Below are 57,671 nucleotides of genomic sequence, written 5' to 3' on the forward strand. Positions count from 1 at the left end.
CGATCCGCACGAACACCAAGTTCGACACGGCCCGCAACTTCACCCACTTCATCAAGCCCGGCGACCGGCTGATCAAGGTGGACGACACCTCCAGCGCGGCGGCGGTGACGCAGAACGGCAAGGGCGCCTCACTCGTCCACGTCAACAGCACCACCGGGGCGCGCGACGTCACCGTCGACCTGTCCAAGTTCCGCCACATCAGCCGGAACGCGACCGTCACGCCCGTCGTGACCAGCGCCGACGGCAAGCTGGAGCGGCACGGGGCCATCAGGGTCACCGGCCGCGCGGCCACCTTCACCGTGCCCGCCCAGTCGGTGACGTCCTTCGTCGTCAAGGGCGTCTCCGGCGTCGCGGAGGACGCCCCGCTGCTGCGCAAGGGCCGCACCTACACACTCACCGGCGTGCAGAGCGGCAAGGCGGTCACCGTCGCGGACGACGGCACGAAGCTCGTGATCGGTGCCGGCGACGGCTCCGCCTCCCAGCGGTGGCGGCTGAGCGCGGTGCGTCCCGACGGCGGCGTGCGCGAGCGCTACGAGTTCACCAGCCCGGTGGACGGCCACCGGCTCGCCGTACGGGACGACGTGCCGGTGGCGGAGCCCCACACCGGCGAGCGGGACCCGGCCGCCGAGTGGATCATGTCGACCACGGGCGACGGCACCTGGACCCTGGTCAACGCGGCCACCGGACGCCTCCTCGAGGTCGGCGGGCAGGCCACGCACGAGGGCGCCGCGGTCACGACGTGGCAGCCCAACTCCGGTTCCAACCAGCGCTGGACGGTCACGGACGTCACGGACTGACCGATCCGCCCGGCCCGGCCGCACCACCCGCCCGGTGGTGCGGCCGGGCCGCTTCCACGACACCCGGGGAGAACCAGTGGCACAGGACGACGGCGCCGAGCGCGAGGTACGCCGCCGCATGGCGGCCCACGAGCTGTACACCGACTCGGCACCCGGTCTCGAGCGCCTCGAGGAGGAGCGACTGCGCGGCAAGGAGCTCGCCGCCGAGTACAACGCCACCGGACCGCGCGACGAGGAGGCCCGCCGCGCCCTGCTGGGCGAACTGCTCGGCTCGGTGGGCCGGGGCGTGTGGATCGAACCGCCGTTGTACGTCGCCTACGGCCGGCACGTGCACCTCGGCGACGACGTGTACGTCAACTTCGGCCTCACCCTGGTCGACGACGTCGAGGTCTTCGTCGGCGACCGCGTGATGTTCGCGCCCCATGTGACCGTCAGCACCACCGGTCATCCCGTCCACCCCGAACTGCGCCGGGACGGCGGCCAGTTCTCGGCGCCGGTGCGCATCGAGGGCGACGTGTGGGTCGGGGCCGGCGCGGTGATCCTGCCCGGGGTGACCGTCGGGCGGGGCTCGGTCGTCGGCGCGGGCAGTGCGGTGACCTCCGACGTGCCGCCGATGACGGTCGTCGCCGGAACCCCGGCCCGTGTACTGCGGCCGATCACCGACGCGGACCGGGAATGGACGTACCGGCCGCCCCGTACCGCGCGGAGCTGAGCGCGCGTCCCGGCGCCGCGGCGACAAGGCCGCGGGCGCGTCCAGCGCGGGCAGGGCACGGCTCGGCAGTGCCTCCCACGAGGACCCCGAGCGCGTCCGCAACGGCTGCGGCGGCGCCCCAAAGACCGCCTGCGACAGCACCCCGTGGACGTGCCGCCAGGCCGTCGAGGCCTTCGGCCGGGCCCGCCGCCGGCCGTCCCGACGGGCCGGCGGCGGGCCGCCGGCCCGCGCGGACTACCGGCGGCTGCGCACCAGCACGTACAGGAAGTACGGCGTTCCGATCACGGCCGTCATCAGGCCGGCACCCAGCTGGGCGGGGGCGATCACGGTGCGGCCCAGCAGGTCGGCCGTGCACACCAGTACGGCGCCGAGGAGCAGCGCGACCGGCAGGACGCGGGTGTGCCGCCGTCCGACGAGGGCGCGCGCCGCGTGCGGGGCGACCAGGCCGACGAAGCCGACGGTTCCCGCGGCGGCGACGGCGGTGGCGCTGAGCAGCACGCCTAGGACGAGGAATCCCAGTCTCCCGCGCGCCAGGTCGAGGCCGAGCAGCCGGGGGGTGTCCTCGTCGAGGGAGACCAGGTCGAGTTCCCTGTGCCGTACGCCGGCCACCGCGACGCCGACCGCGAGGACGGCCGCGAGGGGCAGGACGTCGGGCATGGTCCGGCCGTACGTGGAGCCCGACAGCCAGGTGAGGGCCTTGGTCGCGTTGAACGGGTCGGTGAGCACGATCAGCAGACTGATCAGGGCAGTCGTCGCGGTCGCGGTGCCGATGCCGACGAGCACCAGCCGGTTCTGCTGGTACCCCCCGCGGGCGGCGAGGCCGAACACGACGACCGCGGTGGCCGCGGATCCCGCGAAGGCCGCCCCGGCGACGCCCCACCCCCCGGCGGCGGGGACCGTCGTCACGAGGACCACCGCGCCGAGCGCGCCGCCGCCGGAGACGCCCAGGACGGCGGGTTCCGCCAGTGGGTTGCGGGTGACGGCCTGCACCAGGGTGCCGGCCAGCGCGAGGGCCGCTCCGGCGAGGAGCGCGGCGGACACCCGGGGCATACGGGTGTCCAGCACGAAGGAGACGGTCCTGCCCGCCCTGCCCTGCGCCCAGTTGACCACGTCGCCCAGGAGCAGCTTGCTGTCGCCCAGCAGGACGGCGGCGACGGCGACGCCGACCAGGACGACCGACAGCGCGGTGAGCGTGGTGAGGAAGACGGCGCGGCTGCGGATGCGCAGTCCGTCCGGCGCGGCGGCACCGGCGGTGTCGCGGAGCCGGGCCGCCATCACCACCAGGAACGCCGCACCGACGAGGCTGGTGACCACGCCGGTGGGAACGGCGACCGCGGTGTCCGCGTCGACGAACGCGCGCAGCAGCACGTCCGCGCCGAGCACCAGCGCGGCGCCGACGAGGCCCGCGACCGGCACGCCCGCCCGCAGCCTCCGCAGCCCCCGGGCCCGGCGGGCGAGCGGGCGGGCGAGGGCCGGGGCGCACAGGCCGACGAAGCCGATCGGGCCGGCCAGGGTGACGGCCGCCGCGGAGAGCAGGGTCGCCAGGACGACGGCCGTGACGCGGGTGGCCCGTACCGGGACGCCGAGTCCGCGGGCCGCGTCGTCGCCGAGGGCGAGGGCGTCGACCCGGCGGGCGATGAGCAGCAGGCCGGCGAGTCCGACGACGGCGACGGGCAGCATCTGGAGGACACCGTCGAAGCCGTTCTGGCCGATGTTGCCCTGGTTCCACTGGTAGAGGCCCTCGGTCTGCTGCGGGAACAGCAGGAGCAGCCCTTCGGTGACGGCGGTGAGCCCGAGGGCGAGCGCGGTGCCGGCGAGCACCAGCCGTACGGTGCCGGCGCCGAGCCCCGACAGTCCGAGGACGACGGCCGCCGCCGCGAGCCCGCCGGCGAAGGCGATGCCCGAGGAGGCGAGCAGCGGCAGGGACACGCCGGTGACGGCGGCGATGCCGAGGGCGAAGTAGGAGCCCGCGTTGACGGCGAGGGTGTCCGGGGAGGCCAGGACGTTGCGGCTGACGGCCTGCAGGGCGACGCCGGCCATGCCGAGGGCCGCGCCCACGAGGAGCCCGGCGGTCATCCGGGGCAGCCGTGAGGCGATGACGACGGACGCGTCGGCCGGGTCGGCTCGGCCGGTGAGGGCCTTGAGGACCTCGGCCGGGCCGACCGCGGCGGTGCCCTGGGTGATGTCGACGACGGCGAGGGCCGCGACCAGGAGCACGAGCGCGGTCGTCACCGCGGCCGCGCCCGTCCGGGACGACACCGTCGCCGGACGGACGGTGGGAGTGGTGGCGGTGACGGCCATCGCGCTACTTCGTCAGCGAGGCGACGAGGGAGTCGGCGTACGCCTCCATCGAGCCGGTGCCGCCGAACATCCAGATGCCGTCGTCCAGCCGGTGGACGTCACCGGACTTCACGAACGGCAGGGACTTCCACACCGAGTTGTCGGCGAGCTCCTTGCCGAAGGGGTCGCTGGCGGCGTCGCCGTCGTTGCCGATGTAGGCGAAGTGCACCTTGCCCAGGCCGGTCAGTCCCTCGACGTCGGTGGCGGCCAGGCCGTAGGCCTCGTCGCCCTTCTGCTTCCAGGCGTTCTTCAGTCCGAGCCGCTCGTTGACGGCGCCGATCAGCGAACCGGAGGTGTAGGGGCGTACGGAGACCTGGTTGGAGGCGACGTAGCCGTCGGCGAAGGCGATCTCCGCGCCGTCCAGACCGGCGTCGGCGAGGGCCTTCTGCCCCTCGGCGAGCTTGGCGTCGAAGTCCTTCTTCAGCGTGGCCGCGCGCTCGGTGGTGCCGGTGGCCTCGGCGATGAGGTCGACGTTCTTCAGCATCTGCCCGATCGGGTCGGCGGCGTCGGCGGGCTTCACCTCCAGGACCGGGGCGACCTTGCGCAACTGCTTGACGGCGTCGGGCTGCAGGTCGGTGGTGGCGACGATGAGGTCGGGCTTGAGCGAGGCGATGGTGTCCATGCTGGGCTCGCCGCGGGTGCCGATGTCCGTGGGCTCGTTCTTGAGCGGGACGGCGGCGTCCCAGGCCGTGTAGCCCTTGACGTCGGCGACGCCCACCGGGTCGACGCCGAGGGAGACCAGGTGCTCGACGACGTTCCACTCGGTGCCGACGACCTTCTCGGCGGGGCCGTCGAGTTCCACCTTCGCGCCGGTGGCGTCGGTGAGGGTGATGGCCTGCGCGGACTCCTTGGCGCCGGCGTCGTCGGCGGCGGGTTCGGTGGTGCCGCAGGCCGCCAGCAGGAGGGCGGCGGCGGTGGCCAGGGGCGCGGTGAGCAGGAGGCGTCTCATGAGGTGGTGCCGAGCCTTTCGCTTCGGGTGTGGTGACGGCCGACGGCGCGGGTGCGCAGCAGGCCGGTGAGGGGGTCGGTGTCGACCTCGATCCGGATGCCGTAGACCTCGGTCAGGCGCTCCGGGGTGAGGACGTCCTCGGGCAGGCCCTCGGCGACGACGCGTCCGGCCGCGAGGAGCACGATCCGGTCGGCGACGGCCGCCGCCTGGTCGAGGTCGTGCAGGACGACGCCGACGGCGATGCCGTGCTCGTCGGCCAGGTCGCGCATGAGGTCGAGGAGTTCGACCTGGTAGCGCAGGTCCAGGTAGGTGGTCGGTTCGTCGAGGAGGAGGACGCCGGTCTCCTGGGCGAGACAGCCGGCCAGCCACACGCGCTGGAGCTGTCCTCCGGAGAGGTGTTCGGCTCCGCGCCCGGCGAGTTCGGCGACGCCGGTGAGGGCGAGGGCGCGGTCCACGGCGGCGCGGCCGCCGGGGTCCGTGCCGCCCCACCGGCCGCGGTGCGGGTAGCGGCCGAACTCGACGACGTCCCGCACGCTGAGACCGCTGGGGGTGGGGCGCCCCTGGAGCAGCAGGGCGACGCGGCGGGAGAACTCCCGGGGGCCGAGGGCCAGCGCGTCGGTGCCGGCGTCGATCGTGAGCGTGGCGCTCCGCGGCCGTTGCAGCCGGGCCACGGTGCGCAGCAGGGTCGACTTGCCGCTGCCGTTCGGGCCCACCAGGGCGGTCACTTCGCCGGGGCGCAGGGTCAGCGCCGCGTCGTGCACGACGTCGGCGCCGTCGTACGCCACGGTCACATCGGTGGCCGACAGTTGATGGCCGCGCGGGCCCGGGGCCGCCTCTTCAGCAGGGATCACGAGGCAAGGTTAGCCTACCCTTAACTCTCGTTATCAGGGGGTGACCTGCGAGAAGGCCGGAACGGGCTCTGGCGGTCCGTCAGAAGGCGTAGCGGATATCCAGCCACGGTGTGTGCCGGGTGACCAGTTCCCGCAGGTCCGCGAGGGCGCGGCGCTTGATGTCGGCCCGGTAGCGGAGGTTGAGGGCGCCGTTCTGGGAGCGCTTGGTCTCCTGCGCGGCGGGCTGCCACAGCACGTCCTCGCCGCGCGGATGCCAGCGGAGGTTGACCTCGTGCAGGTCCGCGTTGTGGGTGAGCATGATGACCTCGGCGCGGGCCTGCCGCTTCACGCGCTGCGGCAGTACGTCGTCCATGTGCCGCAGCAGCCCGGCCCAGGCGTCCTGCCAGCCGGGGCGGACGACGACGGGTGAGAGGTTGAAGTGCACCTCGTACCCGGCGTCGAGGAAGTCCGCGGCGGCGGCGATCCGCCGGTCGACCGGGCTGGTGCGCAGGTCCAGCAGGCGTGAGTCGTCGGGCGGCATCACCGAGAACCGGATGCGGGTGCGGCCGCGCGGGTCGAGCCCCAGCAGGTCGGGGTTGACGAACTTGGTCGCGAAGGAGGCCTTCGCGGTGGGCCAGTCGCGGAAGGCGCGCACCAGGTCGGCGGTGTTGTCGCAGACGAGGGCGTCGACGGAGCAGTCGCCGTTCTCCCCGATGTCGTACACCCATGCCTCGGGGTCGCACTGGTTGGGCTCCGGTTTGGGGCCCTGGGCGGCGACGTGGCGGCCGAGGTGGCCGATGATCCGGTCGATGTTGGTGAAGAGGGTGATCGGATTGGCGAAGCCCTTGCGGCGGGGTACGTAGCAGTACACGCAGGACAGGGCGCAGCCGTTGGACGGGCCGGGGGCGATCCAGTCGGCGGAGCGGCCGTTGGGGCGGGTGGTGAGCGTCTTCTTCACGCCCAGCACGAGGGTCTCGCGCTTGATCCGCATCCAGCGGTCGGCGCTGCCCTCGTTGCCGTGCAGTTCGGGGACGCGCCAGTGGGAGTCGGTCTCGATCAGCCGGGCCCCGGGGAACCGGGCGAGGATCTGCCGCCCGCGGGACGAGGCGGCGGCGGCCGGTTCGGCGTGGATCTCCCGGATCGCGAGAAGCCGACGCGCCTGCGCGGAGTCCCGGAAGGCGGGAGCGGACGGCGCGGGTTCGGCCGCCGGTGCCACCGGCAGCGCGTCGAGACCGAAGAGCGGCTCCTGCGGGCCGTGGGACGGGGGAAGGTGGTGGCGCATGTCCTGACCGGATTCCGGGGCGGGGATGCGGTACGAGTGCCCGCCGACCGGTTCCGTCGGAAACCGGCCGTCCTCCCACTGTACGGCGACCGGACGGCACACCGCGGCCGACCGGACCGCGGGTCACCGGCTCCCGCCCGAGCGGCGGACGGCACGTGCTCCCGCCACGGACGGCGCCGAACCGGCCGCCCGTACGCCCGGCCGCGCTCCCGCACGGCCGCACGGGCGCCGGCAGCACGTCGTCCGGTGCGACCGCGGGGTATCCGCCCGCGTCCTCCCCCTCCCTCGTGCGGGACCCCGTACGAGGGAGGGGGGACATGCTCCCCGGCTGCCGGTGCCGGGTATCAGGCCTGGGCCGTGAAGCGTTCCCAGACGCGGTGCGAGGCCAGCAGCTCGCGGACCCGGCCGAGGACGGCGGAGCCGGAGTCGGCGACCACGATGCCGGGGGCGTCGGTGGGGACGCCGGCCGCTTCGAGGGCCGCCTCGCCGCCCGCCCACGCGCCGATCGCCTTGCCGTGCCGGAACGCCTCGGTCAGCAGCAGCCCGATCCGCGGGTCGGCCGCCGTCCGCCGTGCGGCGGAGGGCGCGCCCTTGCCGTCGCGCGCGCCGGGCATGTCGTCGCCCATGGCCGGCACCCCGGCCAGCAGTACGGCGTCGAACTCGACGGAACGCGCGGTGACGTAGGTGCGCTGGACCGTCAGGGCCGAGCCCTCCGGGCCGAGCGTGCCGCCGGTCGGCGCCACGACCAGGGGGACCATGCCCGCTTCGAGCACCGCGTCGCGCACCGCGCGGACGCCGTCGAGGTCGCCGTCCGGGCCGGCCACGATGCCGATGACGCGCCCGTCCACCGGCCAGGTCCGCCCGATCTGCGAGAGGGCCGGGCTCGGTTCGACGTCGGCGAGCGGCACGGTGGGCTTCGGCGCGGGCAGGCCGAGCCCTTCGGCGACACCGGCGCACAGCTCGGGGTCGATGTTGGCCAGGACCTGGAGGGTCCGTTCCTTGACGGCCTGTTCGTAGCACTTGCCCAGCTCGAAGGTGTAGGCGCCGATGATGTGCTCGCGCTCCACCGGGCTCATGCTCAGCCAGAACCGGCGGGGCTGGCTGAAGTGGTCCGCGAACGACTCCGGCGCCTCGCGCACCTTCGACGCCTCCGGGATGCGCACCGGCGCCTCGACGAACGCGCTCATGTCCGCGCCCGCGGTGAACGGGCAGCCGCCGTCGAGGGAGTTGGGCCGGTAGGGGGCCACACCCCGGTGCACGGCCGTCTGGTGCATGCCGTCGCGCAGCATGTCGTTGACCGGCGCGTGCGGCCGGTTGATCGGCAGCTGCGGGAAGTTGGGGCCGCCCAGACGCGTGATCTGCGTGTCCAGGTACGAGAACAGCCGTCCCGCGAGCAGCGGGTCGTCGGTGACGTCGATGCCGGGCACGAGGTGACCGACGTGGAAGGCGACCTGCTCCGTCTCGGCGAAGAAGTTGGACGGGTTCCGGTTGAGGGTCATCAGCCCGATCGGCTGCACCGGGGCGAGTTCCTCGGGCACGATGTTCGTCGGGTCCAGCAGGTCGATGCCCTCGAAGGTCTGCTCCGGGGTGTCGGGGAAGGTCTGGATGCCCAGCTCCCACTGCGGGTAGGCGCCCGCCTCGATGGCGTCGGCGAGGTCCCGCCGGTGGAAGTCCGGGTCGACGCCGTTGATCGTCTGCGCCTCGTCCCACACCAGGGAGTGCACCCCCAGCTTGGGCTTCCAGTGGAACTTCACCAGCGTCGTGCCGCCCTCGGCGTCGACCAGCCGGAAGGTGTGGACGCCGAAGCCCTCCATCATCCGGTAGGAGCGCGGGATGCCGCGGTCGCCCATGAAGAAGAGGGTGTGGTGGGTCGCCTCGGTGTGCAGGGAGACGAAGTCCCAGAAGGTGTCGTGCGCGCTCTGCGCCTGCGGGATCTCCCTGTCGGGGTGCGGCTTCGCGGCGTGGACGACGTCGGGGAACTTGATGGCGTCCTGGATGAAGAAGACCGGGATGTTGTTGCCGACCAGGTCGAAGACGCCCTCGCTGGTGTAGAACTTCGTGGCGAAACCGCGGGTGTCGCGCACGGTGTCGGCGGATCCGCGCGAGCCGACCACGGTGGAGAACCGTACGAACACCGGCGTCTCGACGTCCGGGGCGAGGAACCCCGCCTTGGTCACGGACGACGCCGTGCCGTAGCTCTGGAAGACCCCGTGCGCGCCCGCGCCGCGGGCGTGGACCACGCGCTCCGGGATGCGCTCGTGGTCGAAGTGCATGATCTTCTCGCGCAGGTGGTGGTCCTGGAGCAGTACGGGGCCGCGCGGACCCGCCTTGAGCGAGTGGTCGGTGTCGTACAGCCGGGTGCCCTGCGCGTTGGTCAGATAGCTCCCGGACTGCGCCACCCTGGCCTGGTCCGCGCCGGTGGGCTGGCCGGTGGGCGACACGGTGGCCGGGCCGCTCTGGTCCGGCTTCGGCGGCAGCGGCTCGCGGGGCTCGGTCGGCTCGGCCAGGGACGGCGGCTGGGGGCCCGGCCGTCCGGGGATGCCGTCGGCCGGGGCCGATCCGTCGTCCTGCAGCTTTTCGGTGATCTTCTTCGCTGCCCGCTTGACGGGGTTGGCCTCGCTCATGAAGTGATACTCCTCCGCTTCAGGACCGGCCACGGACGGGTGGCCGTGCGTTCGGTTGCCGACTGCGGGCGACCCGGGAAAGGCGAAACGCTCGAAAAGGGCATCGGGTGCCGCCAACGTCTCACGGCGGGCACGCCCCCGCAGCGGGCACCCGCCGATGGGGTGACATCCCCGCCCCGGAGCACCGCGCCCCGTGCCTTGGCACACCCGCACTTCCCTCCCCGCTCCGCCCTCCGGATCCGGCCGCCCCGCCCGCGTACCCCCGGCCCGGCGGTCAAGGCATGCGGATTCGGCCCGGCCCGCGCGCATGTCCGTCGTACCGGCGGAAGGCCGGCGCACGGGACGCACGAAGCGATCGGGCCGTCCGGGACGCGGAGTCCCGGGTGCGGCGTCCGCGACCCGAGCCGTCCCGGACCGGGAGGCCGCCCGCGGCGGGGGCGAACGGACACGGGGCGTGGGCGCTCGGCGGCCACCGCGACGGCGCGTCCGACGGCACGGGCCCGCCCGCCCCGGGGACGGACACCGTCCCGTCCGAGGTCACGCGGTCCCCCCGAGCGCGACGGCGCCCCGCGCCGGGTTCAGAACAGCTGTCCCTGCCTGTCGTCGGGGGCGGTCCGGCGCGGGGTACGGCGCGGTCCGGGGCCCCGGGCCGGGGCCTCCTCCCCGAACAGCGGCGCCGTGCCGTACTCGTCCGGCTCGGCCGGCACCACGACGGGGCCGGTTCCCACGTTGAGGCACAGCGGGGCGTCGAGGTCGAAGTCCCCGGGCGTCATGTCCGTCCAGTCGCGTTCCCGACGCTCACTCACCGACGCTCCGCTCCCCGTCCATCCGGCCAGGCTATCGGTCGTCCGGTGCCCCGGGAGCGGCACGCTGCGCGACGCCGCCCGACAGAGAGACGTAGGTCACACTCCCGTCCGGTCACACCGGGCGGAGCCCGTCCGTCAGTGCGGTGTCATCACGAGAACGGACCAGGAGGACATCATGGAAGCGCGTCTCGACTTCTTCGCCCACCCCCTAGCGGCCAAGGTGCTCAAGCACATCAACTCGGCGGGCGGGGCGGTGACGGACTCCGGACTGCCGCACGCCACCCAGGAGCTGGTGAAGATCCGCGCCAGCCAGATCAACGGCTGCGGCTTCTGCACCGACATGCACACCAAGGACGCCGCCGCGGCCGGGGAGACGCCGGTCCGGCTCCACCTGGTCGCCGCCTGGCGGGAGGCCACGGTCTTCACGGAGGCGGAGCGCGCCGCCCTGGAGCTCACCGAGCAGGGCACCCGGCTCGCCGACGCGGCCGGTGGCGTCGGCGACGAGGCCTGGGCGAACGCCGCCGAGCACTACGACGAGGACCAGCTCGTGGCCCTCGTCTCGCTGATCGCCGTCATCAACGCCTACAACCGCATCAACGTCATCAACCGGCAGCCCGCCGGCGACTACCGGCCCGGCCAGTTCGGCTGACCGGCCCCGCCCGCCCCGGCCCCCTGCGGGCCGGGGCGGGCGTCCGGTCAGGCCTGCGCGCGCTTCGGCAGGCGCCAGCCGGGCCGCGGGAAGTGGCAGGTGTAGCCGTCCGGGTAACGCTGGAGGTAGTCCTGGTGCTCCGGCTCGGCCTCCCAGAACGGACCGGCCGGCACGACCTCGGTCACCACGGGGCCCGGCCACAGCCCCGAGGCGTTCACATCGGCGATCGTCTCCTCGGCGACGCGCTTCTGCTCGTCGTCGAGGTAGAAGATGGCGGAGCGGTAGCTCGTGCCGATGTCGTTGCCCTGCCGGTTCTTCGTGCTCGGGTCGTGGATCTGGAAGAAGTACTCCAGGACCGTGCGGTAGTCGGTGACGGCGGGGTCGTAGGTGATCTCGATCGACTCGGCGTGGGTGCCGTGGTCGCGGTACGTCGCGTTCGGCACGTCGCCGCCGCTGTAGCCCACCCGGGTGGTCAGCACACCCGGGAACGTGCGGATCAGCTCCTGCATGCCCCAGAAGCAGCCGCCCGCGAGCAGCGCCCTCTCCTCGTTCGTCGTCATCTTCGTCTCGCCCTTCTCCCACGTGTCCTGCGTCGTCCACCGGTGAGAACCGCACCGGCGACCCCATTGTTCCGGCCGTGCCGCCGCCTTCGGACAGCGGGCCCGGCAGCGGCGCGGCGACGCGTCCGCCTCCGGTGGTCACCCGGACGCTGGCCGGCTGGGGTCTGGAGGAGGAGTCCTTCGTCACGGAGCTGATCGTCAGCGAGCCGGTCACCAACGCCGTCCGCCACGCCTCGCCGCCCGTCCGGGTGCGGCTCATCCGCGACCGCGCCCTCATCTGCGAGGTGTCCGACGGCAGCAGCACCTCCCCGCACCTGCGCCGGGCGACCGCCACGGACGAGGGCGGACGCGGACTGTTCCTGGTCGCCCGGTTCGCCGAACGCCGGGGCACGCGGTACACGGCGAACGGCAAGGTCATCCGGACCGAACAGCCCCTGCCGGCCCGGGACGGCGGGTGAGCCGCGCGGCCCGGCGGGCTCAGGCGAGGAGCGAGATGCGGGCCGTGATGCTCTTGCCGGTCGGCTCCTGCCGTACGTCCAGGGCCAGGGCGACGGCCATCACGATCTCCAGTCCGTGCTGGCCCACCCGGCCGGGGTCCGCGTCCCGGGCCACCGGCGGCGCGGGGTTGCCGTCCCGGACGATCACCTCGACGATGTCGCCGGCGACCCGCAGGTCGAGGCCGACCTGGCCCGGCGCGTACTTGCGGGCGTTGGTGACCAGTTCGCTGACCACGAGCTGGGTGACCTCCACCGCGCGGGTCGACACCGGCAGGCCGTCCTCCGCCCGCGCCCGGGTCAGGAACGCGGCGGCGAGATGACGCGCCTGGGCTATCCAGGTGCCGTCCTCGTCCAGGGTGTACGAAGCCCGCAGCCGGGATGCCCCCGGCACCGTGTCCCCCTCGTCGACTGGAACTGGTTCCATCCGGTCCGCCCTCACTCACCGATCACACCGCGCGACTACCCTCATCGCTCCCCCGCACGCCACTGAAGTGTGACAGGTGGCTCGGACGTCTCAGTCCGCCAGGTGCCGTTCCAGCCAGTCGGCGGCCCTCCGACGGAACAGGCGGCGGTTGTCGAGGCGGCGGAAGTCGTGGCCCTCGTGGCGCAGCAGCAGGCATTCCGCTTCCAGCCCGCGCTCCCTGGCGGCCCGGACGAACTGCTCCGACTCACCCGGAGGCACGTTGGTGTCGTGCTCGCCGTGCACGGCGAGCACCGGGGCCCGCAGGGCATCGACGCGGCTCATCGGCGACAGCGCGCGCAGGAGTTCCCGGTCGTGTTCCGGATGTCCGTACTTGTGGGCGGCGGACTGGGCGATCCAGGGTTCGGTCCCGGCGAAGAAGGTGGTGAGGTCCGACATGCCGCAGACCGCCACACCCGTGCGGAACAGGTCCGGGTGCCACACCAGGGACGCCATCACCAGGTAGCCGCCGTACGACCGGCCCATCACGGCCATCCGCCGGGGGTCCGCGAGGCCCTGCACCATCACGTGCGCCGCGCAGTCCGCGACGTCGTTGATCGCGTCGAAGCGCCCGGCGCCCAGGTCCGCGTCGACGAAGGAGCGGCCGTGGCCGGACGAGCCGCGGACGTCGGGCGCGAACACGTCCAGTCCCCTGCCGAGCAGTTCGAGGTAGAGCGGTTCGAGCACCGGGCGTTCCTGTTCCTCCGGTCCGCCGTGCAGGTGCAGGACGCACGGCGCCGGTTCGCCGGGCGAGCGGCCCGGGGCGCGGTAGTACCAGCCGCCCAGGACGAGGCCGTCGCGGGCCACGGGACTCATGGGCATCGGCCGCACGGGCGTGCGGCCTTCGGGGAACGCGTCCTCCTCGCGCGAGGACCATGGGGTGCGCAGGGGCTGTCCGTGCGGCAGCCACCACACTCCGGGGTGGCGCCGGGACCCGGACAGCGCGACGACGGGGGCGTCGGGGTCGGCGGTGGGCGCGATGCGGGTGACCACCTCGTGGGGCAGGGCGACGGTCCGCGCGGCACCGGCCGAGGCGGGCCGTGACGGCGGGGCGCCGTCCGGTCCGCCGTCCGCCGGCACGGCCGCGGTCAGCTCGGTCACCTCCAGTTCGCTCACTCCGCGCACGTTCCAGGCCAGCACCGCGCGCCGCCCGTCCCGGCCCAGGGCGAGCAGCTCCAGGTCGCAGTCGGGGCGCTCGGCGGCCACCGTCGTACCGAGCAGACGCCCCCGCGGATCGAGGTGCGCGGCGACGAGGGCGGCGCGCTCCCGGCCGCCGTCGCTGCGCAGCCACAGCGTGCCGGCGTCGGGCGAGAAGCCGCCGACCCACGGGTCGCCGTCGGCGACCGGCAGCGCGCAGGTCACCGCGCCGTCGCCGGTGCGGACGACGAGGGCCTCCCGGCGTCCTCGAGGACCCCGGTACACCAGGGCGAGCCCGCCGTCCCGGCTGAGGTCGCACACGCGCTGGTTGGCCGCACCGCGTTCGCTCACCAGCAGCACGGGCGCGGCCACGCCCTCGGGGTCGACGAGATACGCGGACAGGCTCCTCGGTTCCAGCTCCTCGGCCGACGGCGACCGCCCGGCCCGGACGGCCTCTTCGGGCGCGCGCCGTACGTCGCCGGGGTCCAGCAGTACGGCCCGGCCGTCGCGGCCGGCCCGGCGGGCGGCGCCCGCCGGGCCGGGGTGCGCGGGCGCCCGCCCGGGCGGGGCGGATTCGGTGACGGTCACCGCGACCGCCGAACCGTCGTGCTGCCAGCAGCCGAGGCGCGCGGAGGTGCCCGGTTCGCCACCGGCCAGCAGGTGCCGCCCGCTGCCGTCGGGGCGTACGCACAGGACGCGGGTGAGTTCGCCGCCGTCCGGAGCCGCGGTGTAGGCGATCCAGCGTCCGTCCGGGGACCAGGACACCTCCGTGACCGGATGGGGGTCGGCGTCGAGCAGGCGCACCTCCTCGCCGTCCACCGGGCCGGTCCACAGCTGCGGCACCCCGGCGCGGTCGCAGATGAAGGCGACGTACCGCCCGCCGGGGTCCACCGAGGGGTACCAGCAGCCGTGGACGGCCGGGGGCGGCACGTCGTACGGCGTCGAGGTGTCGGCGAGCGGCACCGCCTCCGGTGCGGGGAGGGCGCGTGGTGCGGCCGGGGTGCCCGCCCCCATGGCGGTCAGCGGATCCCGTGCGTCTGCAGCCATGTCTCCAGCAGCGCCAGCTGCCACAGTGTGTTCGCCCCTCGCCTGGTCCGGTGCGCGTTGGGTGCGGCGAGCAGCTCGGCGACGTACTCCTCGCGGAAGACGCCGCGGGCCCTGGCCTCGGGGGCGGTGAGGGTCTCGCGGACCCGCTGGAGGACGGGCCCGGCCATGTGCTTGATCGCCGGGACGGGGAAGTAGCCCTTGGGCCGGTCGACGACCTGGCGCGGCAGGACCCTGCGGCCGACGGCCTTCAGGACGCCCTTGCCGCCGTCCGCGAGCTTCAGCTCGGGCGGGCAGGCGGCGGCCAGTTCGACCAGTTCGTGGTCGAGGAACGGCACCCTGGCCTCCAGGCCCCAGTCCATCGTCATGTTGTCGACGCGCTTGACCGGGTCGTCGACCATCATCACGAGCGTGTCGAGACGGAGATCGGCGTCGAGCGCCGTCTCGGCGCCCTCGGCCGCCATGTGCGCGCGCACGAACTCGGCGGAGACGTCGTGGTCGGGCAGCAGGTCGGGGTGGACGACGGCCGCGAGCTCGGCGTGCGAGCGGTCGAAGTAGGTGTCGATGTAGGCCTCGGCGGCGCGCGGGCGCGGCACGTCCGCCATCCGCGCGTACCAGTCGTAACCGGCGAACACCTCGTCGGCGCCCTGGCCGCTCTGCACGACCTTGACCTCCTTGGCCACCTGCTCGGACAGCAGGTGGAAGGCCACCACGTCATGGCTCATCATGGGCTCGCTCATGGCGCGGACCGCCCCGTCCAGGGCGCCGGCGACCCGGTCGGAGGGAACCATCAGCTGGTGGTGGCGGGTGTCGAAGTGCCGGGCCACGAGGTCGGAGTAGTGGAACTCGTCGCCCTCCTCGTCGCCCTCGGACTCGAAGCCGACGCTGAAGGTCGCGAGGTCCTCCTGGCCCTCGCCGGCCAGCAGGGCCACGATCAGGCTGGAGTCCAGGCCGCCCGAGAGCAGCACTCCGACCGGCACGTCGGCGACCATGCGGCGGCGTACGGCGGTGCGCAGGGCGTCCAGTACGGCGTCGGTCCAGTCGTCGGCGCCGAGGCCGGCGTACTCGGGGCGGCGGGTGTGGACGGGATGCCAGTAGCGGTGATCGTGGTGGGTGCCGTCGGGCTCGACGACCCGCACCGTGGCCGGGGGCAGCTTGCGCACGCCCTTGAGTACGGTGTGGGGCGCGGCTACGGTGGCGTGCCAGCTGAGGTACTGGTGCAGTGCGACGGGATCCAGCGAGGTGTCCACGCCGCCGGCCGCGAGCAGCGCGGGCAGGGAGGAGGCGAACCGCAGGCGTTCTCCCGTGCCGGAGAGGTAGAGGGGCTTGATGCCCAGCCGGTCGCGGGCCAGGACGACGCGCCCGGTGTCCTGCTCGACGATCACGAAGGCGAACATGCCGTGGAAGCGCTCGACGCAGCCGGTGCCCCACTGCCGGTAGGCCTTGAGCACCACCTCGGTGTCGGACTGCGAGTGGAAGCGGTGGCCGAGCGCGTGCAGTTCGTCCCGCAGCTCGCGGTAGTTGTACACGCAGCCGTTGAAGACGCCGGTGAGACGGGCGCGCGGGTCGGTCATGGGCTGGGCGCCGCTGTCCGACAGGTCGATGATCTTCAGCCGGCGGTGCCCGAGGGCCACGGGCCCCTGGGACCACAGGCCGCGTCCGTCGGGGCCGCGCGGTGCGAGCCGGTCGGTCATGCGTTCCAGCGCCGCGATGTCCGGCTGCCCGCCGTCGAATCGGATCTCCCCGCAGAGCCCGCACATCAGTGGGTCCTCCTTTCCCTCGGGTGCCGGTCCTGGGGCGGGCGCGAAGGGGCCTGCGTGCTGCTGGGCATGGCGGTGTGACACTCTCCTCGGTCAGGGGGTACGGATGTGCACGGGGCGGCCGGGGGCCGGCGGTCCGTCCGGGTCAGCCGGGCGTGCCCGGTGTCGTCGCCGAGCGGACGCGGGCCGGGGTCCGGCCGGCGCCGCGCGGGGTGTCCGGACGCCGGTGGCGGCGGCCGGAGGCGCTGGGCGCGAGACGGTCGCCGCGGGTCTCGGCGACCAGCATGTCGATGCCGGCGAGCAGGTCCTCGTCCTGGGCCGCCCGCCGCATCCGGTGTGCCGCGCTGCCCGTCGCGAGGGCCTCTTCGAGCAGGGTGCGCACGGTGGCGAAGTCGCCGGAGGCCTCCAGTGCCGGGCGCAGCCGGTGCAGCATCCCGCGCAGCACCATGGGGGCCGGGGTTCCGCGGCGGGTCTCCGGATGGACGAGCGGGCCCTCCAGTCCCGAGCGCGCGGCGCGCCAGGTGGCGGCGCGCAGCCACTCGTGGTGCCCGTCGCACCCGCGGTCCGGCTCGCGCTCCAGACGGTCGCAGGCGTCGCGCACCAGCGCGCGGAACAGCCCGGCGACCAGCACCACGGTCTCGGCACGCGGGCAGGCGTCGCAGACGCGCAGTTCCAGCGTGCGCTGGTGCGCCGACGGCCGTACGTCGTGGTAGAGCATCCCGGTGTCGCTGATGACGCCCGAACCGATCAGCTCCGCCATGGCGGCGTCGTAGTCGGCGGCGCTCTCGTAGCACCCCACCGGGCCCGCGGTCGGCCACCGCTGCCACACCATGGTGCGCCAGCTGGCGTATCCGGTGTCGGAGCCGAGCCAGAACGGTGAACTGGCCGACAGGGCCAGCAGGGGCGGCAGCCAGGGCGAGACCAGGCACATGGCGCGTACCGCGGTGTCCCGGTCCGGTACGTCGACGTGCACCTGGGCGCTGCAGATGAGCTGTTCGTCGGCGACCCGGCGGTAGTCGTCGGCCATGCGCCGGTACCGGGGGTCCGCGGTGACGTCGTGGGGGGTGACGCGGGCCAGCGGAACGGTGCCCGCGGCCACGGCGGCCAGCCCCAGGGAGGAGGCCGCCGCGTCCAGCCGGCGCCGGCTGTCGGACAGGTCCGCGAAGAGACCGTCCAGCGTGTCGTGGACCCGGCTGTTGCTCTCCACGGCCGACCGCTGCAGCTCACTGCCGAACCCGGATCTGCCGAGCCGGCCGAGCAGTGCGTCGGCACGTGGCGCGAGCCGGCCGCTCTCCACGTCCAGGACGTGGAACTCTTCCTCTGCTCCGATGCGTACCGTCACCGCTGATCCCCTTGCTCTGGTTCCGTGCCGTCACCGCTCGGCCCCTGAGGTCACCGGCGGTGAATTCGGCGCGTTCCGGGTGCCCCGGATGCGGCGGGCGCAATCGGATCACGTTCCGGCACCGGGACGGCACGGCTGCGGACGGCGGTCGGCGCGGTGCCGCCGCTCGGGTCGCGAAACGCCGGCCCGCCCGGGTCCGCCGCCGGGAGCCGGCCGGCAGAGCCGCTTCCCGCGCGGCGTGACGCGGTCGCCGCGCGCCGGTACGGCCGGGGCCGCCGGTGGCTTCGAGGAGAGGGCCGGCGGGGGCGGGCGACCCGGTGGTCGCCGGATGCTTCACCCCGGGGTTCCGTGTCCGCTGCCGGTACGGGCGGGGAGGCCGAGGGCGAGCAGGGCGGTGTCGTCGTCCACTCCTTCGCCGAAACCCTTCAGCAGGTCCGTCAGGGCGTCGACCACGCGGCGGGGGCCCGAGGGGGCGAGTCCGGCCGCGAAGGACTCCAGGGCCTCGTGACCGTACAGCTCCCGGCCGGGGCCGGTGCGGGCCTCGGTGAGGCCGTCGGTGTACAGCAGCAGCGTGTCGCCCGGGTGCAGGGTGGTGGCGACCGGGACGAACCGTGCCCCGGGAAGGGCTCCGACGAGCATGCCGCCCCGGGTGTGCAGGCATTCCACCCGGCCGTCCGCGCGCAGGACCAGCGCGGGAGGATGGCCGCCGGAGGCGAGGCGGACCTCCATCGTGTCCCCCACACGTTCCAGGACGCCGAATACGGCGGTGCAGTACCGCGGATCGTCACCGGTGTACCGCTCCCGCAGGACCGTGTCGAGCACCCGCAGGTTGGCGACGGGGTCGGCGTCGTGGAGCGCGGTGGCGCGCAGGGTGTAGCGGATCAGCGAGGTCAGCGCGGCGGCCTGCGGCCCCTTGCCGCACACGTCGCCGAGGAAGAACGCCGACCGGGTGCCGTCGAGTGCGAACAGGTCGTAGAAGTCGCCGCCCAGCTCCATCGGGGAGGCCGTGTGGTAGTGGCAGGCGGCCTCCACGCCGGGGATGTCGGGCAGGGCCGCGGGCAGCAGGCTCCGCTGGAGCACGGCCAGCGTCTCGCGCAGCGCCTCGCGGCCGGCCTCGGCCTGCCGGCGGGCCTCGTCGGCCGCGCGGCGGGCGCGCAGCAGTTCCTTCTCGTAGGCGCGCCGGTCCGCGGCGTCGAAGACGGTGGTCCGGATCAGCAGCGGCTCGCCGTCGTCGCTCTTCTTGACGGTCGAGGTGATCAGCACCGGCAGCCGGGGGCCGGTGGTGGTCCTCATCTCCAGGGCGATGCCGCCGAGGTGTCCCTGCATGCGCAGCAGGGGGGCGAAGTGCGTCTCGTGATAGAGCCTGCCGCCGACGGTGAGCAGGTCGCTGAAGCGCATCCGGCCCACCACCTCTTCGCGGGACAGACCGAGCCAGCCCAGCAGGGTCGCGTTGATCTTGGCGATGGTGCCGTCCATCAGGGTGGACAGGTAGCCGCACGGCGCCGACTCGTACAGCTCCTCGGCGGAGTCCTCCAGCAGCGCGCTGAACGCCGCGCGGGTGCCGGGCACGTCCGCGCCCGGTTCCTCCGGACCGTCCGCCCCCGGGCTCATCGGCCGAGGGCCGACACGAACGCACGGATCGCCGCGGTGGTGGCCTCCGGGGCGCTCAGCTGGGGGCAGTGGCCGGTGGCGTCCAGAGTGACCAGCTCGCTGCCGGGTATCGCGGCGTGGACGTACGCGCCGACCTCCGGAGGCGCGATGACGTCCTGCTCGCACTGCAGGATCAGCGTGGGCACGGTCACGCCCGCGAGGTCCTTGCGGCTGTCGGACAGGAACGTCGTGCGCGCGAAGGCCCGGGCGATGTCCGGGTCGGTGGCGCAGAAGCTGTTGGTGAGCTCCTCGCCCAGCTCGGGCCGGTCCGGGTTGCCCATGATCACGGGAGCCATGGCCGCCGACCAGCCCAGGTAGTTGGACTCCAGCGACTCCAGGAGCTCGTCGATGTCCTCCGCGCCGAAGCCGCCGCGGTAGCCGTCCTCGTCGATGTAGCGCGGCGACGGACACACCATGACCAGGGAGCCGATCCGGTCCGGGGCCGCGGCCCGGGCCAGCACGCCGGCCATCGCGCTCACGGAGTGGCCGACCACGACCGCGTCCCGGAGACCGAGTTCCTCGCAGACCTCCACCACGTCACGGGCGTAACCGTCGAGGGAGGAGTAGCGCTCCTCCCGCCAGGCCGACAGGTCGGAGCGGCCCGCGCCCACGTAGTCGAAGAGCACCACGCGGAAGTCCCGGGCCAGTGCGGGCCAGGCCAGCCGCCACATGTTCTGGTCGCAGCCGAACCCGTGCGCCAGGACCACCGTGCGACCGGAGGTGCGCCCGGTCACCCGGATGTTGTTCCTGCGCTGGATGCCCATCCGCCCATGCTCGCACGCCGGGCGGAAAAGCCACGGGCGAGCCTCAGGGGCGGTCGTCCGCAGGAGCGTCCGGGGGCGCGGCGCCGGTCCTCGCCTCCAGGGCGCGCAGTACGGCCACCATGTCCTCACCCCCGTGGCCGCCGGCCACTGTCTCGTCGAAGAGGGCGTGGCAGACGTCGAGGAGCGGGGAGGCCAGACCCGCCCTGCGGGCGGCCTGTGCGATCAGGCGGTTGTTCTTCAGTACGTCCGCGGCGGCCGCCTGGACCGCGAAGTCACGGGCGAGCAGCTTGGGCGCCTTCATGCGGGAGATGGCGCTGGCCATCGGGCCCGCGTCCAGGACGTCGAGGAAACGGCGGCGGTCGAGCCCGTGCCGGTCGGCGAAGTGGAACGCCTCGGCCAGCCCGGTGACCTGGGTGATCAGGAACAGGTTCACCGAGAGCTTCATCAGCAGCGCGGCCGGCACCGCACCGCAGTCGAACGTCTCGTGGCACATCGGGGCGAGCAGGGGCCGTACGGCCGCCGCGGCGGGGGCGTCGCCCGCCAGCATCGCGACCAGCCGCCCCTGTTCCGCCGGGACCCGGGAGCCGGAGACCGGGGCCTCGACGTAGGCACCGCCCGCCGCACGGACGTCCTCCTCCAGGGCGGCCGAGTACTCCGGCGAGGTCGTGCCCATGTGGACGACGGTGTGCCCGGCGACGCGGGCGGCGAAGTCCGGGGTGCCGCGTCCCAGCACCGTGTCGACGGCCGTCCCGTCGGCCAGCATGAGGAACACGGTGCCGGCCCGCTCGAACACCTCGCCGGCGCTCCCGGCCACCTCGGCACCGGCCTCGCGCAGGGGGGCGCACCGGCCGGGGGTGCGGTTCCAGACGACGAGGGGCGTTTCGGCGCGGGCGAGGTTGAGGGCCATGGGCCGGCCCATGACTCCGAGTCCGATGAAACCCACGCGCACGACGCACCGCCGTTCCCGGGCCGCGCCGGGGCGGCGCCGCTGTCCATGACGGCTGTCATAATATCCGTCGCCATGACGGCGGTCATGGGGTGGGCGCGGGAGAACCGCGACGTGGCGGGAGGTCGCGATGACGGTGTCCGGACGGGGACCGCGGGAGCGGATGGTCTTCAGCGCGGCCCAGCTCATCCGGCGCGACGGGGTCGCCTCGACGGGGATGCGCGAGGTGGCCGCCCACGCGCGGGCGCCGCGCGGATCGCTCCAGCACTACTTCCCGGGCGGCAAGGAGCAGCTCGTCAACGAGGCGGTGGGGTGGGCGGGCCGGTACGCGGCCGGGCGCGTCGCCCGGTTCCTCGCCGCGCTGCCCGAGCCGACGCCCGGCGGGCTGTTCGCGCAGATGGTCCGCCAGTGGACCGACGAGTACGCGGACACCGGCTTCGGGGGCGGCTGTCCGGTCGCCGCCGCCACGGTGGACCGCGCCGGGTCCACCGCGTCGACCCGCGAGGCCGTGTCGGCCGCCTTCGCCGAGTGGGCCGGTGCCCTGGCCCTGGCCCTGTCGGACATGGGCGTCCCCGCCGAACGCGCCCGTCCCCTCGCCACCCTGATGATCAGCTCCCTGGAGGGGGCGATCCTCATGGCCCGCGCCGAGCAGGACGTCCGCCCCCTGACGACGGTGGCCCGCGAACTCGGGCCCCTCCTGGACTCGGCGGCGAACACGACCGGCTGACGCCGTCATTTACTACAGTGATCACGCCAGTATCCGGTGATCCGTGGATCAGTGAGGTAATCGCGCATCATGTCGACCGAAACGTTTGAGTTCCAGGTAGAGGCCCGTCAGCTGCTCCAGCTGATGATCCACTCGGTCTACTCGAACAAGGACGTCTTCCTCCGGGAACTCGTCTCCAACGCCTCCGACGCGCTCGACAAGCTGCGTCTGGCCAAGCTGCGGGACGACTCGCTCGACGCCGACGTCTCCGACCTGCACATCGAGCTCGAGATCGACAAGGACGCCCGCACCCTCACCGTGCGGGACAACGGCGTCGGCATGTCGTACGACGAGGTCGGGCAGCTCATCGGCACGATCGCCAACTCGGGCACCGCCCAGTTCCTGCGCGAGCTGCGGGAGGCGCAGGACGGGGCCGGGGCGGAGGGACTGATCGGCCAGTTCGGCGTCGGCTTCTACTCGGGGTTCATGGTCGCGGACGAGGTCACCCTGCTCACCCGGCGCGCGGGCGAGGGGCAGGGCACCCGGTGGACGTCGCGCGGCGAGGGCACGTACACCCTGGAGCGGGTCGACGACGCGCCGCAGGGCACCTCGGTCACGCTGCACCTCAAGCCGGCCGACCCCGATAACCAGCTGCACGACTACACCTCGGTGTGGAAGATCAAGGAGATCGTCAAGCGCTACTCGGACTTCATCACCTGGCCGGTCAGGCTCGTCGGGGAGACGGGCGGGGACGGCGGGGCGGCCGGTCCGGAGACGCTGAACTCGATGAAGGCGCTGTGGGCGCGCTCGCGCGAGGAGGTGTCCGAGGAGGAGTACCACGAGCTGTACAAGCACATCGGCCACGACTGGCGCGAGCCGCTGGAGACCATCCAGCTGCGGGCCGAGGGCACCTTCGAGTACCAGGCCCTGCTGTTCGTGCCGTCGCACGCCCCGCACGACCTGTTCACCCAGAACTTCAGGCACGGGCTGCAGCTGTACGTCAAGCGCGTCTTCATCATGGACGACTGCGAGGCGCTGCTGCCGCCGTACCTGCGCTTCGTCAAGGGTGTGGTCGACGCGCAGGACCTCTCGCTGAACGTGTCCCGCGAGATCCTCCAGCAGGACCGGCACATCCGGATGATGCAGCGTCGCCTCACCAAGAAGGTGCTGGCGTCGGTCAGGAGCATGATGACCGACGACGCCGAGCGGTACGCCACGTTCTGGCGGGAGTTCGGCGCCGTGCTGAAGGAGGGGCTGGTCACCGACCCCGACAACCGCGACGCCCTCCTCGCGGTGACCTCGTTCGCGACCACGCACGGGGACGGCGGCACGACCACGCTGAAGCAGTACGTGGAGCGGATGCCGGACGGGCAGGACACCATCTGGTTCGTCACCGGCGAGTCCCGGGAGAACATCGACGGCTCCCCGCACATGGAGGCGTTCCGGGAGCGCGGCATCGAGGTGCTGCTGCTCACCGACCCGGTCGACGAGATGTGGGTCGACGCCGTGGGCGAGTACGAGGGCAAGCGGCTGCGGTCGATCGCCAAGGGCGAGGTCGACCTCGGCGCGCGGGAGGACGACGGGAGCGAGGGCGATCGGGAGCAGCAGGCCGAGCAGTACGCGGGTCTGCTCGGCTGGATGCGGGAACGGCTGGACGAGGACGTCAAGGAAGTGCGGCTGTCCACGCGGCTGACGGTGTCCCCGGCCTGTCTCGTCGCCGACGCGAGCGATCTCACGCCGGCGCTGGAGAACATGTACCGGGCGATGGGCCAGGAGGTGCCGCGCACGAAGCGCATCCTGGAACTCAACCCGGACCACGCGCTGGTGAAGGGCCTGAACGAGGCGTACGGGGAGCGCGAGGACCGTTCGGACCTCACCGACACGGCCGAACTCCTGTATGCGCTGGCCGTGCTGGCGGAGGGCGGCCGGCCGAAGGACCCGGCGCGCTTCGTGCGGCTGATGGCGGACCGGCTGGAGCGCACCCTGTGACGCGCACGTGATCACAGGCGTGCCGGTTCGGCCGTCCCCGGCCTCCGGGCGGCCGCCCGGAGGCGCCGGCCGCGGCGGGTCGGCCCCCACGGTCCGAGGACCGGGATCACCGCCATGAGGACGCGGGCGGTCGGGGAGACGGCCGGCCCCTCCGCGGCCGAGTGCGCCGGGCCGCGCCGGCCGGCCGGGCGGCCGCGCACGGGGCGGCGGGCCGCGCCCGTCCGCCCTTGCGGACGGCCTCCCGCCGCCGGGGCGATTTTTCGGCCGGAGCAGCGGCGTGCCCCCGGCCGCTCCGGGCACCTGTGACCGGTGACCTCCCCTGACTACCTCTTCACCCTGCTCGGGGCCGGCGCCCTCGGCGCGGCCGTGCTGCCCCGGCTGGTGGCCGGCAGACCGCTGTCGTTGCCGCTGGTGTTCCTGCTCTGCGGTGTCGCCCTCCAGGCGCTGCCCCTGCCCATGCCCGACATCGACCCGGTGGCGGGCCGGACGTGGGTGGAGCACATCACCGAGATCTGCGTGATCATCTCCCTCATGGGCGCCGGTCTCGCCCTGAACCGGCCGTTCGGCCGCCGGCTCTGGCAGGGCACCTGGCGGCAGCTGGGCGTCACCATGCCGTTGACCATCGCGGCCGTGGGCCTCCTGGCGTGGGGCCTGCTCGACTGGCCGCCGGTCGCCGCGCTGCTGCTGGCGGCCGTGCTGGCGCCGACCGATCCGGTGCTCGCCTCGGAGGTGCGGGTGGGCGCGCCCACCGACTCCGAGCACGACGAGGACGAGGTGCGTTTCACCCTGACCAGCGAGGCCGGGCTGAACGACGGTCTCGCCTTCCCCTTCGTCCTGGCGGCCGTCGCGCTCGCCGCCGCGGGCGGACACCCCACCGGCGACGGGATCGCCCGCTGGGCGCTGGTCGACGTGCTGTACAAGTGCGTGGTGGGCGTGGCCGCGGGACTCGCCGTCGGCGCGCTGCTCGGGTGGCTGTTCTTCCGGGCGGGCCGGCAGGCGATGCGGCTGTCCGAGCACCGGGAGGGGTTCGTCGCCGTCGGCGCCACGTTCCTCGCCTACGGGGTGACGGAGCTGCTGCACGGCTACGGCTTCCTGGCCGTGTTCGTCACCGCCTGCCGGATCCGCGGGGCGGAGCGCGCCCACGGCTACCACATGGTGCTGCACGATTTCGTGGAGCAGGTGGAACGGCTGCTGACCGCCGCGCTGCTGTTCCTGCTCGGTGTGTTCGTCGCGCAGGGCGGGCTGGCGTCGCTGACCTGGCAGGGGGCGCTCGTGGGTCTGCTGCTGCTGTTGGCGGTCCGGCCGCTGACCGGGTGGGCCGCCCAGTTCGGTACGTCCGCCGGCCCCCGGGAGCGTGCGGTGATCGCCCTCTTCGGGATCCGCGGCATCGGTTCGCTGTTCTACCTGGCCCACGCGCTCGGCTCCGGCGGTTTCGGCGTCCCGGCCGAGCGGCTGTGGGCGGTGGTGACCTTCACCGTGCTGGCGTCCGTCGTACTGCACGGGGTGAGCGCCACCCCCGTCATCTCGCGCCTCGACCGGCTGCGGCTCCACCGGGCCCGGGCGGGCGGGGCGGGACCGGAGCCGGACGAGGACCGGGTGGCGGGCGAACGGCTCTGACCGCTCCCCTCCTTTCCTTCCAGGAGGGTTTCCCGGCTCGGGCGGCCTCCCGGAGCGGCGCTCCGGGAGGCCGTGCGACCCCGGATCCGGACGTGACGCCCACGGCGCACGGGAATTGGGCCCCGCATTGGCATAGACCTGACACCAGTCGGCTCGCTAAGCTCTGCTCGACTCAGGCTGAGAGCGCTCTCACACTGCGGTTGTTCCATCCCCACCTTGCTGGAACGACGAAGGACGCCTTCCATGAGACGCACCAGACTCACGCACGCCGGCGTGGCCGCCCTGCTCATGATCGGGAGCTGGACCGCGGCCGGCACCCTGCCGGCCTCGGCGCAGGACGCCCCCGACTCCCCCGCCGCCCGCGCCGCCGACTCCGCCCCCGCCTCCGCCGGTCTGCTGGAGGCGATGCAGCGGGACTTCGGACTGACCCGTGCCGGGGCGGAGGACCGGCTGACCGCCGAACGCGAGGCCGCCGACCTCGCGCCCAAGGCCCGCAAGGCCGCCGGATCCGCCTACGGCGGCGCCTGGTTCGACGCGAAGAGCGAGAAGCTGACCGTGGCCGTCACCCCGGACGCCGACGCCTCGACCGTACGGTCCCTGCGCGCGTCCGGCGCGGCCGTCCGCACCGTCGAGCACAGCGCACGGCAGCTCGACGCGGCCAAGTCGCGCATCGACCGCCTCGACGCGCCCCCGGGCGTCAGCAGCTGGGCCGTCGACCCGGCGGCCAACACGGTCGTCGTGAACGTGGTCGCCGGCAAGCGTGCTGACAACGATGTCCGCTCCTTCGTGGACGAGGCCCGCGAGACCGGCCCGGTCACCGTGCGGACCGTGGCGGCCCCGGCGGAGACCTTCGCCGCCGGGACGGTGGGCGGCGATCCGTACTACACCGGCAACGTCCGCTGTTCCATAGGCTTCTCGGTGCACGGCGGCTTCGTCACCGCCGGGCACTGCGGCGGCGTCGGCGGCCAGGTCAGGGGCTGGGACGGCTCGTACATCGGCACCTTCCAGGGCTCCTCGTTCCCGGGCAACGACTACGCCTGGGTGAACGTGGGCAGCGGCTGGTGGACGGTGCCGGTGGTGCTCGGCTGGGGCACGGTGCCGGACCGGCTGGTGCGCGGCTCGGCGGAGGCGTCGGTCGGCGCCTCGATCTGCCGCTCGGGCTCCACGACCCACTGGCACTGCGGCAGCGTGCTGGCCAAGAACGAGACGGTCAACTACAGCCAGGGCGCGGTGTACCAGATGACGAAGACGAGCGTCTGCGCCGAACCGGGCGACTCGGGCGGCTCCTTCATCAGCGGCGACCAGGCGCAGGGCGTCACCTCCGGCGGCTGGGGCAACTGCTCCGGCGGGGGCGAGACCTGGTTCCAGCCGGTCAACGAGATCCTCAGCCGCTACGGGCTGACCCTGCACACGGCCTGACCGGCCACGCGCGGCAGCGGGCCCCGCCGGTCGCCCGGCGGGGCCCGCTGCCGCGCGCTCCGGCGGACCGCATCCCGCGCAAGAGTTACCGCGCCGTAACTTACTCACGGGTTACCGACGGTAAGTGAGCGCTGCTAGTTTCCGGTTCACCTTCCCGGAGCAGAGCGAGGAGTGAGCCGTGAGCCGTATCAGCAGCGTGCTGACCACCGTGGTCGCCACGACCGCCTGTGTCTGCGTGTCCGCGCCGCCCGCCGCCGCGAGCGGTCCCGTGGTGTCGCGGGGCGTCACCGTCCCCGCCTTCTACACCCCGCCCGCCGAACTGCCCGCGGGCGACGGCGTGCTGGTCCGCCACGAGCCGCTGCGCCTCGGGCTGAGCCTGCCCGGTCTGGACGGCCGCCCCCTGCCCGGCACGGCGACCCGGCTGATGTACACCTCCACCGACTCGGGCGGGCAACGGGTCGCCGTCACCGGCGCCTACATCGAGCCGTCCGCCGGCTGGAAGGGCGACGGGCCCCGCCCCCTGGTGGTCGTCGGCTCGGGAACCATGGGGCAGGGCGACCGGTGCGCGCCCTCGCTCGCCCTGCAGAACCCGCTGACCCTGACCGGGGGGACGCTGTCCGTCGGATACGACAACCTGGCCGTCTACCGGCTCCTCGCCACCGGCGCCGCCGTCGTGGTGACCGACTACGTCGGGCTCGGGACGACCGACCGTCTGCACACCTACGTCAACCGGCTCGACCAGGGGCACGCCATGCTGGACGCGGCCCGCGCGGCCCGCTCCGTGCCGGGCGCGTCGGTCACCGCCGACTCGCGCGTGGGCATGTACGGCTACAGCCAGGGGGGCGGGGCCAGCGCGTCCGCCGCCGAACTGCACTCCACCTACGCGCCCGAGGTGAAGCTCGTCGGCACCTACGCCGGAGCGCCGCCCGCCGACCTGACGGCGGTCATGAAGGGAATCGACGGCAGCGCCCTGGCGGCCGCCCTGGGCTGGTCGATCAACGGTTTCGCCCAGGCGGAGCCCGCGCTGAAGGAGGTCGTCGACCAGCACATCAACGCCACCGGCCGGGCCGCCCTCGACGACATCGGCACTAGCTGCGTGGGGGACGCGATCCTCAGCCACGGCTTCACCAGGAGCACCGGGTGGACGAAGGACGGCAGCTCGCTCGCCGACGTCATCGCCGACGAGCCGGACGCCCGGGCCGTCCTCGACGAGCAGCGCATCGGCAGGCTCGAGCCCACCGGTCCGGTCCGCCTGACCAGCGGCGTCCAGGACGACATCGTGCCGCACGCGCAGTCCCGGCAACTGGCCCTGGACTGGTGCGGCAAGGGAGCCGACGTCACCTACAAGCCGGTCGTGCTGCCCGACCTCGGCGACAAGCTCCTCACCAACCACCTCGCACCGCTCCTCACCGACCAGGGTGACGCCGTGCGGTGGCTGACCGACCGGCTCGAGGGCGAGGCGGCTCGCTCCAACTGCCGGAGCGTGCCGCTCCAGCCCTGAACCGCCGGCAACATGACGAGCCCCGCACCGGAATTCCGGTGCGGGGCTCGTACTGGAGCGCCGGGCAGGCCTTGCACCTGCATCTCCCCGCAGGAAGCGGGGCGTCTTTCCTTGGACCACCAACGCACGGGCGAGCTCCGGAGGTTTCCGTCGCCTCGACCTGGGACAACCATAGCGGTGATCGCCCCAGGAGTCACATCGGTTCACATCCGTCACAGGAGCGCCCCGGCGGGAGCCCCCTCGAAGTTCCGCTCGACCTGCGCCTTCTCCGCCGCGCTCGGGTAGGGGTTGGTGCACGAGGTCCCGGCGCTGGCGCCCGACATCAGGCTGGAGCAGGGGCCGGGCTTGCGGTCCGGCAGGCCCAGCATGTGGCCGAGTTCGTGGGCCGCGATGCGGACCGTGGAGTGGCCCTGGTCCACGGCCTGGCGCCCGAAGTAGACGGTGCCGTCGCCCACCGAGGCGGGGACGGAGCGGGGCCAGCCGTCGTCCGCCACGATCCGGACGTCGGCGCGCTGCCCGGACGCGGCCGGACGCAGCTCGACGGCCTCCACGCTCTCGTTCCAGATCGCCGCTCCCCGGTCGACCGCGGCCCTGAACTCCGCGGCGCCGCTCGCGTCGTAGGTGACCACGTCGTCGGCCGCCCGGCGCTGGGCCGCGTCGGCGGACGGGACGGCCTCGGCGGGACCGTTCAGCAGGGGGCCGGACAACACGAGGACCGCGGCCAGGCCGCCGGTCAGCGTACGGACGCGCATGGTCGATCTCCTTGCGGGGGGCGTGCTCGCGCTGCTTCCGCTTCGCCTGCCCCCCGGCGCGGACTCCAATCCGTCGTCCCGGCCGCCCGCCGATTCAGAAGCCGTACTGCTGAATCCCATGGAAGGGATCGGTTGGACTTCCGGATCCGCCGGGGGCACTGTGGCAGGGACCGGCGCCGCCCCACGGGACACCCCACTCGCACCACCGGAGAACAGCCGATGAACCACCTCGCCCGCCCCGAGCGTTACGACGGCCCCATGCGCTACCGGCGCACCGGCCGCTCGGGACTCGACCTCCCCCTGCTGTCCCTGGGCTACTGGCACAACTTCGGCGACGACAAGCCCTTCGAGACGCAGCGCGAGATCGCCCTGCGCGCCTTCGACCTGGGCATCACCCATCACGACCTGGCGAACAACTACGGCCCGCCCTACGGCTCCGCCGAGATCAACTTCGGTCGGCTGATGAAGCGGGACCTCGCGCCGTACCGGGACGAGCTGGTGGTCTCCACCAAGGCCGGCTGGGACATGTGGCCCGGCCCGTACGGCCAGGGCGGCGGCTCCCGCAAGTACCTGCTGGCCTCGCTGGACCAGTCGCTGCGGCGGACGGGCCTGGAGTACGTGGACATCTTCTACTCGCACCGGCTGGACGCCACCACCCCGATCGAGGAGACGATGGGCGCCCTCGACACGGCGGTCCGCCAGGGCAAGGCGCTCTACGTCGGCATCTCCTCGTACGACGCCGAGCGCACCCGCGAGGCCGTGGCCGTCCTCCGGGACCTCGGGACTCCGCTGCTGATCCACCAGCCGTCGTACAGCATGCTGAACCGCTGGATCGAGACGGACGGCCTGCTGGACGTGGCCCAGGAGGAGGGCTTCGGGATCATCGGCTTCACCGCGCTCGCCCAGGGGCTGCTGACCGGGCGCTATCTCGACGGCGTGCCGCAGGACTCGCGGGCGGCGGCCGGCAAGTCGTTCGACACGGCGTGGCTGACCGACGACATGCTGCACCGGCTGCGCGCCCTGAACGACATCGCGGCCCGGCGCGGGCAGACCCTCGCCCAGATGGCGCTCGCCTGGGCCCTGCGGGACCCGCGGGTCACCTCGCTGGTCATCGGCGCGTCCCGCACCGAGCAGCTGGAGCAGAACGTCGCCGCGCTGGAGAACCTCGACTTCAGCGGCGAGGAGCTGGCCGAGATCGACGGGTACGCCACCGACGGCGGCGTCGACCTGTGGCGCGAGGCCCGGCTCGGCACGCTGGGCTGAGCCTTCGGGGCCGCCGTGAGGTGTGCGCCGCCGCCGGAGGGGAACTGCGGTGCGGTGAGCCGCGTGACCCCCACCGTTCGGACGGCCCCATGCAGACCTTCCTGCCGTACCCCGGCTTCTGCGAGTCGGCGCTGGTGCTCGACCGGCGCCGGCTCGGCAAACAGCGGGTCGAAGCGCTCCAGGTGCTGCGCGGCCTGATCGTTCCCGGCTACGGGTGGCGCCGCCATCCCGCAGTCCGCATGTGGACCGGCTACGAGGAGGCGCTGGTGCGGTACGGCCTGGAGATCTGCCGGGTCTGGCGGGACCGGGGCCACCAGGACAGCTGCGCCGCCACCCTCGTCTCCGACCTCGCCGGCGTGCGGCCCGGAGCCCCGGTGCGCGGTCAGCGGGAGCTGGCCGAGGCCGGTGAGCTGCCGCCCTGGCTGGGGGACGACGCCGTGCACCGCAGCCATCGCTCGGCGCTGGTCCGCAAGGACCCTGCCGTCTACGCGGACCTCTTCCCCGGGGAACCGGACGACCTGCCGTACGTCTGGCCGTCCTCCGACCGCGATCCGGAGGCGGTCGCCGACTGACCCGCCCGCGCCGGGCGGGGGCCCGCCCGCCTGTCCGTCACCTTCCGGGCGGGCGCGGCCGCACCGCGCGCGGAGGGGTTCGGGCAGTGCCCGGGCCGGACGGCGGCCGGCCCGGACGACCCGGGTGGGGGCCGGCCCGGCCCGGGCGCACGACGCCCCGGCGCCCCTCCTCTCCCCCCGGGGGCCGCCGGGGCATCGGGGATGCCGTCGGCCGTCAGCGCGAGGACAGGTACTCCTCGGCTCCCGGCACCGCGTGCGCGTCCTCCGCGTTCACCACGCCGCCGACCGCCCCGGCGTCGGGCTTGAGCACGTACGCCTCGACGCTCGCGGGGCGGTCGACGTCGGAGAAGTTCTGCGGGGTGCCGAGGCCGGTGTCGGCGTTCGTCTGGGAACGGTGCGCCTTGACGACGTCCTCACGGGTGAGGCCGCCCGCCTCGCAGGCCTTCTTCAGGTCGGCGCCCATGAGCTGCGCGGCGTTGTACCCGGACAGCACCCCGGAGTCGACCGGCGAGTCCGGGTACTTCTTCCGGTACGCCGCCACCATGTTCTTCACCCCCGGCAGATCGGAGCTGACCGCGGGCGCCGCGCTGACCACGTTGAGCATCGCCGCCAGCGCCGGCGCGGCGGGCGTCTTCATCAGCTGGGGCGCGAAGCCGGGGGCGCTGCTGACGACGGGGACCTTCAGGCCCCGGGAGGCCGCGACGCCGACCAGGGAGGCCGTCTGCGCGGGTCCGGCACTGATCAGGACGGCCTTCACGCCCTCCTTGCGCAGGGCCGACACCTGGGCGGACAGGTCGGTGTCCGTGGCCTTGATCTTCTGCCCGGTCACCTTCAGTCCGGCCTTCCCGGCCGCCCAGGTGGAGCCTTCCAGCGCGTTGGCGCCGTAGTCGCCCTCGAAGTAGACGTGGCCGATCGTGTCGCCCTTCTTCAGGCCCTTGGCGCGGGTGAGGAAGTCGACGGCGGCGATCATGTCGATGTCGTAGGTGGTGCCGAGGACCTGGATGGCGTCCTTGCCGAGCAGGGAGGCCGCCCAGGCCTGCGGGAAGGTGAGCACCTCGTCCCGCTCGATGTCGTCGAGCAGCGCGGCGACCACCGGGGAGCCGATGACCTGGGGCAGCGCCACGACGTCCGGGGCGATGTCGGCGTAGGCGGTGACCGCCTTCTGCACGTCGTAGCCGTGGTCCTTGACGACGATCTCCACCGTGCGGTCGCAGATGCCGCCCTTGGCGTTGGTCTCGTCGGCCCACATCTGCTGGGCCTGCACGATGCTCTTGCCGAGGGTGGCGTAGGGCCCGGTCAGGTCGGTGAGGGCGCCCAGCCTGATGGTGTCGGCGCCGACGCCGGGTCCGGTGCGGAGGCCGTCGGCGGCCTCGCCGCCCTTGTCGCCGTCGTCCGCCTTGGAGCTGCATCCGGTGGCCGCGAGCAGCAGGGCGAGGGCGCCGGCGAGGACGGTCCCGGTGGTGCGGTGCCGGTCGCGGCGGGTGCGGTGCGTGGTGTTCACGGGGTGTGCTCCTTGGGTCGTGCGGCGGCGGTCGGTTGCGGAGGCGGGGGGACGGCGGTGTCCGGGGCGGGGGTACGGGACCGGCGGCGCCGTACGCGGCCTTGGACCCGGCGCGCCAGGCCGTGCAGCCCGTCGGGGGCGTACAGCAGGACCAGGACGATCGCCGCGCCGTAGAGGTAGCGGGCCGCCTCGGTGGGGCCCACGGCGCCCTCGGCGGAGCCGGGGGCGGCCACCAGCGGGAGCTGGTCGGCGTACCGGGTCATCAGCAGGGGCAGGGCGGTGACGAAGACGGCGCCGGCGGTGGCTCCGGCGACGGAACCGAGGCCGCCGATGACGATCATGGCGAGGTAGTCGACGGAGAGCGCGAGGGAGAAGTAGTCCGGGACGACGCGGCGGAAGGCGAGCGCCAGGAGCACTCCCGCGAGGCCCGCGTACATCGACGACACCACGAAGGCCGCCGACCGGTGCCGGGCGACGTCGACGCCCATCACGGCGGCCGCGGTCTCGCTGTCGCGCAGGGCGGCCAGCGCCCGGCCGGGACGTGAGCGCAGCAGGCCGCGGGCGGTGAACCAGGTGAACGCGGACAGTGCCAGGCCCAGGAACCACAGCCGTTCCTCTGCGCCGAACGGGACGCCGAGGACGGTCAGTCCGGGGTCGCTCTGCGCGAAGGTGAACCCGCCCAGGCTCAGCGGGGGCACGGAGCGGCCGTTGAAGCCGCCGGTGACGGAGTCCGCGGTCAGCAGGACGTGGTGGCCGAGGAAGACCAGCGCGAGGGTGGCGATGCCCAGGTAGATGCCCTTGACCCGGGCGGCGACGGGGCTGAACAGTCCGCCGGCCGCTCCGGCGAGCAGTACCGCGAGGAGCGCGGCGAGGGCCGGGGGCAGCCCCGGGCCGGGTTCGCCGGCCAGCCAGGTGTAGCCGTAGGCGCCGACGGCGAGGAAGAAGGCGTGGCCCAGGGAGAGCTGTCCGGCGGTGCCGCTGAGCAGGGCGAGGCCGGTGGCGCCGATGGCGGCCGCCATGGAGAACAGGCCGATGCGCAGCCAGAAGGCGTCCAGGTAGAACGGCGGCAGGCACAGGAGGACGGCGAGCAGCAGGAGCGGGGCCCGGCGGCGGGTGAGGGCGGCGAGGAGTCGGTCAGACACGGGCCGCTCCCTTCGCGCCGAACAGCCCGGTGGGCCGTACGAGCAGGACGAGCAGCATCACGGCGTACGGGGCGACGTCGCCGAACCCCTCGCCGAGGACGTGCAGTTCGGACTGGTAGCCGACGACGAGTGCCTCGGTCAGGCCGATGATCAGGCTGCCCGCGAGGGCGCCGGCCGGGGAGGCGAGGCCGCCCAGGATCGCCGCCGGGAAGGCGTTGAGGGCGATCTGCCCGGTGGTGCGCTCCAGTCCGGGCGCGGGGAACGCGGCGAGGAACACGGCCGCCAGCGCGGCGAGCGCGCCCGCCAGGCACCAGGCGCCGGCGCGCACCCGGCCGAGCCGTACGCCCATGAGCGCGGCGGCCTCCAGGTCCTCGGCCGCCGCCCGCAGGGACAGTCCCCAGGGGGTGAACCGGAAGAGCGCGAACACCCCGCCGATGACCACGGCCGACACCACGATCGCGGCGAGCCGGCTGTCGGCGACGGTCACCGGGCCCAGCTCGGTCACCGCATCGCCCCACGGGTCGCCCAGGGACAGCAGGTCGCCGCCGATGCGCCGGGCCAGATCGGTGAGCAGGACGATGTCGATGCCGATGGTGACGATGGTCTGCACATGGGCGGAGTGGGCGTCCTGGCCGCCGCGTTGCAGCAGGAACCGGTCGAGTGCGCCCGCGAGGGCTGCCGTGGCGAGGATCGCCAGCGCGAGCGCCCCGGCGAAGCCGAGGTCGTCGTGCAGGACGGCGGTGAGGTAGCCGCCGAGCAGGAGCAGCGAGCCGTGGGCGAAGTTGAGGACGCCGGATGCCCTGAAGATGACGACGAAGCCGAGGGCGACCAGCGCGTAGACCGCACCGAGTGCCAGTCCGCCGAGGATGTTGTCGAGGAATGTCGTCATGCCGCGTCCTCCCCGGTCGCGTCGGTGCCGAGGTAGGCGCGCAGCACCTCGGGGTCCTGCCGGACCTCGTCGGGGGTGCCGTGGGCGATGGGCCTGCCGAAGTCGAGCACGGTGACGTCGTCGGCGAGGCGCATGACGAGGCCCATGTCGTGCTCGACGAGGACGACGGACAGGCCGAGTTCGGCGCGCAGTTCGCCCACCACCTCGGCGGTGCGGGCGCGTTCGGCGGCGTTCATGCCGGCCACGGGCTCGTCGAGGAGCAGCACACGGGGCTCCAGGCAGAGGGCGCGGGCGAGTTCGACGCGCTTGCGGTCGCCGTACGACAGCAGGGCGACGGGGCTGCCGAAGTGGTCCCCGAGGCCGGTGAGTTCGGCGATCTCGCGCGCTCTGGCGAGGTGTTCGCGCTGCTCCCGCACGGCGCCCGGCAGGCGCAGCGCGCTCGCGGCGAACCCGGCGCGGGACAGGGCGTGACGGCCGAGCATCAGGTTGTCGGCGACGGTGCCGTGGGTGGTGACGATGTTCTGGAAGGTGCGGGCCACGCCGAGCGCGGCGATGCGGTGCGGGGCGAGGCGGGTGAGCTCGGTGCCGCCGAGCGCCACCGTGCCGGCGGCCGGGCGGCACAGCCCCGAGAGCACGTTGAAGCAGGTCGACTTGCCGGCGCCGTTGGGTCCGATGAGCGCGTGCACCGACCCCGGGGCGACGGTGAAGGAGACGCCGTCGAGGGCGGTGAGTCCGGCGAAGCGCACGGTGACGTCCCGCACGTCGAGCACGGGCGGTGCGGTAGTGGTGCGGTCGGTCACGCCGCCCCCTGGTCCTCTGCCGGCTCGCCCAGGTAGAGGCGGCGCACGGCGTCGGTGCGGGCGAGTTCGTCGGCGGGGCCGGACAGCCGGGTCTCGCCCACCTCCAGGACGTGCGCCCGGTCGGCGAGGGAGAGCGCCATGCCGGCGTTCTGCTCGACGAGGAGTACGGCGGTGCCCTGGGCGTTGATCTCACGGACCACCTCGGCGATCCGGTACACCATCTGCGGGGCGAGGCCGAGGGAGGGTTCGTCGAGGAGCAGCAGGCGCGGGGCGGCCATCAGGGCCCGGCCGATGGCGAGCATCTGCTGCTCACCGCCGGAGAGCAGGCCGGCGGCCTGGTGGGTGCGTTCGGCGAGCCGGGGGAAGAGCGTGAAGACCCGGTCGCGGGCCTCCCGGACCTGGGCGCGCCCGCGCCGGCCGAGCCCGAGGCCGCCGGAGCGCAGGTTCTCGTCGACCGAGAGCCCGGCGAACACCCGCCGCCCCTCGGGGACCTGGACGACTCCGGCGCGTACCGCCGCGACGGGGTCCTTGCCGTCGAGCACCGTCTCGCCGTAGCGGATACGGCCGGCCGTGATCGCGCCGCGGTGCAGGCGCAGCGTGCCGGACACGGCCCGCAGCAGGGTCGTCTTGCCGGCGCCGTTGGCGCCGAGCAGGGCGACGACGGCGCCGTGCGGAACGGTCAGGGACACGGAGCGGAGAGCGGACAGCGCGCGCCCGTACGTCACGTCGACGTTCTCGACGTGCAGGGCGGGCAGGTCGTCCGGTGGTGCTTCGGGCATCACGACTCCTCGGGGCCGTGCCGCGCGGGGCGGTCACGGCTTCGGGGGAAGGGGTGCTCACGACAGCACGGGGGCTCAGGGGCGGTACAGCTCTCGACGCCCGTACGCTGCGGCGTACCAACGCGGGCGGGCGGGGGTTGTGCGGGTGCCCAGGCCCGGGGCCGGGGCGACGGCACCGGAGCCGCGGCGCCGGGCCCGGGTGTCACCCGCCGCTTCCGGCGGGGTGCCTCCCCCAGAGGGGGTACCCCCGGCGCCCGCCCTCCCAGGCCTTCAAGGCACTGGGGGAGGCACGACTGTCCGCAGCCGCGTGGGGCCCGGCGCCGTCTGCCCGTAGCCGCGTGGGGCGGTGCGGCTGCCCGCGGCTGTGTGTGGGGGTGCGGCTGGTTGCGGAGGGGGCGGGGTGCCCGGGGAGGTCAGCGGTGGAGGAGGGTGCGGGCCGTCAGGGCCAGGCTGACCTCGATCAGGTCGGAGGGGCGGGAGAGGGAGCGGCCGGTGAGCTGTTCGTAGCGGCGGAGGCGGTTGAGGACGGTGTTGCGGTGGCAGTACAGGCGCCGGCCGGCCCGCTGGGCCGAGCCGTCGCAGGCCAGCCAGGTGACCAGGGTGTCCAGCAGCACCTCCGCGTCGGCGGGTTCGAGGTGGGCCAGCGGGCCGAGCAGCCGCTCGGCCAGCGCGGCGCCGAGTTCGGGACTCGACACCACCAGCGCCGCCGGCAGGTGCTCGGTCAGATGGACCGTGCCGCCCTGCTCGGGGCACAGGCTCAGCGCGGTGTCCGCCAGCCGTCGTGCCTCCCCCACGGCGGACAGCCCGTCGACCGCGCTGCTGACGCCCACCCGAGCCCCGGCCGCCTGCTCCCGGGGCACGACGGGCTCCGTGCCGTCCTCGACCAGGACGATGCCGTAATCGGCGTCCACGCCCGTGTGCCAGTGCGCGCGCACACCCGGAGCGGGGTCCGCCTGGGCACCGGGACAGCCGGTGGGGCGGCCGCCGGCGACCGCGACGACCACGTACCGCCCGTCCTCGGGCAGGTTCAGCGCCTGCGCGGCCTCGGGGAGGTCGGCGATCCTGCTCGTGCCGTCCAGCAGGGCCGCGGCCAGCAGACGCACCCTGTTCTCCCTCCGCCAGGCCAGCTGTCGCTCGGTCTGCCGGTAGGCGTCCGCGACGAGGGTGCAGTGCTCGTCGACGAAGTCCCACACGTCGGACGCCACGTGCACCAGCAGCCGTACGTCCTCGGGCGCCCTCCGGGACGTCTCGTCGACCAGGCCCTGCCACACCAGCGAGCCGCCCAGCCGGAAGGCGTGCAGCAGGGCGTCCAGCGGCAACCCCTGCTCGGCGCGCGTGGCGCCGATCCTCCAGGTGCAGCGCCGCGCCGCGTCACGGGCGCCCCGCGGGTCGAGCAGGGAGGAGACGCTGTGCCGCAGCGAACGGTGCGCCTCCTGCCAGGTCTCGGTGGCGTCACCCTCCACCGCGGCCCGGTAGGCGGGCTCCTGTTCCTGCAGTGCGGCGACCAGCCGGTCGGTGAGCTGGGGCAGGTCGTCCAGCAGGACGCGGGCGGCCCGGTGCAGCACGCGCAGCGCGTCGGCGTCGATCAGCGACCGCACGCGCGGTGTCCGGGGCCGCGGAGCGGGCACGGGTCCAGGGCGCGGCAGGGTACGTGGCCGTACGGCGTGTCGCATCGCGCATCTCCCCCAGGGTCGGCTTCCCGGCGGTGCCCGTGCGGCGGTCCCCGTATCGGCGCACGGCCGGTACGGGGGAGCCCGTGGGCCGGCCGCCATCGGACTCGTCCTGTCCCGAAGGATGACATACCGTCCGGTCGGTCCCTAGGGTTGTGCACCGGTCTTTTCCGCCTGTTCGACGAGGCGGACCAGCTCGACCCGGGAACGGACACCCAGGACGGCGAAGATGTTCCGCAGGTGGTAGTCGACGGTGCGGGTGCTGACGGACAGGCTCAGGGCCACCTCCCGGTTGGTGGCGCCCTCGGCGACGCGCCGTGCGATACGCAGCTGCTGCGGGGTCAGCCGGGACACCTCCCCGGCCCCCGGCCGGCCGGGGGCCGCACCGCCCGCCCGCGACTCGGCGGCGGCCTGCTGCGCCCACAGGTGCGCGCCGCAGCGCTCGAAGCCCATCAGCGCCTCCCCGAGACGGTCGCGCGCCTCGCGCAGCCGGCGTCTGCGCCGCAGCCACTTGCCGTAGAGCAGTGCCGTGCGTGCCCGTTCGAAGTCTCCGGCCGTCTCCTCGTGGCGGTCCAGGGCACGCAGGTACAGGGTGTCGGCCGCGTCCGGGGTGGCCAGGAGGGCGCGGCAGCGCAGGAGCTGGGCGGGGGCCTGCGGGTCGGCCCCGCAGGCGGCCCACAGGGCGAACTCCTCGACGGCCGTGACCGCGTGCTCGGGGTGTCCGGCGAGTGCGGTGGCCTCCACGAAGCAGGGGACGGCGAGCATCCACACCGCGAAGTGGCCGCGGCGGGCACCGGGTCGGACCAGGGGGCCCAGCCGGTCCGCGGCCTCGCGGGGACGGCCGGCGCCGAGGTCGGCGCGGGCCGCGGCCCACTGGGCGAGCGTCGCGGCCTGCGCGAGTCCGTGCCGGCCGGCGGTGCACAGGGCCGCGGCGACGTGCTCGGCGACGATCTCCCGCTCCCCCTCGATGGACGCGGCGAGCGCCAGTGCCGCGTGGTGGTGGGCGGCCGTGTTCCGCTGCCCGGTCCGCGACGCGGTGCGCAGCCCCTCCTCGGCATGGGTCCGGGCGAGCTGGTGGCGGCCGGCCCGCAGTTCGGCGTAGGCCAGGTACTCCAGCGCCCTCGGTTCGAGGGCGGCGCGGCCGAGGGTGCGGGCCGCGGCGCGTGCCCGTGCGCCGGCGCGGCGGGCGGCGGTCACGTCACCGAGCATGAGCGCGGCGGAGGCGGACCGCAGGAGCGGCTCGGGCTCGTCGCCGGACAGCCCCCGCTCGACCACCCGCCGCAGCGGGCCGGCGGCACGGTCGAACCGCCCCAGGAGCACGGCCCGCATCCCGTCCCGGTGATCCCGGTGCAGCCCGGAACGCGGCGCGGCACCAGCCGCGTCACCACCGGCGGCTCCCGCACCGCCCGCGGAGCCGGCCCCCGGCGTCCCCCCGCCGAGGACAGCCCGGCCGGCCCTCACCGCCGCACCGGGGGCCCCGCCGACGGCCGCCCGCCCGGCACCGCCCACGACGGGGGCCCCGCCGGCCGGGCCCTGCGCCCCGGGACCGGCGTGCGCGGGCGTCCGGGACCCGGCGCCGGCCCCCACGGCCGTCCCGGCGCCGACGGATCGCGCGCCGGAGCCGGTGGCCCGGATCCCGGCGGTCGGTGTGTGCGTGGCGGGGGCCGCGAGGATCTGGAGGCAGGAGTCCGGGTCGCCCGCCGCCCATGCGGCGTCCGCCGCTCCCAGGATCGCCTCCCCGGCGGCCTCGTGGTCGGCCCGGGCGAGCAGACCCGCGGCCAGCAGGAAGGACTCACGGGCGTCGTCCACCGGCCCGTCGGCGAGGAGCACCGCGCCCCGCAGGAGTTCCGCGCCGCCGCGTACGGACGCGGGGGCCGGGCGGCTCCGGGCGGTGTCGAGCAGGCGCAGGGCCTCGGGAGAGTGCCCGGCCAGCAGGGCCTGTGCCGCGGCGGCGGTGTAGCGGTGTGCCCGCTCCGCCTCGTCCGGCGTCAGCTCGGCGGCGCGAGTGAGCGCCCTGCTGCGCAGGTCCGGCGGCGCGGAGCCCGCCGCCGCCGCGAGTTCGGCCGCGAGGCCGGGGGCGGGGCCCGTGACGGCCCGGGAGCGGTGCAGCAGCGCGCGGACGCCGTCCGTACCGGTGCCCGCCAGGCACGCGGCCAGTGCGCGGTGCGCGGCACGGCGCCGCTCGGGCGGTGCGCCGGCGTACACCGCCCGGCCCAGCAGCGCGCTGCGGAACCGCAGGCGCCCCTCGGCCAGGACCAGTACCTCGGGCAACGGCCGTGCCGCGCCGGTCCCGGCCGCCCGCCGTACGAGGTCCGCGTCGGCGTCCGGTTCCCCCGTCGCGCGCACGGCGGCCGCCGTCGTCAGCAGCAGACCGGCTCCGTCCGGCGGTCCGTCGGTCAGGCACCCGCCGACCACCCCGGTGAGGACCTCCCCGTCGGCCAGCGGCCGGGGCAGCGCCCGGCGCCCGCCGAGCTGGGCGGGCGACAGCCGGTGGACCAGCGCCAGCAGCAGCGCGGGATTGCCCTCGGCCGCCGTCACCAGCTCCTCGCGCACGCCGGGGTCGACGGCGCCGCCGGTCGCCTCGTCGACCACACGGGCCGCGTCCCCGGGTGCCAGCGGGCCCAGCCGCAGCACGGGCAGTGCCGCCAGCTCCCGGTCGACGGGCCGGTGTCCGGGAACCGTGAGAAGCAGCCCCGCCCGGACCCCCGCCGCACGCACCCGCGCGGCGGCGTGCCCCAGCGCGGCGCGGGACGCGGCGTCCCACAGGTGCGCGTCGTCCACGCACACCAGGAGCGGCGACGCGCCGGCCGCCGCCCGCAGGACGTCGAACAGCGTCTCCCCCGCCGTGCCGTCCCCGGCGGCCCGCACGGTACGGCCGGCGGCACGCAGCAAGGTGTGCAGGCCGCTCAGCGGAGGTGCGGTACGGCCGGACCCGGCGCGTACGTGCCACACCGGTCCGGCGCGGAAGGAGGCGGCGGCGTACTCGAGGAACGCCGTGCGGCCGCAGCCGGGTTCACCGGTCACGACGCGGACGCCGCCGTCGGTGCGCAGCCCGTCCAGCAGCCGGTGGACCGCCTGCCGCCGCGGAGTCGTCTGTCGGGTCACCCACTCGATGTTACTTACGCGTAAGGTGGGGTGGAAGCGGCGCGTCCACATATGTGCCGGGCCACAGGACGCCCGGCGCCCGGCGGTGCACGCGCACAACTCCGGTGGCGGCCCGCGTCGGACGCGGGCCGCCACCGGGTGGCCGTCCGGCGGGAGCCGGGGATCTCAGGAGGTGTGCGGGCAGTTGCCCCGGGACTCCTCGATCGTCAGGCTCGGCCGGGGCAGCGGGCACAGGAACTGCTCGTAGCGGGTGTCGTTGTCGATGAACCGCTTCAGCCAGGAGACGCTGTACTTCGCGATCGTCGTGTTCGACGTGTTGGGCGTGAAGTGGGTGGCGCCGTTCAGCTCGATGTAGGCCCGGTCCAGGGAGGACGGCAGGCCGGTGTAGAGGGGCTCGGCGTGGCTGGAGACCGGGGCGACCGTGTCGCCGTCGGCCCCGAAGAGGAGCGTGGGGGTCCGGACCTCGGGCCAGGTCTTGTCGAGGTTCCAGGGCGTCAGCGGGATCGCCGCCTGGAGCGAGGGCCGGTCCTTGGCGGCTTCGAGGGTTCCGCCGCCGCCCATCGAGTGGCCCATGACGCCGAGCCGGCTGCTGTCGATGCGGCCGCGGACCGCGCTGCGCTGGGTGAGGTAGTCCAGCGCGGCGAGCAGCTGGTCGCCGCGGGAGTCGGGCTGGTCGAGCGTGGTGTTGGTGTCGATGGTGAACACCACGAAGCCCTGGGAGGCCAGGCGCGGGCCCAGCCAGGCGATGGAGGACTGGTAGGCGGTGAATCCGGGCGAGACGGCGATCGCGCCGAAGGTGCCGTCGGCGGTGCTGGTCGGGTAGTAGATGGTGCCTCCGCCGAAGCCGGTGACGGCCAGCGAGGAGACGGAGGTCTCCGACACGGCGTACGGGCCGCGCAGCGCCTCGATGCTCGATTCGGTGGGTGCCGGGCCGCGCTCGTAGGGGTTGTCGGCCGCCTGGGCGCCGGGACCGCCCAGGGTGGTGAGACCGACGAGGGCGGCGACCGCCGCGGTCAGTGCGGCGAGCCTGCCGGTCCTGCGCCTGCTGGTGTGGGGGTGCTGCTGCACGGCGAGTGGTCCTCTCTGTCGCAGCGGGCCGCCCGGCCGGTGCACCGGGATCACGGCGTGGTGGGGGCCGTGCCCCGGCCGGGGGCGCCGCCGATTGACTGGCGGTGCCACTGTCGGAGAGGAGGGGGCCGGTGCGGACCGGCAATCTCACCGGTCTCGTGCGCCGCGGCGGGCGTCCCGGGTGGCGGACCACGGGGCTCCGGGCGGGCCCGGGCGCCCGGAGGCAGCCGTGCCCGCGCGCACGGCATGCCGGTGTGGAGCGGGGGTACACGGGCAGGCGCGGTCACCGCCGGAGTCGGCGCCGGCGGTGACCGCGCCGCGCGCAGACGGCCCGCGCCGCTCCCGGCTCTTCGGCGGGGACCCGCGCCGTGTCGTGGACGTGGGCGCGGCCCCCGGCCCGGACGGGACCGTCCGGCGGCCGTTCTTCCCCCGGCCGGCACCGCCGGTATGCGTCCCGGCCCCGCACATCACCCGAACGGATCACCGGACGAGCCCTCCGGGCGCGGGCCGTGCTCGTATGGAAGCGGCCTCCATGCCTACCCGGAGGGAGCTGGAAATGCACGAGATGTGGTGCGGTGCAGACACTTCGGGGGAGCTGGTGTGGCATGTCCTCACGTCGGACAAGTCATCCACGCTCTGCGGAGTGGAGAAGCAGGACGAGTCGACTCGTCGGCATGTGACGGACCGGCACTGCTTCTCCTGCATGAAGACGTTCCAGGACGTCGTCGAGGCGAGCTGAGGCCGGACGCCGTCCGGCTCGCTGAACCGGCCCGGACGGGCCGGTTCAGTGGCAGGGGCGGTCCGCGCCCGAGGTCACCGGCCGGTGGGGCTCCAGCCGGCAGAAGCAGGACGCCTCGACGGGTACGTCCGCCAGCGCGGTCGCCTGCTTGAGCTGCTGGGCGATGATCGCCGCCTCCCCGGTCCTCCCGGTGCGCAGCAGGCACTCGTGGAACCCGTGCAGTGCCCAGACGTTGCCCGGGTGCTGCAGGGGACGGGGCAGCGTGCCGTCGAGACCGAGGTCGGCCCGGTACACGGCTTCGGCCTCTTCGACGCGGCCCTGCTCCAGCAGCAGCGCCCCGTAGGCGTGCCGGGTGGGCTGCATCCAGCCCCAGGGCTCGTCGTAGGGCAGGTTGTCGTCCAGTTCGATCGACCGCTCCAGCGCGGCGAAGGCGGTGTCGTACTCGCCCTTGCGGTAGGCGAGTTCGCCGTCCAGCATCGCCGACGCGATGGAGAGGACGTCGTGGCAGGTGTTGTTGAACAGCGTCCGGGTCCCGGGGACGCGGCGCACGGCCGCGCGGAAGCCGTCCCGCTCGGCCTCGGCCCGGTCGGTGTCGCCGGCCGCGGAGAGGGCGACGCCCCGTGCGTAGTGGAGCATGGCGGTGGTCACGCAGTACAGCTCCGGGTCCGCGGGGAACGGCAGCGCCAGGATGTCGTCCCAGCGGCCGAAGCGGATCAGGACGTGGACGCGCATCGCGAGGAACCCCTCGAGCCAGTCGGCCATGGGCGGGCTCTGCACCCGGAGGAGCTCCTCGGGGACGGCGGCCTCGAGCCGCGCGGCGGCGTCCAGGGCCACCTGCGACTGGCCGGCGAACATGGCGCCGTAGATCCTGAAGTGGTGGTTGTGGGCCCGGTAGAGCGTGTAGAAGTTCATGGCGCCGGCCCGCGCGAGGTACCTCTCGTCGGCGGCGACGGCGACGGTGTTGTCGGAGACGACCCGGCGGTAGTCGCCGCAGAGCACCTCCAGGTGCGAGGGCATGTGGTGCAGGTGCCCGGCGTCGGGCACGGCGCCGCGCAGCCGGTCGGCGACGGTGAGGGCGGCCTCCGGCGTGGGGGACATCTCCATCAGGTGGATGTACAGGTGGAGGACGCCGGGGTGCCGGGCGCCCGCGGCGGTGGCGAGCGCGCCGTCGAGGACGGCCTTGGCCTCCGGGGTGCGGGCGCCGTCGGCCGGACGGCCGGTCCGCAGGTCCCACAGCTGCCAGGGGGTGAGGTTCATCAGGGCGTCGGCGCAGAGCGCGGCCACGTCCGGGTCGCCGGGGGCGTTCTCGTACACGGCGAGCATCCGGTCCGCGTAGGGCTCGTTCCACACCGAGCAGTCCTGTGGGGCCTCCGCCTGCGGGTAGCGGGCGCGCAGGGCCTCGATGAGGGCCCGCTCGACGGGGGTGGCGTGCGCGGCCTTCTCGTGCGCCCGCTCCACCGCCCCGTGGGTGCGTGCGACGGCGTCGACGAGTTCGCCGTCGCCGAAGGCCTCCCAGGGTTTGTTGTAGTTGGGGCCGAGGGCGTAGGCGATGCCCCAGTGGGCCATGGCGCAGTCCGGGTCGGCCTCGGCCGCCTTCCCGAAGCAGGCGACCGCCTCCTCGTGGTTGAACGCGTACGTCCACACCAGCCCGCGGTCGAACCAGAGTTGGGCCTCGGCGGAGGAGGTCGTCACGGGCCGGTGGTGGTCGCCGAGGTCGTAGTAGTCGTCCATGCGTGCCTCCCGCGGATGGCCGGCCGCCGGTGACGCCGGCGAGGAACGTCCCCTGGGGACGAAACCGACGATAGCGGGGCACCGGCGCCGGTGCAGACCCCGGCGGGGACCGTCACCCGTGCCGGTTACGCGCTGACGAGGAGCTGCGGCGACAGCACCTTGATCATCGTGTTGGTCCAGCGCATCTGGCGGAGGGTCCGGGGATGGCAGGAGGAGACCAGCTCCAGCAGCTGCCGGTCCCGGGTGGCCTGTGCCGCCTGGGCGAGCATCTCCCAGTGGAGTGAGTTGCGCGCGGCGGCCAGGTGCAGGTCGCGCAGGTCGTGCAGGAGGAGCAGGCCCGTCTCCGGGCGGCGTCCGAGGGCCTGCGAGGCCTTTTCCCGCAGGGCGGCGAGCGCTCCGGGCGAGGGGTGGTCGCGGGGACCGGGGAGACGGACGCCGTGGTCGTGGCCGAGGGCGGCGAGCCGCGTGGCGTGCTCCCTGGACCAGCGGGCGACGTCGGTGGCGACGTGGTGGAACTCGTGCTCGGCGCGATGGCGTTCGGCGGCGGCCAGCAGGTCCTGCTCCAGGTCCCGTTCGCCGTCGTGCAGGGTGCGCAGGGTGATGCCGATGCCGCTCATGAGCCGCTCCCCGCCGCCTTGGTGCCGTCGCCGCCGGTGCCCTGCCCCGCGCCGCGTCGGGCGACCAGCGTCACGCGGGCCGCGGCCGTCTTGAACAGGGGCTGCTTGGAGACCGGGTCCCAGTCGGTGACGGTGGTCTCGTTGGCGGCCCGGCCGGGTGCGTCGTCGGGCGGCCGGTGGCCCTCCGGGGTGTCCCAGTAGCCGTAGTGGAAGGGCACGAACACCACGCCGTCGCGGATCGCGGTGGTCCGCAGCCGGGCCCGGACGGCTCCGCGCGGGGTGGTGACCTGGACCAGGTCGCCGTCGGACAGGCCCTGCACGGCGGCCTCCGCGGGTGAGATCTCGGCCCACACGTCCGGTGCGGCGGCGTTGAGCTCGGGCGCCCGGCCGGTCTTGGTGCGGGTGTGGAAGTGGTACACGGTGCGGCCGGTGATCAGCTGGAGGGGGTACTCGGGCGAGGCGTCCTCGTGGGGCGGGAGGTATTCGGCGGCCTTGATCACCGCCTTGCCGTCCGGGTTGAGGGAGCGGTACTCGACCGGGGTGACGGTCGCGCCGGTCACCATGTCCCTGCCGTAGCTCTCGCACCGGTCGGGGTGGGCGTGGGTGATGCCGTCGGTGTAGAGACGGGCGGTGCCGTCGGGGGCGTCCTCGGTGCAGGGCCACTGGATGCCGCTGCCGTGCCGCAGCTTGTCGTAGCTGAGTCCGGTGTAGTCGCAGGGGCGCCCGGCGCTGCACCGCTGCCACGCGGCGAACGCGCCCTGCGGGTCCCGCCAGCCGATCAACGGGCCGCCGTCCTTGTCGCGGAAGTCCATGCGGGCGGCGAAGTCGAGGAAGATGTCGAGGTCGGGCCGGGCCTCCCCCGGCGGTTCGACGGCCTTCTCCGACAGGTGCACGGTGCGGTCGGTGTTGGTGAAGGTGCCGGTCTTCTCGCCCCAGGTCGCGGCCGGCAGGACGACGTCGGCGAGCTGGGCGGTCTCGGTGAGGAACAGGTCCTGCACCACCACGAAGAGGCTTTCCCGCGCGAGGATCGAGCGGATCCTGGCGAGTTCGGGCAGGGAGACGGCCGGGTTGGTGCCGGTGATCCACAGCATGCCCAGCGAGCCCTGCTCGGCGTAGCGGAAGATCTGCATGGCGTGGGTGGGCGGGCCGTAGTGCGGGATGTCGTCCGGCTCGACGTTCCAGATCTCGGCGAGTTCCGCCACGTGCCGGTCGTTCTGCCAGTTGCGGAAGCCCGGCAGGTCGCCGTTCGCGCCGCATTCGCGGGTGTTCTCCGCGGTGGGCTGGCCGTTCATCTGGAGCAGCCCGCAGCCGGGGCGGCCCAGCATGCCCCGGATCAGGTGCAGGTTGTTGACCTGGACGGCGGCGGCGGAGGCCTGGTGGGACTGGTAGACGCCCTGCAGGACGGTGGACAGCAGCCGCCGCGCGTCGCCGAGGAGTTCCGCCGCCCGTTCGATCTGCGCGGCGGGGACGTCGCAGATCTCCGCCGCCCACTTCGGGGTGCACCGCTCGACGCGGGCGGCGAGTTCGCCGAAGCCGACGGTGTGCGCGTCGATGTAGGCGCGGTCGGTCCGGCCGGTGCGGATGATCTCGTGCAGCAGCGCGTTGAGCAGCGCGACGTTGGTGCCGGGACGCGGTGCCAGGTGGACGTCGGCGCGGCGGGCGACGGGGGTGTGCCGGGGGTCGACGCACAGCAGCCGGGGCGGGTCGGAGCTCTCCAGCCGGTCCAGCATCCGCATCCACAGCACCGTCTGGGTCTCCGCCACGTTGTGCCCGAACAGGGCGATCGTGTCGGCGTGATCGACGTCCTCGTACGAGCCGGGCTGGCCGTCGGAGCCGAAGGTTTCCTTGAGGGCCTCGGCGGCCGTCGCCGTGCACAGCCGGGTGTTGCCGTCGAGGTGGTTGGTGCGGATGCCGACGTGGGCGAGGACGGCGAGGGTGTAGTACTCCTCCAGGAAGAGCTGTCCGGTGGTGTAGAAGCCGACGGAGCCGGGGCCGCGTTCGTCGAGCAGGGTCCTGGTGCGGGCCGTGATCCGGTCCATGGCGGTGTCCCAGTCCGACTCGACCAGCCGTCCGTCCTCCCGGACGAGGGGCCGGGTGAGGCGGTCCGGCGAGTGGTTGGCCTGCCAGCCGTAGAGGTCCTTGGGGCCGAGCCGGCCGCGGTTCACCCGGTCGACCGCGCGGCCCCGCACGCCCACGATGCGCCCCCCGCGCACCGCGATGTCCAGCGCGTCCCCGTTGGAGTGCAGGAGGGAGGCGGACCGCACCCACCGCTCCACGTCCTCCTCCGTGACCCCCTCCGCCAGGTGCATGTCGGTGCGGACCGGCCAGGGGGTGCCGGGCACGTAGGGGGTACGCGCCCCCCAGGGGTTCGCGATCCGGTCCGTCGAGCTGTCCAAGGTCCGACCTCCCACGGGGAAACGGCGTCGCCCCGCGAGTACCCCTCCTCCGGAGCGCAAGTACTCTCACGCTGGGTACACAATAGGATACTCGGAGTTATTCCGGGCGATCGACACGCCCTTCCCTCCGGGCGACGTTCCCCAACGGGCTGGCACGGCCCCTTCGCGGCTCCCTAGGATGTACTCCCTGTCCAGCCAGTCCAGTTGGCGCGCCCGCAGGGGGAACGATGCACACCGGTAAGCAGCTGTCCACCGAGATCGACGCGACCGTGCCGACGGCGGCGCGCATGTACGACTACTACCTGGGCGGCAAGGACAACTACGCGGCGGACCGTGCCGCGACCGAGGAACTCGACAAGGTGGTGCCCAGCACCCGCCGCCTGGCGCTGAACAACCGGCGTTTCCTCCAGCGGGTGGTCCGCACCCTCACGCAGGAGTACGGGATACGGCAGTACGTCGACCACGGTTCCGGTCTGCCCACCCAGGACAACGTCCACCAGGTCGCGCAGCGCATCGACCCGACCGCCCACGTGGTGTACGCCGACAACGACCCGATGGTGCTGGTGCACGGCCGCGCCCTGCTGGAACAGGACCGGCGCACCGCGGTCATCCAGGCCGACATGCGCGACACCGAGGGGATATTCGGCCACCCGGAGACCCGGCGCCTGATCGACTTCTCGGAGCCGGTCTGCGTGCTGTTCAACTCGGTCTTCCACTGCATCCCGGACAGTGACACCGACGGTCCGCTCGCCCTGGCCCGCCGGGTGCGCGAACGGCTGGCGCCGGGCAGCTTCATGGTGATGTGCCAGCTCGTCAGCGAGGACCCGGAGGTCCGCGCGTTCGTCACCGACTTCATGGACAAGGCGACCCACGGGAACTGGGGCCGGGTGCGCGAGCAGAAGGACGTCGAGTCGTACTTCGAGGGCCTGGAGATCCTGGAGCCGGGCCTGGTGGAGGTGTCCACCTGGCGTCCGGACACCGAGGTGGCGCCCCGCCAGCTCACCAAGGAGTGGATCGAGTTCGGCGGTGTGGGCCGGCTCCCGCTGTAACCCCTGACGCCGCGACGCCCCCGCCGGACCGCTCGGGTCCCACGGGGCGCCGGCGGGTCCGCGCCCGGCGCTACTCCGTGGCGTAGCGCGACTCGATCGTCCTGCGGAGCAGTTCCACCGAGTCGCGCGGTGTGAGCGCCTCGTCGGCGAGGCGGTCCAGCGCGATCCGGTACTCCTCCGTCTCGTCGCGGTCCTCCAGGAAGTTGGCGCTCCTGATGTGCTCCAGGTAGACCACGTCGGGCAGGTCGAGCCCGCCGAAGCGCAGATAGGTCACGGGGATGGCGGGAGCCGACGCGTTGGTCACGTCCAGCGGCACGATCTGCACCGTCACGTTGGTCCGCTCGGCCATCGCCACCAGGTGTTCGAGCTGCTCGCGCATCACCGCGGGGCCGCCCAGGACGCGCAGCAGGACCGACTCGTCTATGACGGCCCAGAGCTGCGGCGCGGCCTCGCGCATCAGCAGTTCGGCACGGCGCATGCGCAGCTCGACCCGGCGCTGCACCTCACCCGCCGGGGCGTGCGGCAGTCCCCGCTCCACCACCGCGCGGGTGTAGGCGGCGGTCTGCAGCAGCCCGGGGACGTACTGGATCTCGAAGGTGCGGATGGTGGCGGCGGCCTCCTGGAGCCCCACCAGGCGGTCGAACCACTCGGGCATCAGCCGCTTGTCGTACCGCTGCCACCAGCCCGGCTCCCCGGCCCGCAGCAGCAGCTTGAGCAGCACCGAGGCCTCGTACTCGTCGGTGCCGTAGAGCTTCAGCAGGGCCCGGACGTCACCCTCGGTGGGCGGGCGGCGGCCCTTGCCGGACTCGATGCGGGAGAGCTTCGCCGGGCTGAAGCCGACGGAGCGCGCCGCCTGGTCCTGGGAGAGCCCGGCATCGTCACGGAAGCCCGCCAGCTGCACGCCGACCAGCATCTTCAGCAGGGTCGGAGCGGGCTCGGGCCTGTCCAGATAGGGTTCCAGACGGGAGATGCGATGCGACGCGGCGGACATCCTGACTCCCAGCGGACCGGCGGAAGGGCGGTTTACACTATCGCACCTGACTGCCCCTCACCGCATCCACGTACGAAAGCCGCGGGGAAGTGGCGAGCCGGACTCCGCTCGCGCGCGGCCGGCACCGGCCCGGACGGCCGGCGCCGTTCACCGCGGGCGTTTCAGACGAGGTGGTCGAACTCGCCGTCCTTCGCGCCGGCCAGGAACGCCGCCAGCTCCGCGGCCGTGTAGACGAGGGCGGGGCCGTCGGGGTCACGGGAGTTGCGCATCGCTATGCCCCCGTCGGTCAGCGGGGCCACCTCGACGCAGTTGCCCTCGGCGTTGCTGTGCCGGCTCTTGATCCAGCGGGCGTCCAACTGGCTGGCCCGCACTCCGTTGCGCACTCCTGGCACCGCTGTCTCCTTGCTGTTCCCGTGTCTCCCGGTGCGCCGCCCGGCCGGCCGCCCCGGAAAAATCTCGCGCAATTTCCCGTGCAATTGCACGAGAGCGCCGTCAGCGTGGATAATAGCTGCGGCGTCAACCCCCGTGCTGGCGCTCCGTCCTGACGTCGCATCAGGGAGATGCCGTGTCATCACCTGCGCATCCACTGCTCCGGCCCCCGGCCGCCGCCGTGACACGGACCGGTGGCCGCGGCACGGCGGCGGGTCCGCGCCGGCCGCTCCCGGTGCCGGTGACGGCCCGCCCCGGGTCCGCCTCGGTCACGCTGCGCCTCGCGTGCGGCCGGGAGGGGCTCGCACGGGCGCGGTGCTTCACCCGGGACACCCTGCGCGACTGGTCGCTCGGCCACCACTGCGACGACGCCACCCTCGTGATCACCGAGCTCGCCGCCAACGCCGTGATCCACGCGGCACCGCGGTGCGCGGGCGCGCCGGACATCCGGCTCGGGTTCCACCTGGAGCCCACGCACCTGCTGCTCACCGTCTCCGACCCCGACGACCGTCCGCCCGTCCGCAGACCCGGTGCCGGCCCCGGCCCGGAGGAGCACGGCCGGGGGCTGCGCATCGTCGACGCCCTGTCGGAGGGATGGGGCTGGACCCCGACCCCTCCGGCGGGCAAGACGGTGTGGGCCCGGTTGTCGACCCGACCCCCCATCTGACACGACTGCCGCGGAAAGGCACCCACGCCATGCGCAGCGCTTCTACGGAACAGCCGAGCAGCGAGCGCCCTGTGCGCCACACGTCCCCCACCGGAGTGGCCCGTACCACGCCCCTCACGGCACTGTCCCGCGTGCCGTGGGCCGACATGCAGGACTCCACCGGTTCGGCGGCGGCCATCCCCCTGCTGCTGAACGGCATCGCCTGGGGGGACGCCGGCACCGCCGGCGCCGCCCTGGAGGATCTGCGGAAACGGATCTGCCAGTACGGCTTCGTCACGGAACAGGCGACCGCCGCCACGGTCCCCTTCCTCTGGGAGCTGGCCCAGCTGCCGCACATCACCTGCCGGGCCGGGATCATCCAGTTGCTCAAGGCCATCGCCGACGCCCGGCAGTGGGAGAGCACCGCCGCCGCGTATCCCAAGCTGCTCAACCGCCGGGAGAACCCGGTGGTGTGGGAGCGGGCCGCCCGGCAGGCGGTGCGCGCCCGGCGCGGCGACCTGAACCGGCTGCTGGCCGAGCCGGACACCGAGATCGCCCGCGCCACCACGGAACTGGCCCGCGCCCTGGCCGACTGAGGCCGCGGAGCACGGCGTGCCGGGGTGGCCCGGTCGAGGAACGCGCGCGGCCTTCGGGGGACGGCCGCGTGCCGGGGGAGGGTCGCGCGCGGTCACCGGGGGACGGCCGCGCGCGACCCGGGGGACCCGGGACACGGCGTCCCGCCGTTCGGGTGGACGCCGCCCCTCGCCTCGCGTGGCGCGGCAGTGTAGACATGGCACATGGTCCGACTCATGGGTCGATCCCGGCCCCGGTCGTCCCTGCAGCCCGGTACCGCGGCGTCCGTACGGCGCCGGCGGGACGCGGACGGCCGCTCCCGGTGGCATCCGGCGGCGGCGCTGCGGTCGGTGCCGAGCGGGCGCAGCGTCGCCGGACAGGTGTTCGTGCTGCACCTGCTGATCGTGCTGTTGCTGGTCGTGGCCGCCGTCGTGGCGCTGGTGCTCCAGGTGCGGCGGGACAGCACGCAGGAGGCCCGCAACCGCTCGCTCGCCGTCGCGGAGACCTTCGCGAACGCGCCGGGCATCGTCGAGGCGCTGGACTCCCCCGGCCCCACGGCCGTGCTCCAGCCGCGCGCCGAGGCGGCGCGCGAGCAGGCGCGGGTCGACTTCGTCGTCGTCATGAACACCGACGGCACCCGCTACACGCATCCCAGGACGGACCGCATCGGCAAGCGGTTCGTCGGCACCATCGGGCCCGCGCTGGCCGGCGAGCCGGTGGTGGAGGAGATCGAGGGCACCATCGGACGGCTGGTGCAGGCGGTGGTGCCGGTGAAGGACGCCGGCGGCGAGGTGGTGGGCCTGGTGTCGGCCGGCATCACGACCGAGCACGTGGGCGGGGCCGCGAAGGACCAGCTGCCCCTCGTCCTGGGCGCGGCGCTCGCCGCGCTCGCCCTGGCGACCGGCGGCGCGGCCCTGGTGAGCAGACGGCTGCTGCGCCAGACCCACGGCCTGGGCCCGCACGAGATGACCCGGATGTACGAACACCACGACGCGGTGCTGCACGCGGTGCGCGAGGGGGTGATCATCGTCGACGGGGACGGGACGCTGATGCTCGCCAACGACGAGGCGCGCCGGCTGCTCGGCCTGCCCGAGGACGCCGAGGGCCGGCCCGTGCAGGCCCTCGGCCTGGACCCCGGCACCGCCGAGCTGCTGTCCTCGGGCCGCGTCGCCACGGACGAGGTGCATCCGGTGGCCGACCGGCTCCTGGCGGTCAACCAGCGGCCCACCGACCGGGCGGGCGGCCCGCCCGGCAGCGTGGCCACGGTCCGCGACTCCACCGAGCTGCGCGCCCTGTCCGGCCGGGCGGAGGTGTCCCGCGCGCGGCTCGACATGCTGTACGACGCCGGGGTGGGCATCGGGACGAGCCTGGACGTCACCCGCACGGCCGAGGAGCTCGCCGAACTGGCCGTGCCGCGGTTCGCCGACTTCGTCACGGTGGACCTGTTCGAGTCGGTGCCGGCCGGCGGCCACCCCGACGCGACCGGCGCACTGCGCCGCACGGCGTCGGCGGGGATCGGCACGGACGCTCCGCTCTACCCCAAGGACGAGCAGATCCGCTTCGTCGGCTCGTCCCCGCAGGGTGTCAGCCTCGCCACCGGCCGGCCGGTCCTGGAGCCCCGGCTCGACGAGGCGCCGGGCTGGCACGCACAGGACGCGGAGCGCTCCGGGCAGGTCATGGCGTACGGCATCCATTCGCTGATCACCGTGCCGCTGCGGGCCGGGACGCTGGTGCTCGGGGTGGTGAGCTTCTGGCGTTCGCGGAAGGCGGAGCCGTTCGACACCGAGGAGCTGGCTCTCGCGGAGGAGCTGGTCGCGCGGGCCGCGGTCGCCATCGACAACGCCCGCCGTTACACCCGCGAGCACGGCATGGCGGTGACGCTCCAGCGGAGCCTGCTGCCGCGCACCCTGCCCGAGCAGAACGCCCTGGAGATCGCCTACCGTTACCTGCCCGCGCAGGCCGGGGTGGGCGGGGACTGGTTCGACGTGCTGCCGCTGTCCGGGGCCCGGGTCGCGCTCGTGGTCGGCGACGTCGTCGGCCACGGCCTGCACGCGGCGGCCACGATGGGGCGGCTGCGCACGGCGGTGCACAACTTCTCCGCGCTGGACCTCCCGCCCGACGAGCTCCTGGCCCTGCTCGACGAGCTGGTCGGGCGCATCGACCAGGACGAGGCGCAGGACGAACAGAGCGCGCCGGTGACGGGGGCGACCTGTCTGTACGCGGTCTACGACCCGGTCTCCCGGCGCTGCACCGTGGCCCGGGCGGGCCATCCGCCGCCGGCCGTGGTCCGTCCGGGCGGCGGCGTGGAGTTCTGGGACGTGCCCGCCGGTCCCCCGCTGGGGCTCGGCGGTCTGCCGTTCGAGTCGGCCGATCTGGACCTGCCGGAAGGCAGCCGGCTCGTGCTCTACACCGACGGACTGGTCGAGGACCGCGGGCACGACATCGACGTCGGTCTGGAGCAGCTGTGCGAGGCGCTGTCCCGGGCCGGCGACTCCCCCGAGGACACGTGCAGGGTCGTACTGGAGTCCCGGCGCCCGGCGCGGGCCGGTGACGACATCGCGCTGCTCGTGGCGCGGACGCGGGCGCTGGACGCCGGCCGGATCGCCCAGTGGCCGGTGCCGCCCGATCCGGCGGCCGTCGGCGAGGTGCGGGCGGCGGTCACCCGGAAGCTGGCCGAGTGGGGGCTGGACGAGCTGGCATTCGGCACGGAGCTGATCCTGAGCGAGCTGGTCACCAACGCGCTCCGCTACGGCGACGCCCCCATCCGGGTGCGGATGCTGTACGACCGCACCCTGGTCTGCGAGGTGTACGACAGCAGCAGCACCTCGCCCCACCTGCGGTACGCGACCATGACGGACGAGGGCGGACGCGGCCTGTTCCTGGTCGCCCAGCTCGCCGAACGCTGGGGCACCCGCTACCTGCCCGCCGGCAAGGTCATCTGGACGGAACAGCCCGTTCCGTGAGGCATAAGGCCGCGTGGGGAGTCCTCATAAGAGAGACTTATGAGTCCATAGACCGGACCCGCGTACCAGGTAAGGCATGCCTCAGTCTAGGCTTCCAACCGAGTCGTCTGTCATCGCTCGAAGGGAACCTGACCATGCCCCGCCCCCTGCGGGTAGCCATCGTCGGATCCGGCCCCGCCGGGATCTACGCCGCCGACGCCCTGCTCAAGTCCGACGTGGCCGCCGAACCGGGCGTGTCCATCGACATCTTCGAGCGCATGCCGGCGCCGTTCGGACTGATCCGTTACGGCGTCGCCCCCGACCACCCGCGGATCAAGGGCATCATCACCGCCCTGCACCAAGTGCTCGACAAGCCGCAGATCCGGCTGTTCGGCAACGTGGACTACGGCACCGACCTCCACCTCGACGATCTGCGCGCGTTCTACGACGGTGTGATCTTCGCCACCGGCGCCACGGCCGACCGCGCGCTGCCGATCCCGGGCATCGACCTGGACGGCTCCTACGGCGCCGCGGACTTCGTCTCCTGGTACGACGGCCACCCGGACGTGCCGCGCACCTGGCCGCTCGAGGCCGAGAAGGTCGCCGTGCTCGGCGTCGGCAACGTCGCCCTCGACGTGGCCCGGATCCTGGCCAAGACGGCCGACGAGCTGCTGCCCACCGAGATCCCGCCGAACGTCCACGAGGGCCTGAAGGCCAACAAGGCGGTGGAGATCCACGTCTTCGGCCGCCGTGGGCCGGCGCAGGCGAAGTTCAGCCCGATGGAGCTGCGGGAGCTGGACCACTCCCCCACCATTGAGGTGATCGTCGACCCCGAGGACATCGACTACGACGACGGTTCGATCGCCACCCGGCGCGGCAACAAGCAGGCCGACATGGTCGCCAAGACCCTGGAGAACTGGGCGATCCGCGACGTCGGCGACCGTCCGCACAAGCTGTTCCTGCACTTCTTCGAGTCGCCCACCGAGATCCTCGGCGAGGACGGCAAGGTCGTCGGCCTGCGCACCGAGCGCACCGAGCTCGACGGCACCGGCAACGTGAAGGGGACCGGCGAGTTCAAGGACTGGGACGTCAGCGCGGTCTACCGGGCCGTGGGCTACCTCTCCGACAAGCTCCCCAAGCTGCCCTGGGACGTCGACTCCGGCACGGTCCCGGACGAGGGCGGGCGCGTCGTCCAGGAGACCGGTGAGCACCTGGACTCCACGTACGTCACCGGCTGGATCCGGCGCGGTCCGGTGGGCCTGATCGGCCACACCAAGGGCGACGCCAACGAGACGGTGGGGAATCTGCTGGCGGACTACGCGGGCGGCCGGCTCCAGACGCCCGCGTCGCCGGACCCCGAGGCCGTGGACGCGTTCCTCGCCGAACGCGGCATCCGCTTCACCACCTGGGACGGCTGGTACCGCCTGGACGCCGCGGAGAAGGCGCTGGGCGAGCCGCAGGGCCGTGAACGCGTGAAGATCGTGGAGCGCGAGGACATGCTGCGCGAGAGCGGCGCCTGACCCCCTGCCCCGCAAGGGCCCGACCACCGAGCGCCCGTCCGGTCCGTTTCCGGGACCGGACGGGCGCTCGCGCGTCTCAGCCGGGGAGCGCCAGGCGGTCCGTTTCACCGGGCTGGAGGCGGACCGTGCGGTCCGGGAGGTGGACCTCGATCGGGGAACGGCCGGAGGCGGGCACGGCGATCTCCAGCAGGCCGTGTTCCAGCCGCAGCCGGACGCCCCAGTGGCCGTGGTAGCGCAGGGTGAAGCCGTAGGAGGACAGTTCGGGCAGGGGCACCGGGTCGAGCCACAGGGCTCCGCCGCGGGTCTCGAGACCGGTCAGTCCGCGCTGGACGAGGTCGAGGGTGCCGGCCATGGCGCCGAGGTGGATCCCCTCTCCGGTGGTGCCGCCCTGGATGTCGGCGATGTCCGCCCGCAGGGCCTCCTGGCAGAACTTCCAGGCGTCCGCGCGCCGGGCCCGGGCCAGCACCCGGCCGTGGACCAGGCCGCTGAGGGTGGAGCCGTGGCTGGTGCGGTGCAGGTAGTGGTCGACCGTGCGCCGCCAGGTTCGTTCGTCCAGGCTCATCCCCAGCCTGCGGAAGATCCCCTGGAGTTCGGCGGGCGAGAAGAGGTAGCCCAGCATCAGGACGTCCGCCTGCTTGGAGGCCTGGTAGCGGTTGACGCTGTCGCCCTCGGCCTCCAGCAGCCGGTCCAGGCGCCGGATGTCGCCGTAGCGGTGCCGGTAGCCCCGCCAGTCGAGTTCGGCGAGTTCGCCGTAGCCCTCGAACTGGCTGATGACGCCGTGGTGGAGGGGGACGTGGAGGGTGCGGGAGACCTCCTCCCACTGCTCCAGTTCCCTCGCGTCCAGTCCGGTCCGCTCGGCGAGTTCACGGCGGCGCGGCTCGGGCAGACCGCGCAGCACGTCCAGGGTGCGGGCGAGCACCCAGGCGGCCGTGACATTGGTGTACGCGTTGTCGTCGAGTCCCGGTTCGACGGCGTCCGGGTAGGCGTCGTGGTACTCGTCGGGGCCGACCACGCCCTTGATGCGGTAGCGGCCCAGCCGGTCGTCGAAGCCGGCGGAGTCCGCCCAGAAGCGGGAGATGTTCAGCAGCATCTCGGCGCCCTTGGTGTGCAGGAACTCCTGGTCGCCACTGGCCTCGCAGTACTGCCAGACGTTGTACGCGATCGCCGATCCGACGTGGTGCTGGAGGTGGGAGTGGTCGGGCAGCCAGCGGCCGGAGCGGGGGTTGAGGTGCAGCTGCTGGGTCTCCTCCCGTCCGTCGCTGCCGCTCTGCCAGGGGTACATCGCGCCGTGCCGTCCGGCGTCCCGGGCGGCGGTGCGGGCGCGCTCCAGACGCCGGTGCCGGTGGTGCAGCAGCGCGCGGGAGATCTCGGGGAAGTGCAGGTTGAGGTAGGGCAGGACGAACAGCTCGTCCCAGAAGACGTGCCCCCGGTACGCCTCGCCGTGCAGCCCCCGGGCCGGGACCCCCACGTCCAGGTCGGCGGTGTGCGGGGAGAGGGTCTGCAGGACGTGGAAGAGGTGCAGCCGCAGGATGCGGCCCGCCTCGCCGGGTACGTCCAGTTCGGCGCGGCGCCACAGCTGGTCCCAGGCCGTCAGGTGCGGCGGGAGCAGCTCGTCGAAGCCGCCCGCCCGGACCACCCGGTCGACGGCGGCGTGCAGCGGGTCGCTGATCGCGGGGTCGCGGGAGGTGTGCAGGGCGACGATCTTGTCGACGGTGACGGTCTCTCCGGCGGCCAGGTCCAGACGGGTGCTCTGCAGGGCGCGCGGGCGGTCGTGCCGGTTCGTGACGGGCGCGGGTGCCGTCAGCCGGGCGGCGAACGCGATCCGGACGTCCGAGGTGCGGGTGCGGCAGCGCAGCCACACCGTGTCCGCGGCGGTCGTGCCGGTGAGCACGTGGGTCAGATGACGGCCGTCCAGCTCCCGGTAGCGCGGCACCCCGGTGTTGGTGACGTCGCCGTCGAGCGCCGCCTCGGTCTCCAGGGCGCCGGAGAAGCCCTCGGCGGTGAACTCGGTGCGCAGGCCCGCCAGATGGGGGTCGGCCATGTGCACGAAGCGGTGCTGGCGCACCAGGAGCGTCCGTCCGGCGCCGAGGCCGTACCGCGTCCTGCGCTCCAGGAG

General features: G+C 73.9%; 45 protein-coding genes and 1 pseudogene (2 of these 46 running past the window's edge). 17 read left to right on the forward strand and 29 right to left on the reverse strand.

The features are described 5' to 3' along the window. Together ACFY3N_RS24405 and ACFY3N_RS24410 are read left to right on the forward strand one after the other, a co-directional pair. A protein-coding gene (locus ACFY3N_RS24405) for an RICIN domain-containing protein (RefSeq protein WP_390818837.1) crosses the window boundary here: on the forward strand, positions 1-797 show its final stretch. It extends 1,243 nt beyond the left edge of the window; only the last 797 of its 2,040 coding nucleotides appear in the window; the start codon falls outside the window, past its left edge; its stop codon occupies positions 795-797. 76 nt (positions 798-873) lie between these two features. Further along, complete coding sequence (locus ACFY3N_RS24410) at positions 874-1,509, forward strand: sugar O-acetyltransferase (RefSeq protein ID WP_390818838.1); 636 nt, start codon at positions 874-876, stop codon at positions 1,507-1,509. 234 nt (positions 1,510-1,743) lie between these two features. Here ACFY3N_RS24410 and ACFY3N_RS24415 read toward each other — a convergent pair whose 3' ends face one another. The 6 genes from ACFY3N_RS24415 to ACFY3N_RS24440 form a co-directional block, all read right to left on the reverse strand. Further along, positions 1,744-3,810 carry an iron ABC transporter permease gene (locus ACFY3N_RS24415; RefSeq protein ID WP_390818839.1) on the reverse strand — a complete coding sequence of 689 codons (2,067 nt, stop codon included), beginning with the start codon at positions 3,808-3,810 and terminating at the stop codon, positions 1,744-1,746. A 4-nt stretch (positions 3,811-3,814) separates the two neighbouring features. Beyond that, positions 3,815-4,798 (reverse strand): ABC transporter substrate-binding protein, encoded by a 984-nt coding sequence (locus tag ACFY3N_RS24420; RefSeq protein WP_390818840.1) that lies wholly within the window; start codon positions 4,796-4,798, stop codon positions 3,815-3,817. Next, positions 4,795-5,649 carry an ABC transporter ATP-binding protein gene (locus ACFY3N_RS24425; protein ID WP_390818841.1) on the reverse strand — a complete coding sequence of 285 codons (855 nt, stop codon included), beginning with the start codon at positions 5,647-5,649 and terminating at the stop codon, positions 4,795-4,797. Before ACFY3N_RS24425 ends, ACFY3N_RS24420 begins: the two co-directional genes overlap by 4 nt. Positions 5,650-5,728: 79 nt before the next feature. Next, positions 5,729-6,910 (reverse strand): spore photoproduct lyase family protein, encoded by a 1,182-nt coding sequence (locus tag ACFY3N_RS24430; protein WP_390818842.1) that lies wholly within the window; start codon positions 6,908-6,910, stop codon positions 5,729-5,731. Between the two features lie 344 nt (positions 6,911-7,254). Then, positions 7,255-9,534, reverse strand: coding sequence for a catalase (locus tag ACFY3N_RS24435; RefSeq protein ID WP_390818843.1), 2,280 nt, complete (start codon positions 9,532-9,534; stop codon positions 7,255-7,257). A gap of 578 nt (positions 9,535-10,112) precedes the next feature. Continuing rightward, entirely contained in the window at positions 10,113-10,340 is a 228-nt protein-coding gene (locus ACFY3N_RS24440) for a hypothetical protein (RefSeq protein ID WP_390818844.1), read from the reverse strand. 175 nt (positions 10,341-10,515) lie between these two features. On the opposite strand from ACFY3N_RS24440, the gene ACFY3N_RS24445 reads away from it, so the two are divergent. Beyond that, the gene (locus tag ACFY3N_RS24445; RefSeq protein ID WP_390818845.1) at positions 10,516-10,989 is read left to right on the forward strand and encodes a carboxymuconolactone decarboxylase family protein; all 474 of its coding nucleotides are present in this window, start codon (positions 10,516-10,518) and stop codon (positions 10,987-10,989) included. 47 nt (positions 10,990-11,036) lie between these two features. Here the strand turns inward: ACFY3N_RS24445 and msrA are convergent, their stop codons facing one another. Next, entirely contained in the window at positions 11,037-11,549 is a 513-nt protein-coding gene (gene msrA / locus ACFY3N_RS24450; RefSeq protein ID WP_390818846.1) for a peptide-methionine (S)-S-oxide reductase MsrA, read from the reverse strand. 137 nt (positions 11,550-11,686) lie between these two features. On the opposite strand from msrA, the pseudogene ACFY3N_RS24455 reads away from it, so the two are divergent. Next, positions 11,687-12,007: pseudogene (locus tag ACFY3N_RS24455) on the forward strand (ATP-binding protein); the annotation flags it as partial. A 19-nt stretch (positions 12,008-12,026) separates the two neighbouring features. On the opposite strand, the gene ACFY3N_RS24460 reads toward ACFY3N_RS24455, so the two are convergent. The 7 genes from ACFY3N_RS24460 to ACFY3N_RS24490 all read right to left on the reverse strand — a co-directional run bounded on the left by ACFY3N_RS24460 (position 12,027) and on the right by ACFY3N_RS24490 (position 21,152). Beyond that, entirely contained in the window at positions 12,027-12,470 is a 444-nt protein-coding gene (locus ACFY3N_RS24460) for an ATP-binding protein (RefSeq protein ID WP_390818847.1), read from the reverse strand. A gap of 90 nt (positions 12,471-12,560) precedes the next feature. Further along, positions 12,561-14,690 (reverse strand): prolyl oligopeptidase family serine peptidase, encoded by a 2,130-nt coding sequence (locus tag ACFY3N_RS24465; protein ID WP_390818848.1) that lies wholly within the window; start codon positions 14,688-14,690, stop codon positions 12,561-12,563. Next, positions 14,663-16,447, reverse strand: a complete 1,785-nt coding sequence (locus ACFY3N_RS24470; protein ID WP_390818849.1) for an N-acetylglutaminylglutamine amidotransferase — start codon at positions 16,445-16,447, stop codon at positions 14,663-14,665. Before ACFY3N_RS24470 ends, ACFY3N_RS24465 begins: the two co-directional genes overlap by 28 nt. 145 nt (positions 16,448-16,592) lie before the next feature. Next, positions 16,593-17,789, reverse strand: coding sequence for a glutamate--cysteine ligase (locus ACFY3N_RS24475; RefSeq protein ID WP_390818850.1), 1,197 nt, complete (start codon positions 17,787-17,789; stop codon positions 16,593-16,595). Positions 17,790-18,122: 333 nt separating this feature from the next. Then, entirely contained in the window at positions 18,123-19,400 is a 1,278-nt protein-coding gene (locus ACFY3N_RS24480) for a PP2C family protein-serine/threonine phosphatase (protein ID WP_390818851.1), read from the reverse strand. Next, positions 19,397-20,203 (reverse strand): alpha/beta fold hydrolase, encoded by an 807-nt coding sequence (locus tag ACFY3N_RS24485; protein ID WP_390818852.1) that lies wholly within the window; start codon positions 20,201-20,203, stop codon positions 19,397-19,399. Before ACFY3N_RS24485 ends, ACFY3N_RS24480 begins: the two co-directional genes overlap by 4 nt. 43 nt (positions 20,204-20,246) lie before the next feature. Further along, on the reverse strand, positions 20,247-21,152 hold the full coding sequence (locus ACFY3N_RS24490) for an NAD(P)-dependent oxidoreductase (RefSeq protein ID WP_390818853.1): 906 nt from the start codon (positions 21,150-21,152) through the stop codon (positions 20,247-20,249). Positions 21,153-21,279: 127 nt separating this feature from the next. Here ACFY3N_RS24490 and ACFY3N_RS24495 point away from each other — a divergent pair, with 127 nt between their 5' ends. From ACFY3N_RS24495 to ACFY3N_RS24515, 5 genes are all read left to right on the forward strand, one after another. Beyond that, complete coding sequence (locus ACFY3N_RS24495) at positions 21,280-21,876, forward strand: TetR/AcrR family transcriptional regulator (RefSeq protein ID WP_390818854.1); 597 nt, start codon at positions 21,280-21,282, stop codon at positions 21,874-21,876. Between the two features lie 69 nt (positions 21,877-21,945). Further along, entirely contained in the window at positions 21,946-23,844 is a 1,899-nt protein-coding gene (gene htpG / locus ACFY3N_RS24500) for a molecular chaperone HtpG (RefSeq protein ID WP_390818855.1), read from the forward strand. 309 nt (positions 23,845-24,153) lie between these two features. Then, positions 24,154-25,461: a cation:proton antiporter gene (locus ACFY3N_RS24505; RefSeq protein WP_390818856.1), complete on the forward strand. Its 1,308-nt coding sequence runs from the start codon at positions 24,154-24,156 to the stop codon at positions 25,459-25,461. A 243-nt stretch (positions 25,462-25,704) separates the two neighbouring features. Continuing rightward, a complete protein-coding gene (locus tag ACFY3N_RS24510) occupies positions 25,705-26,880 on the forward strand; it encodes a S1 family peptidase (protein WP_390818857.1) in 1,176 nt (391 codons plus the stop codon). Positions 26,881-27,058: 178 nt separating this feature from the next. Continuing rightward, entirely contained in the window at positions 27,059-28,381 is a 1,323-nt protein-coding gene (locus ACFY3N_RS24515; protein WP_390818858.1) for a lipase family protein, read from the forward strand. A 212-nt stretch (positions 28,382-28,593) separates the two neighbouring features. Here the strand turns inward: ACFY3N_RS24515 and ACFY3N_RS24520 are convergent, their stop codons facing one another. Further along, positions 28,594-29,133, reverse strand: coding sequence for a snapalysin family zinc-dependent metalloprotease (locus tag ACFY3N_RS24520; RefSeq protein ID WP_390818859.1), 540 nt, complete (start codon positions 29,131-29,133; stop codon positions 28,594-28,596). A 219-nt stretch (positions 29,134-29,352) separates the two neighbouring features. On the opposite strand from ACFY3N_RS24520, the gene mgrA reads away from it, so the two are divergent. Both mgrA and ACFY3N_RS24530 read left to right on the forward strand, forming a co-directional pair. After that, on the forward strand, positions 29,353-30,396 hold the full coding sequence (mgrA, locus tag ACFY3N_RS24525; RefSeq protein ID WP_390818860.1) for an L-glyceraldehyde 3-phosphate reductase: 1,044 nt from the start codon (positions 29,353-29,355) through the stop codon (positions 30,394-30,396). An 89-nt stretch (positions 30,397-30,485) separates the two neighbouring features. After that, positions 30,486-30,968 (forward strand): MSMEG_6728 family protein, encoded by a 483-nt coding sequence (locus ACFY3N_RS24530; RefSeq protein WP_390818861.1) that lies wholly within the window; start codon positions 30,486-30,488, stop codon positions 30,966-30,968. Between the two features lie 214 nt (positions 30,969-31,182). Here the strand turns inward: ACFY3N_RS24530 and ACFY3N_RS24535 are convergent, their stop codons facing one another. The 8 genes from ACFY3N_RS24535 to ACFY3N_RS24570 form a co-directional block, all read right to left on the reverse strand. After that, entirely contained in the window at positions 31,183-32,469 is a 1,287-nt protein-coding gene (locus ACFY3N_RS24535) for an ABC transporter substrate-binding protein (RefSeq protein ID WP_390818862.1), read from the reverse strand. Next, positions 32,466-33,611 (reverse strand): branched-chain amino acid ABC transporter permease, encoded by a 1,146-nt coding sequence (locus ACFY3N_RS24540; protein WP_390818863.1) that lies wholly within the window; start codon positions 33,609-33,611, stop codon positions 32,466-32,468. Before ACFY3N_RS24540 ends, ACFY3N_RS24535 begins: the two co-directional genes overlap by 4 nt. Further along, complete coding sequence (locus tag ACFY3N_RS24545) at positions 33,604-34,500, reverse strand: branched-chain amino acid ABC transporter permease (protein ID WP_390818864.1); 897 nt, start codon at positions 34,498-34,500, stop codon at positions 33,604-33,606. The genes ACFY3N_RS24540 and ACFY3N_RS24545 overlap by 8 nt, the downstream gene beginning before the upstream one ends. Then, complete coding sequence (locus ACFY3N_RS24550) at positions 34,497-35,300, reverse strand: ABC transporter ATP-binding protein (protein ID WP_390818865.1); 804 nt, start codon at positions 35,298-35,300, stop codon at positions 34,497-34,499. Before ACFY3N_RS24550 ends, ACFY3N_RS24545 begins: the two co-directional genes overlap by 4 nt. Further along, entirely contained in the window at positions 35,297-36,079 is a 783-nt protein-coding gene (locus ACFY3N_RS24555; RefSeq protein WP_390818866.1) for an ABC transporter ATP-binding protein, read from the reverse strand. Before ACFY3N_RS24555 ends, ACFY3N_RS24550 begins: the two co-directional genes overlap by 4 nt. Before the next feature lie 413 nt (positions 36,080-36,492). Then, a complete protein-coding gene (locus ACFY3N_RS24560; RefSeq protein WP_390818867.1) occupies positions 36,493-37,752 on the reverse strand; it encodes a helix-turn-helix domain-containing protein in 1,260 nt (419 codons plus the stop codon). A 144-nt stretch (positions 37,753-37,896) separates the two neighbouring features. Continuing rightward, positions 37,897-40,854, reverse strand: coding sequence for a LuxR C-terminal-related transcriptional regulator (locus tag ACFY3N_RS24565; protein ID WP_390818868.1), 2,958 nt, complete (start codon positions 40,852-40,854; stop codon positions 37,897-37,899). A 165-nt stretch (positions 40,855-41,019) separates the two neighbouring features. After that, a complete protein-coding gene (locus ACFY3N_RS24570; protein ID WP_390818869.1) occupies positions 41,020-41,922 on the reverse strand; it encodes an alpha/beta hydrolase family protein in 903 nt (300 codons plus the stop codon). 532 nt (positions 41,923-42,454) lie between these two features. Between ACFY3N_RS24570 and ACFY3N_RS24575 the strand changes: the two genes are divergently transcribed. Next, on the forward strand, positions 42,455-42,661 hold the full coding sequence (locus ACFY3N_RS24575; RefSeq protein ID WP_030821202.1) for a hypothetical protein: 207 nt from the start codon (positions 42,455-42,457) through the stop codon (positions 42,659-42,661). Between the two features lie 45 nt (positions 42,662-42,706). Here ACFY3N_RS24575 and ACFY3N_RS24580 read toward each other — a convergent pair whose 3' ends face one another. The 3 genes from ACFY3N_RS24580 to ACFY3N_RS24590 all read right to left on the reverse strand — a co-directional run bounded on the left by ACFY3N_RS24580 (position 42,707) and on the right by ACFY3N_RS24590 (position 47,405). Beyond that, on the reverse strand, positions 42,707-44,392 hold the full coding sequence (locus tag ACFY3N_RS24580) for a tetratricopeptide repeat protein (protein ID WP_390818870.1): 1,686 nt from the start codon (positions 44,390-44,392) through the stop codon (positions 42,707-42,709). A 125-nt stretch (positions 44,393-44,517) separates the two neighbouring features. After that, positions 44,518-45,009, reverse strand: coding sequence for a hypothetical protein (locus tag ACFY3N_RS24585; protein WP_390818871.1), 492 nt, complete (start codon positions 45,007-45,009; stop codon positions 44,518-44,520). Further along, positions 45,006-47,405, reverse strand: a complete 2,400-nt coding sequence (locus ACFY3N_RS24590; RefSeq protein ID WP_390818872.1) for a molybdopterin oxidoreductase family protein — start codon at positions 47,403-47,405, stop codon at positions 45,006-45,008. The genes ACFY3N_RS24585 and ACFY3N_RS24590 overlap by 4 nt, the downstream gene beginning before the upstream one ends. Before the next feature lie 227 nt (positions 47,406-47,632). Between ACFY3N_RS24590 and ACFY3N_RS24595 the strand changes: the two genes are divergently transcribed. Beyond that, positions 47,633-48,454, forward strand: coding sequence for an SAM-dependent methyltransferase (locus tag ACFY3N_RS24595; protein ID WP_390818873.1), 822 nt, complete (start codon positions 47,633-47,635; stop codon positions 48,452-48,454). Positions 48,455-48,524: 70 nt separating this feature from the next. On the opposite strand, the gene ACFY3N_RS24600 is transcribed toward ACFY3N_RS24595, so the two are convergent. Next, positions 48,525-49,445: a helix-turn-helix domain-containing protein gene (locus tag ACFY3N_RS24600; RefSeq protein WP_390818874.1), complete on the reverse strand. Its 921-nt coding sequence runs from the start codon at positions 49,443-49,445 to the stop codon at positions 48,525-48,527. A gap of 161 nt (positions 49,446-49,606) precedes the next feature. Further along, positions 49,607-49,837: a DUF397 domain-containing protein gene (locus ACFY3N_RS24605; RefSeq protein WP_073934125.1), complete on the reverse strand. Its 231-nt coding sequence runs from the start codon at positions 49,835-49,837 to the stop codon at positions 49,607-49,609. A 173-nt stretch (positions 49,838-50,010) separates the two neighbouring features. Between ACFY3N_RS24605 and ACFY3N_RS24610 the strand changes: the two genes are divergently transcribed. The 4 genes from ACFY3N_RS24610 (at position 50,011) to ACFY3N_RS24625 (ending at position 55,555) form a co-directional block, all read left to right on the forward strand. After that, positions 50,011-50,541 carry an ATP-binding protein gene (locus ACFY3N_RS24610; protein ID WP_390818875.1) on the forward strand — a complete coding sequence of 177 codons (531 nt, stop codon included), beginning with the start codon at positions 50,011-50,013 and terminating at the stop codon, positions 50,539-50,541. A 29-nt stretch (positions 50,542-50,570) separates the two neighbouring features. After that, positions 50,571-51,116: a hypothetical protein gene (locus ACFY3N_RS24615; RefSeq protein ID WP_390818876.1), complete on the forward strand. Its 546-nt coding sequence runs from the start codon at positions 50,571-50,573 to the stop codon at positions 51,114-51,116. A 201-nt stretch (positions 51,117-51,317) separates the two neighbouring features. Next, entirely contained in the window at positions 51,318-54,056 is a 2,739-nt protein-coding gene (locus tag ACFY3N_RS24620; protein ID WP_390818877.1) for a SpoIIE family protein phosphatase, read from the forward strand. A gap of 134 nt (positions 54,057-54,190) precedes the next feature. Further along, on the forward strand, positions 54,191-55,555 hold the full coding sequence (locus tag ACFY3N_RS24625; RefSeq protein ID WP_390818878.1) for an FAD-dependent oxidoreductase: 1,365 nt from the start codon (positions 54,191-54,193) through the stop codon (positions 55,553-55,555). A 76-nt stretch (positions 55,556-55,631) separates the two neighbouring features. Here the strand turns inward: ACFY3N_RS24625 and ACFY3N_RS24630 are convergent, their stop codons facing one another. Next, positions 55,632-57,671, reverse strand: partial view of a glycoside hydrolase family 65 protein gene (locus tag ACFY3N_RS24630; protein WP_390818879.1) — the 3' portion only. It continues 330 nt past the right edge of the window; the window shows 2,040 of its 2,370 coding nt (coding positions 331-2,370); the start codon falls outside the window, past its right edge; it ends in the stop codon at positions 55,632-55,634.

This window comes from Streptomyces sp. NPDC000348, assembly GCF_042898795.1.
GTDB lineage: Bacteria > Actinomycetota > Actinomycetes > Streptomycetales > Streptomycetaceae > Streptomyces.

What these genes read in the sequence shown, in the direction of transcription:
- ACFY3N_RS24415 (WP_390818839.1), bottom strand. Translation starts at nt 3,810, where the DNA reads ATGGCCGTCACCGCCACCACTCCCACCGTCCGTCCGGCGACGGTGTCG.
- ACFY3N_RS24420 (WP_390818840.1), bottom strand. Translation starts at nt 4,798, where the DNA reads ATGAGACGCCTCCTGCTCACCGCGCCCCTGGCCACCGCCGCCGCCCTC.
- ACFY3N_RS24430 (WP_390818842.1), bottom strand. Translation starts at nt 6,910, where the DNA reads ATGCGCCACCACCTTCCCCCGTCCCACGGCCCGCAGGAGCCGCTCTTC.
- ACFY3N_RS24435 (WP_390818843.1), bottom strand. Translation starts at nt 9,534, where the DNA reads ATGAGCGAGGCCAACCCCGTCAAGCGGGCAGCGAAGAAGATCACCGAA.
- ACFY3N_RS24445 (WP_390818845.1), top strand. Translation starts at nt 10,516, where the DNA reads ATGGAAGCGCGTCTCGACTTCTTCGCCCACCCCCTAGCGGCCAAGGTG.
- msrA (WP_390818846.1), bottom strand. Translation starts at nt 11,549, where the DNA reads ATGACGACGAACGAGGAGAGGGCGCTGCTCGCGGGCGGCTGCTTCTGG.
- ACFY3N_RS24460 (WP_390818847.1), bottom strand. Translation starts at nt 12,470, where the DNA reads ATGGAACCAGTTCCAGTCGACGAGGGGGACACGGTGCCGGGGGCATCC.
- ACFY3N_RS24465 (WP_390818848.1), bottom strand. Translation starts at nt 14,690, where the DNA reads ATGGCTGCAGACGCACGGGATCCGCTGACCGCCATGGGGGCGGGCACC.
- ACFY3N_RS24470 (WP_390818849.1), bottom strand. Translation starts at nt 16,447, where the DNA reads ATGTGCGGGCTCTGCGGGGAGATCCGATTCGACGGCGGGCAGCCGGAC.
- ACFY3N_RS24480 (WP_390818851.1), bottom strand. Translation starts at nt 19,400, where the DNA reads ATGAGCCCGGGGGCGGACGGTCCGGAGGAACCGGGCGCGGACGTGCCC.
- ACFY3N_RS24485 (WP_390818852.1), bottom strand. Translation starts at nt 20,203, where the DNA reads ATGGGCATCCAGCGCAGGAACAACATCCGGGTGACCGGGCGCACCTCC.
- ACFY3N_RS24495 (WP_390818854.1), top strand. Translation starts at nt 21,280, where the DNA reads ATGACGGTGTCCGGACGGGGACCGCGGGAGCGGATGGTCTTCAGCGCG.
- htpG (WP_390818855.1), top strand. Translation starts at nt 21,946, where the DNA reads ATGTCGACCGAAACGTTTGAGTTCCAGGTAGAGGCCCGTCAGCTGCTC.
- ACFY3N_RS24510 (WP_390818857.1), top strand. Translation starts at nt 25,705, where the DNA reads ATGAGACGCACCAGACTCACGCACGCCGGCGTGGCCGCCCTGCTCATG.
- ACFY3N_RS24520 (WP_390818859.1), bottom strand. Translation starts at nt 29,133, where the DNA reads ATGCGCGTCCGTACGCTGACCGGCGGCCTGGCCGCGGTCCTCGTGTTG.
- mgrA (WP_390818860.1), top strand. Translation starts at nt 29,353, where the DNA reads ATGAACCACCTCGCCCGCCCCGAGCGTTACGACGGCCCCATGCGCTAC.
- ACFY3N_RS24530 (WP_390818861.1), top strand. Translation starts at nt 30,486, where the DNA reads ATGCAGACCTTCCTGCCGTACCCCGGCTTCTGCGAGTCGGCGCTGGTG.
- ACFY3N_RS24545 (WP_390818864.1), bottom strand. Translation starts at nt 34,500, where the DNA reads ATGACGACATTCCTCGACAACATCCTCGGCGGACTGGCACTCGGTGCG.
- ACFY3N_RS24555 (WP_390818866.1), bottom strand. Translation starts at nt 36,079, where the DNA reads ATGCCCGAAGCACCACCGGACGACCTGCCCGCCCTGCACGTCGAGAAC.
- ACFY3N_RS24560 (WP_390818867.1), bottom strand. Translation starts at nt 37,752, where the DNA reads ATGCGACACGCCGTACGGCCACGTACCCTGCCGCGCCCTGGACCCGTG.
- ACFY3N_RS24575 (WP_030821202.1), top strand. Translation starts at nt 42,455, where the DNA reads ATGCCTACCCGGAGGGAGCTGGAAATGCACGAGATGTGGTGCGGTGCA.
- ACFY3N_RS24580 (WP_390818870.1), bottom strand. Translation starts at nt 44,392, where the DNA reads ATGGACGACTACTACGACCTCGGCGACCACCACCGGCCCGTGACGACC.
- ACFY3N_RS24585 (WP_390818871.1), bottom strand. Translation starts at nt 45,009, where the DNA reads ATGAGCGGCATCGGCATCACCCTGCGCACCCTGCACGACGGCGAACGG.
- ACFY3N_RS24595 (WP_390818873.1), top strand. Translation starts at nt 47,633, where the DNA reads ATGCACACCGGTAAGCAGCTGTCCACCGAGATCGACGCGACCGTGCCG.
- ACFY3N_RS24600 (WP_390818874.1), bottom strand. Translation starts at nt 49,445, where the DNA reads ATGTCCGCCGCGTCGCATCGCATCTCCCGTCTGGAACCCTATCTGGAC.
- ACFY3N_RS24615 (WP_390818876.1), top strand. Translation starts at nt 50,571, where the DNA reads ATGCGCAGCGCTTCTACGGAACAGCCGAGCAGCGAGCGCCCTGTGCGC.
- ACFY3N_RS24620 (WP_390818877.1), top strand. Translation starts at nt 51,318, where the DNA reads ATGGTCCGACTCATGGGTCGATCCCGGCCCCGGTCGTCCCTGCAGCCC.
- ACFY3N_RS24625 (WP_390818878.1), top strand. Translation starts at nt 54,191, where the DNA reads ATGCCCCGCCCCCTGCGGGTAGCCATCGTCGGATCCGGCCCCGCCGGG.